The 55507-nt window shown below is 62.8% G+C and carries 58 protein-coding genes (2 of these 58 only partly in view); 29 read left to right on the forward strand and 29 right to left on the reverse strand.

Annotated elements, in window-relative coordinates:
• A protein-coding gene (locus FKV68_RS13310; protein WP_180938288.1) for a sugar ABC transporter substrate-binding protein crosses the window boundary here: on the reverse strand, positions 1-672 show its 5' portion. 312 nt of this gene lie to the left of the window's left edge; 672 of the gene's 984 nt are visible here — the first part of the coding sequence; its start codon is at positions 670-672; its stop codon lies off the left edge, out of view.
• A 77-nt stretch (positions 673-749) separates the two neighbouring features.
• Entirely contained in the window at positions 750-1811 is a 1062-nt protein-coding gene (locus FKV68_RS13315; protein ID WP_180938289.1) for a LacI family DNA-binding transcriptional regulator, read from the reverse strand.
• A gap of 156 nt (positions 1812-1967) precedes the next feature.
• Here FKV68_RS13315 and FKV68_RS13320 point away from each other — a divergent pair, with 156 nt between their 5' ends.
• The 3 genes from FKV68_RS13320 (at position 1968) to FKV68_RS13330 (ending at position 4540) form a co-directional block, all read left to right on the forward strand.
• Positions 1968-2999: a hydroxyacid dehydrogenase gene (locus FKV68_RS13320; RefSeq protein WP_180938290.1), complete on the forward strand. Its 1032-nt coding sequence runs from the start codon at positions 1968-1970 to the stop codon at positions 2997-2999.
• A gap of 131 nt (positions 3000-3130) precedes the next feature.
• Positions 3131-4102, forward strand: a complete 972-nt coding sequence (locus tag FKV68_RS13325) for an aldo/keto reductase (protein WP_180938291.1) — start codon at positions 3131-3133, stop codon at positions 4100-4102.
• A gap of 183 nt (positions 4103-4285) precedes the next feature.
• Complete coding sequence (locus FKV68_RS13330) at positions 4286-4540, forward strand: hypothetical protein (protein WP_180938292.1); 255 nt, start codon at positions 4286-4288, stop codon at positions 4538-4540.
• Between the two features lie 159 nt (positions 4541-4699).
• Here FKV68_RS13330 and FKV68_RS13335 read toward each other — a convergent pair whose 3' ends face one another.
• From FKV68_RS13335 to FKV68_RS13355, 5 genes are all read right to left on the reverse strand, one after another.
• Positions 4700-5476 carry a sulfite exporter TauE/SafE family protein gene (locus tag FKV68_RS13335; RefSeq protein WP_180941502.1) on the reverse strand — a complete coding sequence of 259 codons (777 nt, stop codon included), beginning with the start codon at positions 5474-5476 and terminating at the stop codon, positions 4700-4702.
• A 397-nt stretch (positions 5477-5873) separates the two neighbouring features.
• On the reverse strand, positions 5874-6893 hold the full coding sequence (gene ilvC, locus FKV68_RS13340; RefSeq protein WP_173509929.1) for a ketol-acid reductoisomerase: 1020 nt from the start codon (positions 6891-6893) through the stop codon (positions 5874-5876).
• A 110-nt stretch (positions 6894-7003) separates the two neighbouring features.
• Positions 7004-7651, reverse strand: coding sequence for a TetR/AcrR family transcriptional regulator (locus FKV68_RS13345; protein ID WP_180938293.1), 648 nt, complete (start codon positions 7649-7651; stop codon positions 7004-7006).
• A gap of 145 nt (positions 7652-7796) precedes the next feature.
• A complete protein-coding gene (locus FKV68_RS13350; protein ID WP_245181902.1) occupies positions 7797-9005 on the reverse strand; it encodes a ZIP family metal transporter in 1209 nt (402 codons plus the stop codon).
• The gene (locus FKV68_RS13355; RefSeq protein WP_180938294.1) at positions 9002-10123 is read right to left on the reverse strand and encodes a multicopper oxidase domain-containing protein; all 1122 of its coding nucleotides are present in this window, start codon (positions 10121-10123) and stop codon (positions 9002-9004) included. The genes FKV68_RS13350 and FKV68_RS13355 overlap by 4 nt, the downstream gene beginning before the upstream one ends.
• A 176-nt stretch (positions 10124-10299) precedes the next feature.
• On the opposite strand from FKV68_RS13355, the gene mntR reads away from it, so the two are divergent.
• On the forward strand, positions 10300-10770 hold the full coding sequence (mntR, locus tag FKV68_RS13360; protein WP_180938295.1) for a manganese-binding transcriptional regulator MntR: 471 nt from the start codon (positions 10300-10302) through the stop codon (positions 10768-10770).
• A 66-nt stretch (positions 10771-10836) separates the two neighbouring features.
• Here the strand turns inward: mntR and FKV68_RS13365 are convergent, their stop codons facing one another.
• Positions 10837-11688 carry a LysR family transcriptional regulator gene (locus tag FKV68_RS13365; RefSeq protein WP_180938296.1) on the reverse strand — a complete coding sequence of 284 codons (852 nt, stop codon included), beginning with the start codon at positions 11686-11688 and terminating at the stop codon, positions 10837-10839.
• Positions 11689-11773: 85 nt separating this feature from the next.
• Here FKV68_RS13365 and FKV68_RS13370 point away from each other — a divergent pair, with 85 nt between their 5' ends.
• The 3 genes from FKV68_RS13370 to FKV68_RS13380 all read left to right on the forward strand — a co-directional run bounded on the left by FKV68_RS13370 (position 11774) and on the right by FKV68_RS13380 (position 15745).
• On the forward strand, positions 11774-12385 hold the full coding sequence (locus FKV68_RS13370; protein ID WP_180938297.1) for a cysteine hydrolase family protein: 612 nt from the start codon (positions 11774-11776) through the stop codon (positions 12383-12385).
• Positions 12386-12530: 145 nt separating this feature from the next.
• Complete coding sequence (macA, locus tag FKV68_RS13375) at positions 12531-13793, forward strand: macrolide transporter subunit MacA (protein ID WP_180938298.1); 1263 nt, start codon at positions 12531-12533, stop codon at positions 13791-13793.
• A gap of 8 nt (positions 13794-13801) precedes the next feature.
• A complete protein-coding gene (locus FKV68_RS13380; protein WP_180938299.1) occupies positions 13802-15745 on the forward strand; it encodes a MacB family efflux pump subunit in 1944 nt (647 codons plus the stop codon).
• Between the two features lie 117 nt (positions 15746-15862).
• Here the strand turns inward: FKV68_RS13380 and FKV68_RS13385 are convergent, their stop codons facing one another.
• Positions 15863-16828: a hypothetical protein gene (locus tag FKV68_RS13385; RefSeq protein WP_180938300.1), complete on the reverse strand. Its 966-nt coding sequence runs from the start codon at positions 16826-16828 to the stop codon at positions 15863-15865.
• 513 nt (positions 16829-17341) lie between these two features.
• Here FKV68_RS13385 and FKV68_RS13390 point away from each other — a divergent pair.
• The gene (locus tag FKV68_RS13390; RefSeq protein ID WP_180938301.1) at positions 17342-17785 is read left to right on the forward strand and encodes a TIGR02594 family protein; all 444 of its coding nucleotides are present in this window, start codon (positions 17342-17344) and stop codon (positions 17783-17785) included.
• Positions 17786-17907: 122 nt separating this feature from the next.
• Here FKV68_RS13390 and FKV68_RS13395 read toward each other — a convergent pair whose 3' ends face one another.
• Positions 17908-18474, reverse strand: coding sequence for a transglutaminase-like cysteine peptidase (locus FKV68_RS13395; protein ID WP_180938302.1), 567 nt, complete (start codon positions 18472-18474; stop codon positions 17908-17910).
• Between the two features lie 304 nt (positions 18475-18778).
• Here FKV68_RS13395 and FKV68_RS33640 point away from each other — a divergent pair, with 304 nt between their 5' ends.
• Positions 18779-20509 carry a hypothetical protein gene (locus FKV68_RS33640; protein WP_180938303.1) on the forward strand — a complete coding sequence of 577 codons (1731 nt, stop codon included), beginning with the start codon at positions 18779-18781 and terminating at the stop codon, positions 20507-20509.
• A gap of 468 nt (positions 20510-20977) precedes the next feature.
• On the opposite strand, the gene FKV68_RS13405 is transcribed toward FKV68_RS33640, so the two are convergent.
• Positions 20978-21769, reverse strand: a complete 792-nt coding sequence (locus tag FKV68_RS13405; RefSeq protein WP_180938304.1) for a hypothetical protein — start codon at positions 21767-21769, stop codon at positions 20978-20980.
• 455 nt (positions 21770-22224) lie between these two features.
• Here FKV68_RS13405 and FKV68_RS13410 point away from each other — a divergent pair, with 455 nt between their 5' ends.
• Positions 22225-22953: a thermonuclease family protein gene (locus tag FKV68_RS13410; RefSeq protein WP_180938305.1), complete on the forward strand. Its 729-nt coding sequence runs from the start codon at positions 22225-22227 to the stop codon at positions 22951-22953.
• Positions 22954-22983: 30 nt separating this feature from the next.
• Here FKV68_RS13410 and FKV68_RS13415 read toward each other — a convergent pair whose 3' ends face one another.
• On the reverse strand, positions 22984-23868 hold the full coding sequence (locus tag FKV68_RS13415) for an aminoglycoside phosphotransferase family protein (RefSeq protein WP_180938306.1): 885 nt from the start codon (positions 23866-23868) through the stop codon (positions 22984-22986).
• A 354-nt stretch (positions 23869-24222) separates the two neighbouring features.
• Here FKV68_RS13415 and ccoN point away from each other — a divergent pair, with 354 nt between their 5' ends.
• The 6 genes from ccoN (at position 24223) to FKV68_RS13445 (ending at position 28796) form a co-directional block, all read left to right on the forward strand.
• Positions 24223-25875, forward strand: coding sequence for a cytochrome-c oxidase, cbb3-type subunit I (ccoN, locus tag FKV68_RS13420; protein WP_180941504.1), 1653 nt, complete (start codon positions 24223-24225; stop codon positions 25873-25875).
• A 1-nt stretch (position 25876) separates the two neighbouring features.
• Positions 25877-26611, forward strand: a complete 735-nt coding sequence (ccoO, locus tag FKV68_RS13425; protein ID WP_180938307.1) for a cytochrome-c oxidase, cbb3-type subunit II — start codon at positions 25877-25879, stop codon at positions 26609-26611.
• A gap of 16 nt (positions 26612-26627) precedes the next feature.
• Positions 26628-26804 (forward strand): cbb3-type cytochrome c oxidase subunit 3, encoded by a 177-nt coding sequence (locus tag FKV68_RS13430; RefSeq protein WP_180938308.1) that lies wholly within the window; start codon positions 26628-26630, stop codon positions 26802-26804.
• Entirely contained in the window at positions 26792-27694 is a 903-nt protein-coding gene (gene ccoP, locus FKV68_RS13435) for a cytochrome-c oxidase, cbb3-type subunit III (RefSeq protein WP_180938309.1), read from the forward strand. Before FKV68_RS13430 ends, ccoP begins: the two co-directional genes overlap by 13 nt.
• The gene (locus FKV68_RS13440; protein WP_180941589.1) at positions 27691-27918 is read left to right on the forward strand and encodes a hypothetical protein; all 228 of its coding nucleotides are present in this window, start codon (positions 27691-27693) and stop codon (positions 27916-27918) included. The genes ccoP and FKV68_RS13440 overlap by 4 nt, the downstream gene beginning before the upstream one ends.
• A 104-nt stretch (positions 27919-28022) precedes the next feature.
• A complete protein-coding gene (locus tag FKV68_RS13445; protein WP_180938310.1) occupies positions 28023-28796 on the forward strand; it encodes a DUF2189 domain-containing protein in 774 nt (257 codons plus the stop codon).
• A 25-nt stretch (positions 28797-28821) separates the two neighbouring features.
• Here the strand turns inward: FKV68_RS13445 and FKV68_RS13450 are convergent, their stop codons facing one another.
• Complete coding sequence (locus tag FKV68_RS13450) at positions 28822-30090, reverse strand: NAD(P)/FAD-dependent oxidoreductase (RefSeq protein ID WP_180938311.1); 1269 nt, start codon at positions 30088-30090, stop codon at positions 28822-28824.
• Between the two features lie 97 nt (positions 30091-30187).
• Positions 30188-30652, reverse strand: a complete 465-nt coding sequence (locus FKV68_RS13455) for an Lrp/AsnC family transcriptional regulator (protein ID WP_180938312.1) — start codon at positions 30650-30652, stop codon at positions 30188-30190.
• Between the two features lie 220 nt (positions 30653-30872).
• On the opposite strand from FKV68_RS13455, the gene FKV68_RS13460 reads away from it, so the two are divergent.
• Complete coding sequence (locus FKV68_RS13460; protein ID WP_180938313.1) at positions 30873-31592, forward strand: aspartate/glutamate racemase family protein; 720 nt, start codon at positions 30873-30875, stop codon at positions 31590-31592.
• A 233-nt stretch (positions 31593-31825) separates the two neighbouring features.
• On the opposite strand, the gene FKV68_RS13465 is transcribed toward FKV68_RS13460, so the two are convergent.
• Positions 31826-32170 carry a hypothetical protein gene (locus tag FKV68_RS13465; RefSeq protein ID WP_245181298.1) on the reverse strand — a complete coding sequence of 115 codons (345 nt, stop codon included), beginning with the start codon at positions 32168-32170 and terminating at the stop codon, positions 31826-31828.
• A gap of 95 nt (positions 32171-32265) precedes the next feature.
• Positions 32266-32670: a winged helix-turn-helix transcriptional regulator gene (locus tag FKV68_RS13470; protein ID WP_180938314.1), complete on the reverse strand. Its 405-nt coding sequence runs from the start codon at positions 32668-32670 to the stop codon at positions 32266-32268.
• 168 nt (positions 32671-32838) lie between these two features.
• Here FKV68_RS13470 and FKV68_RS13475 point away from each other — a divergent pair, with 168 nt between their 5' ends.
• Positions 32839-33726, forward strand: coding sequence for an SDR family oxidoreductase (locus tag FKV68_RS13475; RefSeq protein ID WP_180938315.1), 888 nt, complete (start codon positions 32839-32841; stop codon positions 33724-33726).
• Positions 33727-33866: 140 nt separating this feature from the next.
• The gene (locus FKV68_RS13480) at positions 33867-34478 is read left to right on the forward strand and encodes a 2-hydroxychromene-2-carboxylate isomerase (protein WP_180938316.1); all 612 of its coding nucleotides are present in this window, start codon (positions 33867-33869) and stop codon (positions 34476-34478) included.
• Positions 34479-34571: 93 nt separating this feature from the next.
• Here the strand turns inward: FKV68_RS13480 and FKV68_RS13485 are convergent, their stop codons facing one another.
• From FKV68_RS13485 to FKV68_RS13500, 4 genes are all read right to left on the reverse strand, one after another.
• The gene (locus FKV68_RS13485) at positions 34572-35132 is read right to left on the reverse strand and encodes a DoxX family protein (RefSeq protein ID WP_180941506.1); all 561 of its coding nucleotides are present in this window, start codon (positions 35130-35132) and stop codon (positions 34572-34574) included.
• A 72-nt stretch (positions 35133-35204) separates the two neighbouring features.
• Complete coding sequence (locus FKV68_RS13490; protein ID WP_180938317.1) at positions 35205-35996, reverse strand: HvfC/BufC N-terminal domain-containing protein; 792 nt, start codon at positions 35994-35996, stop codon at positions 35205-35207.
• Positions 35983-36912 carry an MNIO family bufferin maturase gene (gene bufB / locus FKV68_RS13495; protein WP_180938318.1) on the reverse strand — a complete coding sequence of 310 codons (930 nt, stop codon included), beginning with the start codon at positions 36910-36912 and terminating at the stop codon, positions 35983-35985. Before bufB ends, FKV68_RS13490 begins: the two co-directional genes overlap by 14 nt.
• Positions 36913-36949: 37 nt before the next feature.
• Positions 36950-37273: a BufA1 family periplasmic bufferin-type metallophore gene (locus FKV68_RS13500; RefSeq protein WP_180938319.1), complete on the reverse strand. Its 324-nt coding sequence runs from the start codon at positions 37271-37273 to the stop codon at positions 36950-36952.
• Positions 37274-37514: 241 nt separating this feature from the next.
• On the opposite strand from FKV68_RS13500, the gene FKV68_RS13505 reads away from it, so the two are divergent.
• On the forward strand, positions 37515-38051 hold the full coding sequence (locus FKV68_RS13505; protein WP_180938320.1) for a sigma-70 family RNA polymerase sigma factor: 537 nt from the start codon (positions 37515-37517) through the stop codon (positions 38049-38051).
• Position 38052: 1 nt separating this feature from the next.
• A complete protein-coding gene (locus tag FKV68_RS13510; RefSeq protein WP_180938321.1) occupies positions 38053-38691 on the forward strand; it encodes an NrsF family protein in 639 nt (212 codons plus the stop codon).
• 55 nt (positions 38692-38746) lie between these two features.
• On the opposite strand, the gene FKV68_RS13515 is transcribed toward FKV68_RS13510, so the two are convergent.
• The 3 genes from FKV68_RS13515 to FKV68_RS13525 form a co-directional block, all read right to left on the reverse strand.
• On the reverse strand, positions 38747-39136 hold the full coding sequence (locus FKV68_RS13515) for a DUF983 domain-containing protein (RefSeq protein WP_180938322.1): 390 nt from the start codon (positions 39134-39136) through the stop codon (positions 38747-38749).
• 201 nt (positions 39137-39337) lie between these two features.
• The gene (locus FKV68_RS13520; protein WP_425347590.1) at positions 39338-40729 is read right to left on the reverse strand and encodes an aminotransferase-like domain-containing protein; all 1392 of its coding nucleotides are present in this window, start codon (positions 40727-40729) and stop codon (positions 39338-39340) included.
• 105 nt (positions 40730-40834) lie between these two features.
• Positions 40835-42841, reverse strand: coding sequence for an acyltransferase family protein (locus FKV68_RS13525; RefSeq protein WP_180938323.1), 2007 nt, complete (start codon positions 42839-42841; stop codon positions 40835-40837).
• 171 nt (positions 42842-43012) lie between these two features.
• On the opposite strand from FKV68_RS13525, the gene FKV68_RS13530 reads away from it, so the two are divergent.
• On the forward strand, positions 43013-43261 hold the full coding sequence (locus FKV68_RS13530; RefSeq protein ID WP_180938324.1) for a hypothetical protein: 249 nt from the start codon (positions 43013-43015) through the stop codon (positions 43259-43261).
• A gap of 1 nt (position 43262) precedes the next feature.
• Here the strand turns inward: FKV68_RS13530 and FKV68_RS13535 are convergent, their stop codons facing one another.
• Complete coding sequence (locus FKV68_RS13535) at positions 43263-44015, reverse strand: pyridoxine 5'-phosphate synthase (protein ID WP_180938325.1); 753 nt, start codon at positions 44013-44015, stop codon at positions 43263-43265.
• 183 nt (positions 44016-44198) lie between these two features.
• Here FKV68_RS13535 and FKV68_RS13540 point away from each other — a divergent pair, with 183 nt between their 5' ends.
• From FKV68_RS13540 to FKV68_RS13570, 7 genes are all read left to right on the forward strand, one after another.
• Complete coding sequence (locus FKV68_RS13540) at positions 44199-44903, forward strand: DUF899 family protein (protein ID WP_180938326.1); 705 nt, start codon at positions 44199-44201, stop codon at positions 44901-44903.
• A gap of 251 nt (positions 44904-45154) precedes the next feature.
• A complete protein-coding gene (locus tag FKV68_RS13545) occupies positions 45155-46258 on the forward strand; it encodes a hypothetical protein (RefSeq protein WP_180938327.1) in 1104 nt (367 codons plus the stop codon).
• A 309-nt stretch (positions 46259-46567) separates the two neighbouring features.
• Positions 46568-47233 carry a MerR family transcriptional regulator gene (locus FKV68_RS13550; RefSeq protein ID WP_180938328.1) on the forward strand — a complete coding sequence of 222 codons (666 nt, stop codon included), beginning with the start codon at positions 46568-46570 and terminating at the stop codon, positions 47231-47233.
• A 289-nt stretch (positions 47234-47522) separates the two neighbouring features.
• Positions 47523-47762 carry a glycine zipper 2TM domain-containing protein gene (locus FKV68_RS13555; RefSeq protein WP_180938329.1) on the forward strand — a complete coding sequence of 80 codons (240 nt, stop codon included), beginning with the start codon at positions 47523-47525 and terminating at the stop codon, positions 47760-47762.
• 17 nt (positions 47763-47779) lie between these two features.
• A complete protein-coding gene (locus tag FKV68_RS13560; RefSeq protein ID WP_180941508.1) occupies positions 47780-48133 on the forward strand; it encodes an EF-hand domain-containing protein in 354 nt (117 codons plus the stop codon).
• Positions 48134-48669: 536 nt separating this feature from the next.
• Positions 48670-49014, forward strand: coding sequence for a hypothetical protein (locus FKV68_RS13565; RefSeq protein WP_180938330.1), 345 nt, complete (start codon positions 48670-48672; stop codon positions 49012-49014).
• Complete coding sequence (locus FKV68_RS13570) at positions 49011-50639, forward strand: methyl-accepting chemotaxis protein (protein ID WP_180938331.1); 1629 nt, start codon at positions 49011-49013, stop codon at positions 50637-50639. The genes FKV68_RS13565 and FKV68_RS13570 overlap by 4 nt, the downstream gene beginning before the upstream one ends.
• A gap of 113 nt (positions 50640-50752) precedes the next feature.
• On the opposite strand, the gene FKV68_RS13575 is transcribed toward FKV68_RS13570, so the two are convergent.
• The 5 genes from FKV68_RS13575 to FKV68_RS13595 form a co-directional block, all read right to left on the reverse strand.
• Positions 50753-51616: an SDR family oxidoreductase gene (locus FKV68_RS13575; protein WP_180938332.1), complete on the reverse strand. Its 864-nt coding sequence runs from the start codon at positions 51614-51616 to the stop codon at positions 50753-50755.
• 155 nt (positions 51617-51771) lie between these two features.
• Complete coding sequence (locus tag FKV68_RS13580; RefSeq protein ID WP_180938333.1) at positions 51772-52485, reverse strand: hypothetical protein; 714 nt, start codon at positions 52483-52485, stop codon at positions 51772-51774.
• 19 nt (positions 52486-52504) lie between these two features.
• Positions 52505-53689, reverse strand: a complete 1185-nt coding sequence (locus FKV68_RS13585; RefSeq protein ID WP_180938334.1) for a gluzincin family metallopeptidase — start codon at positions 53687-53689, stop codon at positions 52505-52507.
• A 35-nt stretch (positions 53690-53724) separates the two neighbouring features.
• Positions 53725-54492 (reverse strand): TfuA-like protein, encoded by a 768-nt coding sequence (locus FKV68_RS13590; RefSeq protein ID WP_180938335.1) that lies wholly within the window; start codon positions 54490-54492, stop codon positions 53725-53727.
• An 8-nt stretch (positions 54493-54500) separates the two neighbouring features.
• Positions 54501-55507, reverse strand: the 3' portion of a protein-coding gene (locus tag FKV68_RS13595; RefSeq protein WP_245181299.1) for a YcaO-like family protein. 232 nt of this gene lie beyond the right edge of the window; the window shows 1007 of its 1239 coding nt (coding positions 233-1239); the start codon falls outside the window, past its right edge; it ends in the stop codon at positions 54501-54503.

Consider the following 55507-nt stretch of genomic DNA (forward strand, 5'->3'; position numbering starts at 1 on the left):
GAGGTCCGGGTTGCGGGTCAGGATATCGTTGGTGATCGAAGCCGCCTTGCCGCGGTCCCAGTCACCGGGAAGCGAGGCCACAACCTCGAGGCCTGGCGCCTGTTCCTTCAGCCGTGCAGCAAAGCCTTGCGCGCGCCTCTGCCCGGTCACGTTGCCCGACAGGCCCTCGATCACCAGCACCGGCCCCTTGGCATCCTTGCCGAGCTTCTCGACGAGATAATCGGCACCCTGCGCGCCTGCCGCGACATTGTCCGAGCCGATGCGGAAGGTGATCTTGATGCCTTCCTTGTCGAGCACCGCCTGATCGAGGTTGCCGTCGAGATCGACGACCTTGATACCGGCGTCCTGCGCCGCCTTGAGGCACGGCAGGAGGTTGGTCGAGTTGATGGCGGCGGTGATCATCGCCACCGGCTTGCGTTCCAGCATCGTGTTGCAGAGATTGAGCTGCGGCTCGGCTGCCTGGTCGCTCTCGGCGGCTTGCAGGAAATATTTCACGCCGGCTTCCTTGGCGCCGTCCTCGACCCCCTGGCTCATGGCGCCCCAGAACGGATTGGCGAGCGTTTTCATCAGGACGCCGTATTCGCCGTCTTCGGCGATAGCAGGCGCGGCGAAGGCCATTGCAACGCCCAACGCCAAAGTAAATCGATTTATCTTTGCGACAAATGGTTGCATCGTTTCCTCCAGTTGATGTCACGCACCGTGAGTTCCAGCCAGATACGGTGCTTGCCTTCCGTCTTCGACAATCGGGGTCATTGCCGTTTTCCTCCCCCGGAATGCGGTCCGCTACCTGGCGACCCAACGGATTCCCGCATCAAGACCTTGCATGGTTCGAGCCGCGCCATCGGCGGCCCCCCTTCCCCTTCGATCCGGCGAAACAGCACGTCCATCGCCTCGATGGCGATCTGCCGGACCGGCTGCACGACCGCCGCGATCGCCGGCCACGTCACCTGCATCCACTCGGCATCGTCGAAGCCGACGAGGGAAATGTCGTTCGGGCAATGCCAGCCGCGCCGGCGGAATTCGCTGAGCGCGACCAGCGTACCCCTCAGGAACAGGGAATAGACGGCGGTCGGCCGCTCGCCCTTGGCGAAATAATCTCGCAGCGAAGACCGCAGCGGCTCGACGTCGCTTTCGGAAAGGATCACGTCGACGCGGGTATCGGCGGCGAGTTGCTGCGCGCGCTCGCGAAAGCTGTCCAGCCGGGCGCGCACCGTTGCCGCCTGCTCGCCAAGCCCCAGCACCAGGATATGGCGGTGGCCTCTCTCGACGAGCTCGCTGGCCACCTCGGCGCTCGCCGAAACACTGTCGGCCGAAACAGTGTCGAACGAGTCGTCCGCAAGCACCCGGTCGATCAGCACCCCGGTCATGCCGTTCTTCTTCATGAACCCTGCCGCCGGTCCGTGCTCGTTGCGCACCGGCGCCAGCACGACGCCGGAGACGCGCCAGTCGTGCATGCGGGCGAGGATTTCCTTTTCGCGCGTTTCCGACTCCCGGCTCGACGCCGCGACGAGCGCATAGCCGCGCTGTTCGGCCAGCCGCTCCAGTTGCGTGATCACGGAGCCGAAGAACTCGCTTTCGAATTCCGGAACGATCGCGCCGATGATGCGGCGCTTGGCGCGCCTCAGGTCCGAGGCGAGCGGATCGACGCGATAGCCGAGCAGTTCCACCGCGTCGAACACGCGCTGAACGTTCTCGGGCTTTACCGTCGAGACACCTTGCAGGACTTTCGACACCGTCGCGGCAGAGACGCCGGCGCTATTCGCCACGTCGTGGATCGACGGCCGCCGCGCATGCGCTTCCCGATGAACCATCCTCTCCTCCCGAGAGCAAGCAGTCTGCCGAGTGTCGCACAACAAGCGATAAATCGATTTTTCCGTATTGTAAATCGTTTCATTCGGCGTACAACCTGTGCGTCAGCGGTACATGTACCGAATGCATCGGAAGGAGCCGACCGGGAGGAAGAAGCCATGTCCGACAATTCGCTGCCGCTGGTGATCAGCGCGCCGGAACCGCGTACGCTCGACCTCATTTTCACCCCGCCTTCGCTTGCCCGGCTTCATGCCGGCTACCGGATCGTCGAGACGACCGACCGGGACATTGCCGCGCTGCCGGCCGACGTTCTCGCCGCGGCCCGCTACATCATCGGCCAACCGCCGATTTCGGGCGAATTGCTTGACCGGATGCAGTCGCTGCGCTGCGTCTTCAACGTCGAGACCAACCTGATCAACAACATGCCCTACGAGACGTTGTTCGAGCGCGGCATCCACGTGGTGACGACCGGCGCGGTCTTTGCCGAGCCCGTGGCCGAGCTTGGCCTTGCCATGGCGATCAATCTCGCGCGCGGGATCGTCGATGCGGATCTCGCGTTTCGCGAAGGCGAGGAATTGTGGGGCGGCGACGGCAACCGCACGGCGCGGCTCATATCCGGCGCAGATGTCGGCATCATCGGCTTCGGCGACCTCGGCAAGGCGCTGAACCGCCTGCTGTCGGGTTTCCGTACCCGCACACGGGTCTTCGATCCGTGGCTGCCGCCATCGATGCTGATAGAACACGGGGTGGAGCCGGCCTCGTTGGACGAGGTACTCTCCGAGAGCGACTACGTCTTCGTCGTCGCTTCGGTCACCAGCGAGAACCAGGGGTTCCTCGGCGCCGACGCCTTCGCGAAGATGCGCGAAGGCGCCGCGTTCATCCTGCTCAGCCGGGCCGGCGTCGTGGATTTCGAGGCATTGATGGATGCTGTAGGCACGAAGCACATCATTGCGGCCAGCGATGTCTTTCCGGAGGAGCCGCTCAGCCTCGATCATCCCGTCCGCACGCTACCGGGCTTCCTGCGCTCGGCCCACCGCGCCGGCGCCCTCGATGTCGCCTTCAAGCGCATGGGGGACATGGTGCTCGAGGACATGGACCTGATGGACCGCGGCCTGCCGCCGCTGCGCTGCAAGCGCGCCGAACGTGAAACCGTCTCGCGCATGCGCTCGAAGCCGGTGGACAGGAACTAGCCCGGCCCCATGAACAGCCCTCGATTGCGAGCCGCTGTCTTGTTTGACTTCGCGTAGCCGAAACCTAGGTAGAAGGCGACCTGCAAAACCGATCGCTCCTGCCCCTTTCAATCCCATCTGAGAGAAAAGCGATGCACTACAGAACACTCGGCCGTACCGGCCTCAGCGTTTCCGAAATCGGTTATGGTGCCTGGGGCATCGGCAACAGCGGCTGGCGGGGCGCCGACGACGAGGAGTCGGGCCGCGCGCTTAACCGGGCGATCGACCTCGGACTCACCTTCATCGACACGGCGCTCGGCTATGGCGAAGGCCACAGCGAAAGGCTGGTCGGCAAACTGCTCAAGGAACGCTCGGAGACGATCCACGTCGCAACCAAGATCCCGCCGAGGAACCGGGTGTGGCCGGCCCGCCCCGGCACGCCGGTCGAGGATGGGTTCCCCGCGGACCACGTCATCGCCTGCACTGAAACGAGCCTCAGGAATCTCGGCGTCGACACCATCGACGTGCAGCAGTTTCACGTCTGGTCGGACGAATGGGTCGGCCGTGGCGACTGGCTCTCGGCGGTCGAGCGCCTGAAGCGGGATGGCAAGATCCGCTTCTTCGGGGTCTCGATCAACGACTACGAGCCGGAAAACGCCCTCGCCCTCATCGAAAGCGGCGTCGTCGACAGCGTGCAGGTGATCTACAACGTCTTCGAACAGACGCCCGAGGAAAAGCTGTTTCCGGCCTGCGAGCGCCACAATGTCGGCGTGATCGTGCGGGTGGCCCTGGACGAGGGCGGCCTCACCGGCCAGATCCGCGCCGACACCTTCTTTCCGGAGGGAGACTTCAGGGCCAATTATTTCCGCGGTGACCGCAAGGCCGAGGTCGAGCGGCGCGCGCGCAAGATCGTCGATGACCTGGCGATCGCCCCCGACGCGCTCGCCGAGATGGCGCTGCGCTTCGTGCTCAGCCACCCGGCCGTTTCCACCGTCATCCCCGGCATGCGCTCGGTGCGCAATGTCGAGCGCAATTGCGCTATCGGCGACGGACGCGGCCTTCCGGCCGAGCAGCAGGAGAGACTGCGCGCGCACAAATGGCCGCGCAATTTCTATCGCGATTGAACCTTCGATCGACGTTTCGCAACGCTCGAACCGCCTTCCCAAGGCCGCCGGCGCCCCACGGACGCTCGCGGCCCGCGCCTACGCTCACGACAAGCCCGTCCCGAGGGAACGGAAGCGGCGCATGATGGTTGGAACTCCACGTATTGCACGCGAAGTGCAGAGAAGAACATTGGAGGTTCCACCATGTTGAACAGAGTGTTGGTTGCGGCTGCGATGCTCACGGTTGTTGCGTCGCCCGTCTTTGCACAGGCCGATATCAAGTGCGATCAGGCGGGGATGACGAAGCTCGAGACCGACGTCAGCCAGATCACCGATGCGATGAAGAAGGACTACGCCAACAAGGAACTCGCCATGGCTAAAAAGGCGATGAACGCCAAGGAGATGGACAAGTGCAAGACGCACATGTCCAACGCGATGAAGGGTAACGAGCCGATGTAGCGGCCGGCAAGCGCAAGGGCGCGCGACCCTCTGCGGAGGCGGCGCTCCCTCGCACATTGAGAGCAGTTCCACGAAAAGTGTGTAACGGTTTTCCGTCCGGAATTGCGTGGTCTCAAAGAGTTAGATCATTTCACTGTTTCAATGAAACAATGAAATGATCTAGAGCCATCCGATTAGCTCGAGCGTCTGGTAGCCGGCCAAAAGCGTGATCAGGGATCCGACGAGCCGCAGGAGCGTCTTCTCTTGCAACGCCTTGACGACCCATCCTGCAAGAGGCGCCGCAAAAACACCCCCGATGATCAGGCCGCCAACAGACGTGAAGTAATGGTGGGATTCACCGGCTTGTTCCCAATGGCCGGTTACAATCGTGGCGAGGAAGCTCAGCGACACTGAAAGTGCGATCAGGAATTCGGTCGCATTGACCGTTCCGATCACGTATCGCGGCTGTCCACCGGCGCCAAGCAGACCGGTGGTGGCGACAGGCCCCCAGCCGCCACCGCCCGCCGCATCCAGAAATCCGGCGATTGCGCCGAGCGGCGCTACAACTCTCAGCTTCACGGGATTGGTGGGAATACGACGAAACGACCGCAACAACAGCCAGCTCCCAACGACAGCGAGATAGGCTGTGACGAATGGCTTGACCTGATCTCCCTCAAACGAGGTAAGGACAAAAGCACCGAGCATACCCCCGCCAACACCAAACGGGATCAGTCGCCGAAACAGCTTCCAGTCGATGTTGCGATGATAAAGATGAGCCGACCCCGAAGCGGCGGTGGTGAACAATTCCGCGGCATGCGCTGAAGCTGACGCTTGCGCCGGCGGCACCCCAAAGGCGAGGAGCACCGTCGAAGAGATCACCCCATAGGCCATCCCAAGAGCACCATCGACCAATTGGGCCAGAAACCCGACTACCGCAAACAGCAGGAAGTCTTCTATCAGAGGCTCCGCCCATAAGTTGCGTCGCAGCAGCCTGGCGTATGCAACGCACACACGGAGGCCCTATGGCTCGACCAAGTTGCAGTCGGAATGCTCTTGGCAAGCAGAAAACGGACCATGCGCCGGGCTTGTTCCCGGGATGTGGCCAATTTCAGCGCTTGGCGCGGAAGGAAGGCGTGAGCGGTTTTCCACTCGTACTCCGCTTAAGCCATTGAAATCGAGTACGAACTGGCCGCCAAAGAAGAAAGCCGGGGCAAAACACCCCGGCTTCCTTTTGCCTCTTGGGAGGTAGGGGCATGCCGCGCCACGCATCCAGGATGCACAAGGGACGCGGCACGCTTGCAAATGGCGCATAACCCCGAAAATCGATGCGATTTTCGGGGTTATGCGCGTCCTCTTAGTTCTTTGCCTTGTCGACCAGCTTGTTCTTGCCGATCCAGGGCATCATGCCGCGCAGCTTCGCGCCGACTTCCTCGATCTGGTGAGCGTCATTGACACGGCGGATGCCCTTGAAGCGGGCGGCACCCGAGCGGTACTCCTGCATCCATTCCGAGGTGAACTTGCCGGTCTGGATGTCCTTGAGAACCCGCTTCATCTCGGCCTTGGTTTCTTCGGTGATGATGCGCGGGCCGGTGACGTATTCGCCCCACTCGGCGGTGTTGGAGATCGAGTAGTTCATGTTGGCGATGCCGCCTTCATAGATCAGGTCGACGATCAGCTTCACTTCGTGCAGGCACTCGAAATAGGCCATTTCCGGAGCATAACCAGCTTCGACCAGCGTTTCGAAACCGGCACGGATGAGTTCGACCAGACCGCCGCAGAGAACCACCTGTTCGCCGAAGAGGTCGGTTTCGCACTCTTCCTTGAAGTTGGTTTCGATGATGCCCGAGCGGCCGCCGCCGACGCCGCAGGCGTAGGAGAGCGCGAGATCAAGCGCGTTGCCGGAAGCGTTCTGGTGAACGGCAACGAGGCAGGGAACGCCGCCGCCCTTCTGATATTCGCCGCGAACCGTGTGGCCCGGGCCTTTCGGCGCGATCATGACGACGTCGACCGAGGCCTTCGGCTCGATCAGGCCGAAATGGACGTTGAGGCCGTGCGCGAAGGCGATCGCCGCACCGTCGCGGATGTTGTCGGCGATCTCGCCCTTGTAGATGTCGGCCTGCAGCTCGTCCGGCGTCGCCATCATGATCAGGTCGGCCCACTTGGCGGCTTCCGCGACCGAGAGAACCGAAAGACCGTCGGCCTCGACCTTGGCAGCGGTTGCCGAGCCCGGCTTCAGCGCGATGCGGATTTCCTTGGCGCCCGAGTCCTTGAGGTTCAGCGCATGGGCGCGACCCTGGCTGCCATAGCCGACGATGGCGACCTTCTTGGACTTGATCAGGTTGAGATCGGCATCACGATCGTAATAGACGCGCATCGAATTTTCCTTCCATTTGCTGGTCTGTTGTTCCACTGGCTGGCCCAAACGCACCCCGGAAGATCCCCTTGATCTTCGCAAAGGCTTATGCGTCCGTTTGAGACCCGCCGCTACCCTTTCTTGCCGTGGAGCGTAAGAAAGGCGTCGACCGCCCGCTCCGCCCTGCGGCTGAAACCCTTCTTCATCTCGCTCGGCTCCTCGCCGAGCAGCATCCGCAAATGCCAGTCGGAAACGACGAGACCGTAGAGCGCACCATAGGTCTCCTCGGCATCGTCGAAGGCGAGAAGCCCCGCCTTCCGGCCGGCTTCGAGCAACGCGGCGGCGCGCCGGCCGATCTGGCGACGACCGCGCTCCTGCAGCATGTGCCCGAGCTTCGACCCCTCGCGGCTCGCCTGGCCGATCGCCAGCCGGTTCAGCGCCAGCGACACATCTCCGGCGAGCACGTCGAGAAGGTCCCTGGCAAAGGCGACGAGATGCCGGCGGAGGCCCTCCGCATCGAGCGCCCCGGCGGAAACGTCGAGTGTCCTGACCTTGCTCGCCTGGTAGCCGATCATCGCCGAAATCAGCCCGTCACGATCGCCGAACCATTTATAGAGGCTTTCCTTGGAGCAATTGGCGGCCCGCGCGATGCCCGCCGTCGTCAGCGCCTTCTCGCCGCCGTCAACGAGCAGTCTCAGCGCCTGTTCGAGCACGGCGCCCTGACGCTCGGTCAGACCGCTTCCGGCACTTGCCCCCCTGCTCTCCAAGACACCCTGCACTTCGCCATCGCTCCGTCAGTACCGTACGGTACGGTTCGCATGTTTTTAGTGCGATGGCGCGGGAGCGTCAAGGCGATTTTGTGAGGAAATGAATGCGGCGGGGAAAGTGCCAGCAACCGGTGGCCGGCCATGCGTCTCGACGAGGTCAGACCTTCACGAGCATCGCCGTCCCGTACATGAAGGCGACGCCCGTCGTCAGCCCTGCGATCGTGGCCGGCGCGAGGAGCGCCGTTGTCCCACGTCCGTCGGACCGCATCAGATAGGCGGCGACCTCGACTATGACCTGCAGTATGGCTCCCGCTCCGACTGCCAGAGCCAGGGCCGACCATTGTGGCGCGTAGGCAAGGCTGCCGATCCAGAGACCGACGACGGCGGGTCCTCCGGCGAGCAAGGCCAGCGCCGCAAAGATCCAGAGCGCCGGCCGCTTCTTCAGCAGCGGCGCCGAAATTCCGATGCCTTCGGTGATGTTGTGCGCCATGAACCCCAGCACCAGGAACGAGCCCAAACCCGCCGCTCCTGCCGCGAAGGCCGCACCGATTGCCAACCCTTCGCCGAGATTATGGAGGCCGATGCCGAGCGCGATGAAGGTTGCAAGCGCCACCCCGCTCGGCGCGCCCTGACGTCTGCCGACTGCCATCAGCAAAAGGAAGCTGGCGGCCGCCGCAAGCCAGACCATCGCCTGCCCCTGGAAGATGGCCGCCGCCTCGCCCGCCAGCTCGAACGCTTCTGCCGTGGCATCGACGAGAAGGAACGCCAGCAGCCCGACGGTCAGTGCGAGCAGGAAATCCATGCCGTCACGGCCGACGCCACGGAGGGCGGGATAGAACATCATTCCGATCGTCACGGGTACGAACCCGACAAAGACGCCGAGCAGCGCTTGCGACAGAAGGCTCGTGGCGTTGTGCGCCGGCGTCGGCACGGCGACTGCGATTTCATGCTCGAACGTCGCCCCAGTGTTGGTGACGATGTTGATCGCGTGCGCCTCCCCCAGCACCCACGGGAACGGCAAATGAATCCAGGCCGTCGACCCACGGCTGATCGGCCCGGGCGGATCCTGCGTGAACTGCCAATAGGCGTCGTCGACCTGGACCTGGGCGATCGTCATCGGCTCCGAACCGCCGGCGCGGACGAGGACGCGGATACCGTCATCCGACAGGATCGTCCGCTCGAAGGTCAGGGTTTCGACAGGTGGGGCGCCATTGCCGAAGCGCTGCAACGGATTGGTAACCACAAGCCAGACGATCGCCAGGCCAAGTGCGGCCATGGGCAAAATGAGCCACAGCAGCGCCGCACGGGATTTGCGCGCCGGGCCGGCGGTCTGGTCGGCTGCCGTTATGCGGGAGACCTCGTTCATGCGATCGCCTCCACGACATCAAACATGCCCGACCAGCCGAGTTCGGTGAACTCCGATTGGTGCGGATGGAACATGTAGAGGCCGGGCTCGTGGTCCTTGAACGAAAATTCGATGATGCCGCGCTGGGCCTGGCACTGGGTGATCAGGTCCACTGTCTTGAGGGTCGGTGCCAGGGTCGTTCCCTGGTCGAAATAATCGAAGAAATTGCCGTGCAGGTGGAACGAGTTGATCGGGTCGAATTCGACGATGTTGGCAAGATAAATGCGAACCGGCCTGTCCCGCACGATCCGGATCGGCCGCTTCATGTAGGCATGCGCGACCGTGTTCACCGCGTAGACTTCGTTCTCGTTGTCGAAATTGGTGTCGAAGCCGTTCATCACCATGGCGAATTCCTGCCACTCGGCGTTTTCCGGCGTGCCGAGAAGGCGGGAACGGGCAATGTCGGTGAGCTCTGGATGCCTGGCGGGATCGGGGTCGATGACGAAAAGGCCGTACATGCCCTTCTGGATGTGCCGCTTCAGCGGAAGCGCATGGCAGTGGTAGAGATGGCAGCCGAACGGCCGCGCGTCGAATTCGTACACGAACTCGTCGCCGGGATCGATCAGGCCCGCGCCGGGAACGCCGTCCATGCGCGCCGCGTGAATGCCATGGAAATGCATTGAATGAGGGTGCGAACCCAGGTTCCTGAAGACGATCCGTAGCCGGTCACCCTCGGTCGCCCGGAGCGAGGGGCCGGGCACGCGCCCGTTATAGGTCCACGCCGGGAACATGATCCCGGGCGCAATTTCGATTTCCCTGTCGATCGCCTCCACTTCGAATGTACGAAGGTTCCGGCCGTCGGGCAGCCGGGAAACGGTACCCGTATCCCACTCCGTCAGCAGCTTCGCGGTCTCGAAACCATTGCGCGCTTCATCGACGTCACCGACGGTGATCATCGCTCCGTGGGCCGAACCATGGCCCAGCAAGGGCGAAGCGGCCGTATGCGCTGAATGGCCGGCCGAATAGTCTGATTGAGCGAGCGACGATCCACTCGCACAGATCACGCTCCCACCGGCAGCCGAAACGCCGCCCCAGAGCAGTCCACGTCTGGTGATTTCAAACGGCCCCCATTTGGTCATGCGGGCACTCCATCGTTAGTACGATCAAATAAAATAAGCACAAGACAGGAAATATAGCAATGGCTAAGTCATGAGACAGGGTCCGGTTCGATGCGCGGGAGTTCACAGGGTGAGACATTTTTAGCCATTGCTATGATTTCGACAGAGGCCTACGATGTCGCGCAAGGAGCCATACGATGTCCGACCAGACAGCCAGATCTGAAGAGATCACGATGCCCCTCATCGACCCGGAAACCCAGGTCGAGAGCTTCCGCCAGACCCGGAGCAACCGGCGGACGGAGCTTGTCGAGGACTATGTCGAGCTGATTGCCGACCTGATCGATGACAACGGTGAGGCAAGGCAGGTCGAGATCGCGCAGCGGCTTGGCGTTGCCCAGCCAACGGTGGCGAAAATGCTGAAGCGGCTGGCCGCCGAAGAATTGATCGTCCAGCGGCCGTACCGTGGCGTTTTCCTGACGGCCGCCGGACGGGAAATCGCCGAAAGGTCAAAGGCGCGCCACGAGATCGTCGTCTCGTTTCTCCTCGCGCTGGGCATCAGCCCAGCCACCGCCCGCATCGATGCCGAGGGCATCGAGCACCACGTCAGCGACGAAACGCTCGAAGCCTTCGGGCGCTACATCCGCCGCGCGGACCGCAAGGCGCAGTAATCCTCAAGTGCTGCTCCTTTGCGCGTATGAGCAGACGCGTGGCGCTGTAGTCACCTCATCGCCGTCTCAAGGTCGCCAGCCATGCACCGCCGCCTCCACGAAGGCGGCGACCGCAGCGACGCTCGGCACGCGCGCCCTTTCGGGATGGATCATCAGATAGGCGGGCCGATCAGCCACGGTGGCCGGCTCGTCGACGATCTCGAAGCGCGGATCGTGCCGGACGGAGAGCTCCGGCAGCATCACCTCGGCGCCGAGCGCAAGCGCGGCTTCGGTCAGGATCTCGAGTTTATCGGCGGTGAGCACGACGCGGGCCTCCGGCCTTGCCCGATCGAGCGCCAGCATTTCCGGTACATGCGCAAGCGTATCGCGGTAGCGCACGACCGGATGCTCGCCCGGCAGAAGGCCGGCGGGGCGGCAGAGCCGGAAGCGGATCGCGCCGATGCGCTTGATCCGCGTCGTGTCCTCGCCGGTGCGGCCGAGGCGCACGGCGATGTCGGCCTCGCGGCGCTCGAAGCTCAGCGCCTGGTCGTCAGCCACGAGGTCGAGGGTGATCCCGGGATGGCTGCGCTCGAGCTCGCCAAGCGCCGGCGCAATGATGTGGGCGAGAACGAAGCTGACGCTCGTCATGCGCACATGGCCGTGAAGCTCGGCCGTCGCCCGCTTCAGCGCTGCCATCGACAGCGACGCCTCCTCCGAAATTGTCTGCAGCCGGTCGAGCACCGTGGCAAGCACCGGTGTCGGCGTAAGCCGTCCACCGATGCGGTCGAAAAGCGCCGCCCCGATCCGCCGCTCGAGCGCCGCGAGCCGGCGTGCAATCGTCGTCTGGTCAACGCCGAGAGTGCGCGCGGCGGCACTCAGTGTCCCGCCCCGAATGATGTGGTCGAGCAATTCGAGGTCAGCCCAGCTCTCTGCATTCATGCAGGTTCATCTCCGAAAACTTCGACTTCATCGGCGTTTTCGCGGAGCATAGGGTGAAGCATCCGAACAGGCAATGGAGCCCGCCATGACGACCTCGCCCTTCACCCTCTTCTCCCTCGCCGGCCGCGAGCCCGTGCCACCGGCGCTTGGCGAAGCCACGCTGATCCTTATCGACTATCAGAACGAGTATCTTTCCGGACCGCTGACGCTCGTCGCCGCGGAAGCCGCCGTCGGGCACGCCGGCGTCCTGCTTGCCGCCGCGCGGCAGGCTGGCGCGAAGATCATCCATGTCGCGCACAAGGGTGCGGCTGGCGGGCCCTTCGATCGTGCCGCCGAACGGGGCGCGTTCATCGACACGCTGAAACCGCTTCCCTCCGAGGCGATCGTCGAAAAGCCGCGTCCGAACGCCTTCTCCGGCACCGGCCTTGCCGATCTCGTCGGCCCCTCCGGCACGAAGGTCGTGATCGCCGGTTTCATGACCCACAACTGCGTGTCCTCGACGGCGCGTGCCGCGCTCGATCTCGGTTACGAGATCACTATCGCGGGCGATGCCTGCGCCACCCGCGACCTCCCTTCGCCGGCGGGCCCCGTCACGGCGCGTGAACTGCATATCGCCGAACTTGCCGCACTCGCCGATCGCCATGCCTGCGTCACCGACGTCGCGACACTCACCCTCCGGAAAGGCGAGGCAGCCTAAGCTGTTGGTGAAGATGACATTTCGGGCGCCGGCCATCCGCCGGCGCATCGGACACATTACAAAAATATAATGATCTCAATGCTTTTCGCTGATCTCGTTCATCTCTATTTTGAGAAGCAATGAACGCAAGCGAAGCGGTGAGGCCATGAGCAAGGCAGCGAAGACGATCAGGGACGAGGCGACGGCGCTCAAGCCCACCCCCGCCAATGTGCGTGTCATCCCGGCAGCCGCGCCGCCGGTTCGCCGGAAGCGCCGCTCGCGCCTCTGGATCGCCGTGCCCGTTATCCTCGCCGTGCTCGGCGCGGGCTATTATGCCTGGAGCCAATACGGGTCAGAGCCGACGACCGCCATGATCACGCAGGTCGTCGCTCGCGGCGACATCGAGGACAACGTCACGGCCGTCGGCACCCTCGACGCCATCAACTCCGTCGATGCCGGCGCACAGGTTTCCGGCCAGTTGAAATCGCTCCATGTCGAGATTGGCGACAAGGTCGAAGCAAACCAGCTTGTCGCCGAAATCGACCCGGCCACGATCGAAAACCGCATCGAAATCGACCAGGCGGAACTCGCTAATCTCGAGGCGCAGCTCGTCTCGAAGAAGGCGCAGCTCGTGCTGAAGCAGGCGAATATCGAGCGCCAGCGCAATCTGGTCGCGACCAACAGCGTTTCGCAATCGACGCTTGACCAGGCGGTCGCCGATCATGCTGCCGCCGGCGCCGATGTGAAAGCCATCGAGGCGCAGATCCGCAAGCAGAAGGCGACGCTCGCCGGCGACAAGGTCGATCTCGGCTACACCAAGATCTATGCGCCGATGGCGGGCACGATCGTCGCCAATCCGGCCAAGGAAGGCCAGACCTTGAACGCCAACCAGACGACGCCGACGATCGTCACCATCGCCGATCTTTCGACGATGACGGTGAAGGCGCAGGTCTCCGAGGCTGATGTCGGCAAGCTCAAGATGGGCATGGACGCCTATTTCACCCTGCTCGGCCAGCCCGGCAAACGCTTCACCGGCAAATTGCGGCAGATCCAGCCGATGCCGGACACGGAAAACAACGTCGTCCTCTATTACGCCCTCTTCGACGTGCCCAACCCGACGGGCGAGCTGATGATGTCGATGAGCGCCCAGGTCTTCTTCGTCGAGGCTGCGGCCAAGGACGTCCTCGTCGTCCCGAGCGCAGCGATCCATGCGAACGGCGAAGGCAGGGCGCAGGTGACCGTCGTCACGCCCTCGGGCGCGACCGAGAACCGCGCAGTCGAGGTCGGCATCCGCAACCGCGTCAGCGCCGAGATCGTCAGCGGTCTTGAGGAAGGCGACCGCGTCGTCGTCGACGCGGCGTCCGCCTCGACCGGCGACAGCGCCCGCGGTAACCGTGCGCGCGGCATCCGCATGCCGCCGATGTTCTGAGCGCGCCCATGACCACGCTTCTCTCGCTCAGGGACGTCAGCAAGACCTATTTCAACGGCGATCTCGCCGTCGAGGTGCTGCACGATATCTCGCTCGACATCGAGGCCGGCGAATTCGTCGCGATCATCGGCCAGTCCGGCTCCGGCAAGTCGACGCTGATGAACATTCTCGGCTGCCTCGACCAGCCGACCTCGGGCGAATACCTGATCGATGGCGAACGGGTCTCCGGCTTCGACGGCGACGAGCTGGCGGCGCTGCGCCGCCGCACCTTCGGCTTCGTCTTCCAGGCCTACAACCTGATCCCGACCGCGAGCGCCAGGGAGAATGTCGAGGTGCCGGCCGTTTATGCCGGCATGCCTGCGCGCGACCGGCACGACCGCGCCGAGGACCTGCTGAAATCGCTGAAACTCGGCGAGCGGCTTGACCATCGCCCGAGCCAGCTTTCCGGCGGCCAGCAGCAGCGCGTCTCGATCGCCCGGGCGCTGATGAACGGCGGCCGCGTGATCCTCGCCGACGAACCCACCGGCGCGCTCGACAGCCAGAGCGGCGACGAGGTGATGGCGCTCCTGCGCGAGATGAACGAGAACGGCCACACCGTGATCGTCATCACCCATTCGCGTGAGGTCGCCGAGCAGGCGGACCGGCTCATCGAAATCCACGACGGCCGCATCATCGCCGACCGGACGAAGAAGGGGCGCAGCAATCCGGAGGCTGCAATCGGCCTCGCCCAGCGCACGCGCGAAGGCTTCGCCGCGATCGCCGATGTCTCCGAGGCGGTGAAGATGGCGATGCGGGCTTTGCGCGCCAACCTCTTCCGCACCATCCTCACCCTGCTCGGCATCGTCATCGGCGTCGGTTCGGTGGTCGCGATGCTGGCGATCGGCACCGGCGCGCAGGACTCCGTCCTGAGCCGCATCTCCTCGATGGGATCCGATCTCCTGCTTGTCCGCCCGAGCATGGCCAATTTCCGCGGCAGCGCCGGCGGCAGCAACGTCACGCTCGTGCCGGCCGATGCCGACGCGATCCAGGAGCTACCGAACGTCGCCTTCGCCGTGCCGGAAATGACAAGCACGGTGACGCTCAGGCGTGGCAATGTCGACTACCAGACGACGGCGAACGGCACGGTGCCGCAGTTCACGGCGGCGAAATCCTGGAACATAGGTCGCGGCGAGTTCATCAACCGCAACGACATGGAAAGCTACGCACCGGTCGCCGTCCTTGGCGAAACCGTGGTGAAGACGCTATTTGCGGACGGGTCCGACCCGATCGGCCAATATGTGCTGGTCAACAAGATCCCCTTCCAGGTGATTGGCGTGATGAGCGAAAAGGGCGCCAGCGCCGGCGGCAACGACCAGGACGACGTGGTCCTCGTACCGCTGACGACCGGCAGCATGCGCATCTTCGGCCAGCGCAACATCCGCACGATCACTGTCGAGGTGAAGGACTCTTCCGCCATCGACCTGACGCAGGATCGCATCCAGGCGCTGCTCAACGAGCGGCACAAGAAGGAAGACACCCAGATCACCAACATGTCGTCCGTACGCGAGGCTTTCACCGAGACGTCGAACACGATGAAGCTCTTCCTGGGGTCGGTCGCGGCGATTTCCCTGCTTGTCGGCGGCATCGGCGTCATGAACATCATGCTTGTCAGCGTCAGTGAGCGGACGCGCGAAATCGGCGTGCGCATGGCGACCGGCGCGCGCGAGCGCGACATCCTCGTGCAGTTCATCGTCGAGGCGCTGGTCGTTTCCGCGATCGGCGGAGCGATCGGAGTCGCTGCCGGACTGGGCACCGGCGCCCTTGCCAAGACCTTCGGCATGCCGGTGAGCTTCACCATCGGCCCCGTGGCGCTCGCCTTCGCCTGCTCCTTCCTCACCGGCCTGCTCTTCGGCTTCCTGCCCGCCCGCAACGCCTCCCGCCTCCAGCCAGCGGTGGCTCTCAGCGCGGATTAATCCGGATGAGGAAAGCTGGCGCTTCCGCCCGCATGGCGCCTTGTATCTGCCTCCCGGCGACGAGAAAGCACGCCACTCACAGCGCAGGACACCGGAGCCGCGAGGACACCTGTCGCCTCACACCGACGGTTCGATCACTGCGACGAATTTTTGCGCCAGATCCTGTGAAGCCGCCTTCCGCGGGTGGAGCTCATCGTTCCACCGCCCCTGCACGACGTTCTTCAGGTTGACGAGGGTGACATTGTCCTGGGCGCGTTCAATCCGCTCGAGCATGTCGTAGAGGCGGTCAACGAGATAGGTGAGAATGCCTTCGATGAGCGCGTCGTCGCCCCCCAGGCTGAAGCCGCGGCGGGTGAAGGGCTGGCCGAGCCACGGTCCGTTCGCCACCGGCTTTGGAACGTCGTAGCCATGGACCAGCATCTGCGTCCGCTTTGGAGTCGACAGGATCGCAACGTCGCGCGCGATCTCGTTATAGCCGTCCTCGAGCGAGCGCACCTTCCGGTCAAGGACATCCAGGCGGAGAAAACTTCTCGGATCGCCGGGCGTGCCGGAGGTCCGCGGCCGCAGCAGTTCCGTCAGGGCGCCGCCGCCGAGGATGTCGTTGCCGCCTCCGGAAAAGATGAAGAAGTCGAAGGAGGCGGATTTCACCAGCTGGCGGTAATCCTTCTTCTGCCGCATCTGCTCGAAAGTATCCCCCGGATAGGCGACGTTCTGGGCGTAGTAGCGCCCCTCGAGGATATCGAAGAATGTCGGCGCGTAGCCAGCCAGAGCCGACAGCGGCCAGAGGATGTTGATCCAGGAATCGCCATCCGCGCAGATGCGGATGCCGCTCGCCTTACGCGCGGCCATCGTGTCTGCGGGCAAGGCCGAAGACTGTAGCGCACGCACGGCCTGTTCGTCCGTCAGGTAGCGGCCTTGCGCATCCTTGACGTGATAGACGAGACAGATTCCGGGGTCTTTCTCGAGGAACACCGACGCGGTGCCGGCAGCCTCCTTGGCCGCCTTCCGGCTGACCTCGCCCACATCTGCCTCGGCGGCCTTGCCGCCCGCCTTCCGCGATTTTTTCCCCTCCGCGCTTTCCATGATCGCGCCCCCGAACAATCGAAAATAAATAACACATATCCGGGTATCGGAACAGATCGGCGCAATCCTGGATAGATTCGCTTCGGCCACCAAGGCGGGCTCTGTGGTGCTCGCGACGCGGAGAAATGGCGCGAATGGCGCCATTGCCACAATTTTGCTTCACGCAGTCGGCAAAGTTCGCTCGCTATCCAGCGGATGGCAGGGGAATACCGAATTTTTGTTTCGTTAGAGTTGGGCCAGAACCCTCGCGGTTCGCCCGCCTGTTGGGGCCGTGTTGCAGCGTTCGACGCAATACGGGAACGTCACCGTTCTGCGCGCTGGATAGAGAAACAGAACAAGAGCGGACTCGGCTCGGCCGAGCCCGACGGTGTCTTATTGCGCGTTCGAGCGAGCGCGTAATGGCGTTCTAGTGCTTTGATTCCAAAGCACTTTACTCGCTTCCAGTGTCTCCGCGTAGAGGCGGACGGATCTAGCAGTGAACGCACACCGAAAGATGGCAAGGAGACTCAAGCCATGAGGGTTATAGCGTTTCTCGCCGCAATGTATGTCGCCTTTACAATGCCGGATACGGCTACCGCCGGCATGTTGGCCCAGGCCCAGCAATTTACCGGACTGCATGAAGTCAAGAACAACAGGCGGCTGCGCGCCGCCCTCGGCATAAACCCCGCCCGCACGCCATGGTGTGGCCATTTTATGGGCATGATTGCCCGGAAGTCCGGCCGACAGCCGCCCAAAGCCTATAGTTTCGCAAGTTCTTGGCTGCACTTCGGCGCACCGGTGCGCCTCGCCTATGCGCGTCCAGGCGACGTCATCGTCGTGCGCACCGGTCGCGGCTACCACGTCGGGATCCTCTCCGCCCTATCCAGGTCGACCGCACAACTGATCGGCGGCAACCAATCGGGGCGTGTTCAGCTGTCGCAGTTCAGCCGAAGACAGGTCGTCGCCGTACGACGATAGCCGAGAGAAGCGGCCACTGCATGTCTCCTGAGATCGGAGCCGATCCAGGGATAAAACATGCAGCAATTCGAAGTGCTACAGCGCCCTTCGCGCGTCTCATGAGACGCGCGCGCTGTAGCGCCTCAGATCCTCTGCGCGCCGGCGATCCGCTCCCAGCGGCGGCCGTTCGATTGAGACTGGCGGGCGAAATAATCATAAGGGGTCCTCGACCAGTCGCGAACCGAGTTGGTCATGTTGTCGAGGACGAGGTCGCCTTCGCTGGTACGCACGGTCAGCACCGTGTGCCCCTCGCCGCGATAGCGGGCGACCGTCAAGAGCAGCGCCGAGGCGGGCCAGCCGCGCTTGAGCAATTCGCGCTTCTTCAGAATGGCGAAATCCTCGCAGTCACCGTAAGCCGTGGGCACGCGCCAATCATCATCCCGGCCGACATTTGCCAGATCGCTTCGCTCCCTGATGCGCGCATTGACCGCGCGGTTGATCTGCTGCAACTCGCTCGCCTTTTCCGGATGCAGGACGACCAGCTTGCTTCCGCCGCCGGTGCTGCACAGGCGCGGCTCGCGCGTGCAGAACGAGGAAAAGGCCGGTGGCGCAAAAGCCTTGCCGCCGGTCCTCATTGTCGTACCGGCATCGGCCACCTGCGGCATCACGAACAGCAACAGAGATGCGGCCTGAGCGATGAACAATTTCATGAATTTTCCCTCCAACGGCGGGCGTAACGCTCCCGAGCCCAACTACACATAATCAATGGGGATTAACTCAAGGTTGATTAACCCGAAATTGGGCGATGTTATGGCCCAACTACTAATAATTCGTAACTTGACCCGTTAGCGCTTTACGCGAATTATTTACTACTTATTTCAAATATTTATTTGTTGGAGTTGTGTAATGTCCAAATTAAACAAGTCCGTATTAAGAATTTTCTTTATCCTCTCAACAGCATCAATAGCATCAGTAGTTCTCACGCCGGACGCGCATGCGGTACAGAGACAGCGTATGACTGCAAAACAATGCGGCGCGCTGACGGAAGATAACTTCGCGGCCTGTTGTGTAGCGCTTAACCGCTCAAAAATCCTCACTCCCGCACAAATCAAGATGTGCCCTCCACTGTCGACAGCAACTATAAAGGGTGCCGCGACGGGCGGAGATGAGCGCAGCGACGCCAGCCCGCCCAAAGGCAGTGGCGGTGGAAAAGGCGGCGGCACTGGTGGCAGCGGCGGCACTGGCGGCAGCGGTGGTAGCGGCGGTGGCGGTGGCGGCGGCAGCAGCCCTCCCCCTCCTGACGACGGTGATGGCGGCGGCAACAATGGCGGCGGCAACAGCGGCGGCGGCGGCAACAGCGGCGGCGGCGGCAACAGCGGCGGCGGCGGCAACAGCGGCGGCGGCGGCAACAGCGGCGGCGGCGGCAATGAAGGCGGCGGCGGCAATGAAGGCGGCGGCGGCAACGAAGGCGGCGGCGGCAATGAAGGCGGCGGCGGCAACGAAGGCGGCGGCGGCAATGAAGGCGGCGGCGGCAACGAAGGCGGCGGCGGCAATGAAGGCGGCGGCGGCAACGAAGGCGGCGGCGGCAACGAAGGCGGCGGCGGCAACGAAGGCGGCGGCGGCAATGAAGGCGGCGGCGGCAACGAAGGCGGCGGCGGCAACGAAGGCGGCGGCGGCAACGAAGGCGGCGGCGGCAACGAAGGCGGCGGCGGCAACGAAGGCGGCGGCGGCAACGAAGGCGGCGGCGGCAACGAAGGCGGCGGCGGCAACGAAGGCGGCGGCGGCAACGAAGGCGGCGGCGGCAACGAAGGCGGCGGCGGCAATGAAGGCGGCGGCGGCAATGAAGGCGGCGGCGGCAACGAAGGCGGCGGCGGCAATGAAGGCGGCGGCGGCAACGAAGGCGGCGGCGGCAACGAAGGCGGCGGCGGCAACGAAGGCGGCGGCGGCAACGAAGGCGGCGGCGGCAACGAAGGCGGCGGCGGCAACGAAGGCGGCGGCGGCAACGAAGGCGGCGGCGGCAACGAAGGCGGCGGCGGCAACGAAGGCGGCGGCGGCAACGAAGGCGGCGGCGGCAACGAGGGCGGCGGCGGCAACGAAGGCGGCGGCGGCAACGAAGGCGGCGGCGGCAACGAGGGCGGCGGCGGCAACGAAGGCGGCGGCGATCAGGGCGGCGACCAGGACGACAACAACCAGGGCGACGACAAAGGCAAGGCCGGCGGCAAGGACAAGGCCGAGGGCAAGAGCAAGCACGAGGCCGGCGACAAGAACAAGGACAAGGCCGGCGGCAAGGGCAAGGACAAGGCCGGCGACAAGAACAAGGACAAGACCGGCGGCAAGAACAAGGACAAGGCCGGCGGCAAGAACAAGGACAAGGCCGGCGGCAAGGGCAAGGACAAGGCAGGCGACAAGAACAAGGACAAGGCCGGCGGCAAGGGCAAGGACAAGGCCGGCGGCAAGGGCAAGGACAAGGCCGGCGGCAAGGGCAAGGACAAGGCCGGCGGCAAGAACAAGGACAAGCCCGGCGGCAAGAACAAGGACAAGGCCGGCGACAAGGCGCCCGGTAAAGGCGATGACAAGGCGCCCAGCAAGGGTGCTGACAAGACACCTGGCAAGGTTGATGACAAGGCACCCGGCAAAGGCGGCGATAACGGCGCAGGTGAAGGCGGGCAAGCCAATAATGGCAAAGGCAACGGCGGCAGTGACGGAATTCCCGGCAATTCCGAGCAAAGCGACGACAACCGTTGATGCACGCACGGCGCGTTCCAATGAACGCGCCGTGCAACCTGCGCACTCTATAACTTTATAAAAGCGCGCGCGGCAGGAAATCCCGCCGCTTTCAGGCCTAACCTGAATGCGGCGTGATCTGCCGAGATTGGCGGGTTCCCGTAGCCTTCATGCGACTGGAAAGACGCACGGCTACAAGGGCCCGCCTCTTTTCGCTCTTATCCATCCGGCGATGGTTTCTTTATACCGGCGGAAACCGCGGAGTGGTCGTCCCCGTAGACCCACGACATTTCTTGCGATGCGCGCAAACGCCCGCAATCAACGATCGTCAGTGGTCATGCGCGGATCGGGAGATCGGTGTGCTACACCAGACCGCCTCTTCGCATTGGGCCACGACCGACAGGTTCTCGGTGGTTCACCGCGCCGTTGACAGTGAGACCAATCCTTTGAAACGACGCGATTTCCAGGAAAATTCGTTACGAACTTCCTTCAGAAACGAATAGCGACCCCGATGATCGGCCCGTGCTCGATCACGTCGTATGTGAAACCGTCATTGCTGTAGTCGACGCCCATGGCGCGATAGCCGGCAAGGGCAGAGATCCGGTCGTTGATGTTGTAGCCGATCGCCCCGACCAAGTCCCAGTCCAGGTCGGCCTCACCGGCGCCAACGAGCCCCCAGCCGGTAACGTACCACTCCGGCGTGAACGAATAGAGGCCGCGCAGGCCGACCAGCCCGTCGACCCAGGTTTCCTTGTCTTCTCTCGAAACACCGTCCAGAATGCCGCCCCTGAACGAAATCTCCGTGTCCGCCGACCAGACCTTGACGCCGCCGATGACATCGAGACGGGCGCTGCTGTCGTCGACGACATTATAGCCGGCGCCGAGAAGACCGGAAAAGGTTGACGTTTTCACATCGACCTTGTCGGCGAAAATTCCACGCGGCGTGGCCGAATCGGTCGATACCTTCGAGTATTGCAGATCCGTGAAGATGCTGAAGCGGCCGTATCTCGCTTCGCCCGCCGCCATGAGGCCGAAATCGAGGTCGGGAATGATGTCGCTGAAGCTCTGGTCGATCTCGACCGTCGGCAGGCCGAACGACGCCGTATCTCCCTCGAGCCCGGCCATCCAGAAATAGGGCGCAAAGGAGAAGGTCCAGCCTTCGGGGCTCTCTTCGGGCTGAGGTTGAGGCGCCAGCGCCGGCAGGATATCCGCCGCGTGAACCGGGCCGCTTGTTGCCAGCGCGAGAAACGGAGCAAGGACGCAGATTGACGCAACTCTCATGACAGTTCCCCCCGCGCCGCTTGGCGCTTTCGCTGCGTGACCGCCCTCCAGGGGGAGCGGCGGCATTCCCTCTACTGCATGTTCCCTTAAATCTGAGCCGACTCAGGGACAAAAACATGCACCAACTCAAAGTACCACAACGTACTTCGCACGTCGGATAAGACGCGCGGCGCTGTAGAGAGCCGTTGCGTGCTCCGACGATTCGCAAGGCCGATGCAACGCATTGAATTGCTGGATGATTTTCTCGGCAGGCCCGCGCTCGATCCAGCAAATCACAGAGCCGGACTATCCCACAGCTACGCAGCCTAGACAAGAATTCGCAGCTGACACACGCACGAGAGGATCTCCGTGTGGCTTTCGCGCACCTGCTCCATCGCCCACTTCGGCGGGCGGGATGGCAACCTTTCAGCAACCCCTAGTGCTGATAATGCCGGCGCAATCGAGGACCGAATCGGATGGCCAAGGCGAGTTCAAAAAGGCGGAAGCGCGGCACGAGCCGGAAGGGCAATGGCGGCGGCATGGTGCCGTGGTATGTCGCGGCGGTCCTTATGATCGGCGGGATCGCGGCCTATGACCATCGGGCGAAACTGCCGGATCTGCCCGGCGCCTCCGAGGTGGTCGCCATGCTTTCACCGAGCGAGACGAAGACAAGACCGGTGGCCGCGCGGGCCACACCGAAGCCGAAAGAGCATACCGGCTCGATCGCCAGGAAGCCGGAGCTCGCCTCCCCTTCCCCGATCGTCGGAAAGCCAGCGCTCGTTCCTCCCGCTCCGGTCGGGCGACCGATGGAGCAGCCGACGCCCCGGTTTGCCGACGCCGACACCTTTTATTTTTGCGGCATTCGCAACGATAACTGCGTTGTCGACGGTGATACCTTCCTTTTCAAGGGCGAAACGATCCTGATCGCCGACATCGACGCGCCCGAGACGAAGGAGGCGAAATGCGAGGCGGAACGCGCGCGCGGCTTCTACGCCAAGCAACGGCTGCGCGAGTTGCTGAACGCTGGTCAATTCACGCTCGTCGCGTCCAGGGGCAGCGGCGGCAAGGAAGGCGGAACCCCGCATCTGGTGATGCGCAACGGAAGATCGTTGGGCGACGTTCTCGTCTCCGAAGGGCTTGTGCGCAAACGAGCCGGAGAGCCATCCTCCTGGTGCGGCCGCTCCGTCGCTCGCGTCTCCGGCTGATCCATATCACCCCTTCATTTGGGCGCCCACTCAGCCGAAGCGTTCGTGATCGGCGAGCACCGCCTCGATCACGCGGCGCGATTTCTCCACTTCGAGGCGATCGGTGCCTGGAACCTCGGCATAGACGATGAGCGCCTTCCAGAGCGTCCAGCCCCGCCCGCGCGCCCAAGTCGCTTTGTCGAGCGGCAGCGCGGCGCGGAACACCTCGCGACTCTCCCCGTGAAAAAAGGTCCAGGCGACCGAGAGGTCGCACGAGGGATCGCCGACGCCCGAGGTGCCGAAATCGATGACGGCGCTCAACCGGCCGTCCTCGACCAGAAGATTGCCGGAACTTACGTCGCCGTGGAACCAGACCGGCGCGCCGTACCAGGTCGCTGCGAGCGCCGCTTCCCAGACGGCGCGTGCCGCATCCGTATCGATCCTGCCCTCAAGGGCTTCAAGCGCGAGGCGCGTTTCCCCGTCATAGACGGTGAGCGGTCCGCCCCGGAAAAAATTGTGCTGCCCTGGCGGCGGCCCGTCGGTGGCGTCGACCTCCCGCAGAGCGACAAGGAACCTGGCCAAGGTCGTCGCGAAGGCACTGAGATCGGCGACAGGCGCATGGGTCGCGATCTCGCCCTCGCGCCACTTGTAGACCGACCACGGCCAGGGATAGCCTTCACCGGGCCGGCCTTGAGCCAAGGGCACGGGAATGGGAAGCGGCAGGCGCGGGGCAAGGACCGGCAGCCATCGCTGTTCCTTCTCGACCTGAAGCGCATAGGGCGCGGCGCTCGGCAGCCGCACGGTCATGTGGCTGCCCAGATGGAAGGTCCGGTTGTCCCACCCGCCGAACCGGACAGGGCTGATCGGAAGATGCGCCCACTCTGAAAATTGCGCGGCGATCAACCGGCTGACGAGAGATGCGTCGATGTTCATCATATCCACAGTTGCATTTGACAGCGAAAGACATCAACCTTCTAGGGTATAACGCAGCAAAGCACAAAACCGCTTTCCGCGCTCGCGCCGCCTCTAAACTACGAGAATCCATCACATTTAGGCTTTCAAATCGCCTTCAGGTGCTTCTTGTCATCGGCTGATGCCGCGCTAAGATGCGGAGGTTCTTTGACACGACCGGCCGCCGTGGGCCCAGCGTCCGTGACGGTTGCGCCTGCCGAACAGACAAAAGACATACCGCACGTCCGGCGCGCGACGAGGTCCGACCGGGGTTGCGACGAGCAAAGCCGGCGAAAGAACGAGAGGTCACATGGGAAGCGGATGGGGGCTGAAAGCATGATCAGACAGCTAACCTCGGGCGAGCGGCGATCCGCAGCAAGCATTCTTGTCGCGCTGGCGATCATCGGCCTGGCAATGGCGGCAGCTGGACGGGCCGACACGCTTGGCGTTCACGGTGCCATCGTTTTCCTCTACAGCCTCGTCCTGCTCTTTTTCATCCTCTCCGTCATCTTCGAGCCGGAACCGGAGCCATCGCGTCTGTCGCAATATTACGACGATCCGAGCAAGGTCGGCATCGTGCTGACGATGATTTGGGCGATCTTCGGCATGGGGGTCGGCGTCTGGGTCGCGGCGCAACTCGCCTGGCCGGAGCTCGCCTTCGACGCGGCCTGGTCCAGTTTCGGCAGGCTGCGGCCGGCGCACACGACCGGCGTGATTTTCGGTTTCGGCGGCAATGCATTGATCGCCACCTCGTTCCATGTCCTGCAGCGCACCTCGCGGGCCCGCCTCGCCGACCAGCTCAGCCCCTGGTTCGTCGTGTTCGGCTACAACCTCTTCTGCATCCTCGCCGTCAGCGGCTATTTCATGGGTATCACGCAGTCCAAGGAATATGCCGAAGCCGAATGGTACGCGGATATCTGGCTGGTCGTCGTCTGGGTGACCTATTTCGTGCTCTTCATTCGCACGCTGGCGCGCCGGAAGGAGCCGCATATCTATGTCGCCAACTGGTACTACATGGCCTTCATCCTGGTCGTCGCCGTCCTGCATATCGTCAACAACATCGCCGTTCCCGTATCGCTGACGGGTGCCAAATCCTATTCGATCTATTCCGGCGTTCAGGATGCGATGGTGCAGTGGTGGTACGGCCACAATGCCGTGGCGTTCTTCCTAACCGCCGGCTTCCTTGGCATGCTCTACTATTATCTGCCCAAGCGGGCCGAGCGGCCGATCTTCTCCTACCGACTGTCGATCATCAGCTTCTGGGGCATCACCTTCTTCTACATGTGGGCGGGATCGCATCACCTGCACTACACCGCCCTGCCCCATTGGGTGCAGACGCTCGGAATGACCTTTTCCGTCATGCTGCTCGTGCCGTCATGGGCCTCGGCCGGCAATGCGCTCGCGACCCTCAACGGCGCGTGGCACAAGGTCAGGGACGACGCGACGCTCCGCTTCATCATGGTGGCCTCCGTCTTCTATGGCCTCACCACTTTCGAGGGCTCGTTCCTGGCGATCCGGCCGGTCAACGGCCTCTCCCACTACACCGACTGGACGGTCGGCCATGTGCATGCCGGCGCGCTCGGCTGGGTCGCCTTCATCACCTTCGGCTCGCTCTATAGCGTCATTCCCTGGCTATGGAAGAAGAAGTCGATGTATTCGGCGCGGCTGGTGGAGGTGCATTTCTGGCTCGCACTCATGGGCACCATCATCTACGTCTTCGCGATGTGGAACTCGGGCATCCTGCAGGGCCTGATGTGGCGCACCTACAATGACAGCGGCACGCTGGCCTTTACCTTCCTCGAAACCGTGATCGCGATGCATCCCTACTACATCGCCCGCGCCTTCGGCGGTCTCCTGTTTCTCGCCGGCGCCATCGTCGGCACCTACAATCTGTACATGACCATACGCTACACGCCCGAGGACCTGACCGAGAATGCGGCCGGCGATCTTCCCGTTCCCGGCCGTGGCGAAGCCGTTGTGGCGGGAGAGTGACATGCCCGAGGCCCACAGAAAGCTCGAGCGAAACGCCATCGGCTTCGTACTCGCCATCATCGTGGTGTCGAGCATCGGCGGCCTTGTCGAGATCGCCCCACTCTACACGATCGACGAAACGGTCGAGAGTGACCCCAACATGCGGGTCTATACCCCGCTCGAACTCGCCGGACGCAACATCTACATTCGTGAAGGATGTTATGCCTGCCATTCGCAGATGATCCGTACATTGCGCGACGAGGTGGAGCGTTGGGGTCCTTATTCGCTCGCGGTCGAGTCGAAATACGATCACCCGATGCTCTGGGGCTCGAAGCGAACAGGTCCGGATCTCGCGCGCGTCGGCGGCAAATATTCCGATTTCTGGCATGTCGCCCACCTGATCAATCCGCGCGACGTGGTCGCGGGCTCCGTCATGCCCGCCTACGCATGGCTCGCGCGCAACCCGCTCAAGATATCCGATCTCGGCGACCACCTTGCGGCACTCCGCAAGGTTGGCGTTCCCTATACCGACGACATGATTGCCAACGCCCCTGCCGATGCGTTCGGCCAGGCATCGCCGGATGCCTCGCAAGCGTCGGGCGTCACCGAACGCTATGGCAATGACACGACGGTTTCTGCGTTTGACGGTGTTCCGAATCGGGTCACCGAAATGGATGCGGTCGTCGCTTATCTGCAGGTTCTCGGCAAATTGACCAAGGCAGCCGAAACCGAAGGCGCCGCCGGGCAAGGTGGCTAGAGATGGGAGGCTAGCGATGGACGTCGACCACAATACATTGGTGGCATTCGCCAAGAGCTGGGGGCTTTTCTATCTGATTGCCTTTGCCATCGTCGTGCTCGTCTACGTGTTTTGGCCGAAGAACCGGAAGAAATTCGACGACGCCAAGAAGAGCATCCTGGACGACAAGGACGACAAGCCATGGCAGCAGTAGAACGGGATCCGGTGACCGGCCGGCAGACCACGGGCCATGACTGGAACGGCATTGCGGAACTCGACACGCCGATTCCCAAGGTGGTGATCTTCTTTCTCGTTGTGACGTTCCTGTTCTCGCTGGTCTGGTGGATCCTGATGCCGGCCTGGCCGCTCATCACGACCTATACCAGGGGTGCTCTCGGGATCGACCAGAGGACCGAGGTGGAGGAAAGCATCGAGGCCGCGAACGCGGCACGGTCGATCTGGCTCAGCGATCTCGCGGCCAAGGACTGGAGCCAGATCCAGGCGGACGGAACCCTGATGGCGAAGGTCAAGGAGACCGGCCATCGCCTGTTCGGCGACAATTGCGCGGTCTGCCACGGCGCAAGCGGAACAGGCGGACCCGGCTTTCCGGATCTGACGGACGGCGACTGGATCTGGGGCGGCGACCCGGATGCGATCGCGCAGACGCTTCGCGTCGGGGTCAATTCGGCGGCCGAGGACACCCGCACTTCACAAATGCCCGCCTTCGGCCGCGACGGCGTTCTCGACAGGGCGCAAATCTCGGACGTGGCATATTATGTTCGCTCGCTCAGCGACCCGTCTCTCGCGACGCCCGAGACCGCCGACCGGATCGCAAAGGGCAAGGAGGTGTTCGCTGCCAATTGCGTTAGCTGTCACGGCGAGGATGCAAGAGGCAATGTGGACCTCGGAGCCCCGAACCTGACAGACAGCCACTGGCTTTATGGCCGCAGCGCAAACCAGATCGTCACCACCATATATGGCGGACGGATGGGGCACATGCCGAACTGGGGGGCACGGCTTGCGCCGGAAGAGATCAAGATCCTCGCTCTCTACGTCGCGACTATGGGAGGTGAGAACCAGTTCACGGGAGAGCAGAGCCAGTGAGTGACGCGGCGCTCGATCGACAGTCCAGGCAAGCGGGCGAAGGCAGGAAGCTACGCCGCCCCTGGTGGGTGCTGCCGCTGCTCTTCACGGTGCTGGCGATCTTCGCCGGTGCAAACCTCCATCTCATCTATGTCGCGGTCCGTTCCGACCCGGGCTGCGCGGCGCATCTTAAGGAACGCTCAGGCGTTGAAGGCGTGTACCGGGCGGCAGGGTCCGCCTGCTGAACTCCTTGGATCGGCAACGATTCGAGGGAGGAAATTGTGCAGTAATTCAAGAGGTTGCGGCGATCCTTGCGCAAACGACGCGCGGCGCCGCAGGAGGAAGCGGGATGGGACCGAACGAAATTGTCGAACCCTATGAGTCGCCGAGGGCACGCCATCTGCCTCCCGCCACCGTGTTTCAGTGGTTGCGCAAGGGATGGGAGACGCTGACCGTCGACCCGGTGCCGAGCCTGATTTACGGCGTCGGTGTCTTTCTCGTCTCGGTCGTGGTCGTCTGGACGCTGTTCACCTTCGGCTACGACTACATCCTGTTTCCGGCGCTTGCCGGCTTCATGGTGGTCGCCCCGTTTCTCGCGATTGGTCTTTATGAGAAAGCGCGCCTCACCGATGCCGGCGAAAAGGCGACGCTCGCAAAAATGCTCTTCGTGCGCCCCGCCTCCGGGGCCCAGGTACTTTTCGTCGGCGTGCTGTTGATGCTGTTGATGGCGACCTGGATGCGCGCCGCGGTCATCGTCTATGCGCTGTTCTTCGGCGTACGGCCGTTTCCGGGCCTTGACCATATCGCGCCGGTGCTCTTCGGGACGCCGACCGGATGGGCCATGCTCGTCACGGGCTGTGTAATCGGCGGTCTCTTCGCCGCCTTTTCCTTCGCGATCGCCGTCGTCTCGTTTCCGATGCTGCTCGACCAACGGCTCGACGCCTTCACGGCGATGGGAACCAGCATTTCGACCGCCTGGAACAACATGCCCGTGATGATCGCCTGGGGCTTCATCGTGCTCTGCGCCTTCCTCATATCGATCCTGACGGTAGGCGCAGCGATGATCGTGCTCTTTCCCGTCATCGGGCATGCGACCTGGTACGTTTATCAGGACATGAAATAAGCGCGGATCTTGCCTTGTAACGCCGCTATCCTTCCTGCCGCAGCGTCTCTTTCTGGGTGATCAGCCGGGCACTGTGCTGGCCGCTCAGGTAGATCCACAGCCAGCTCCAGGCGACGGCGAAACGGCTGCGCGTGCCGATCAGGAAGTAGATATGGGCAATGCCCCAGATCCACCAGGCGAGCGCGCCCTTGAGCTTGATCCTGCCGAAATCGATGATCGCGGCACGCTTGCCGATCGTGGCGAGGCTCCCCTGATGGCGATAGCGGAACGGTCCGGGCGCCGGCTTGCCCTCGAGCCTGGCGCGGATCACCCGGGCAACATAGGCGCCTTGCTGCTTGGCGGCGGGCGCGATGCCCGGCACAGGCTTGCCCCCCTCCTGGATGACCGAAGCCGTGTCGCCGATGACGAAAACATCGGGCAGCCCGGGAGCGCTCAGATCCTTTTCAACGATGGCGCGACCGGCGCGATCGGCCTCGATGCCGAGCCAATGGGCGGCCGGCGAGGCCTGCACGCCTGCGGCCCAGACCAGCGTGCGGCTCGGCACGAAGGCGTCGCCGATCATCACGCCGGCATCGGTGCAGTCGGTGACGGCAGCCCCCGTGCGCACCTCGACGCCGAGTTTTGCGAGTTCCCGGGCCGCATAGGCGGACAGTTGCTCGGTGAAGGCGGGAAGGATGCGCGGGCCTGCCTCGACGAGCACCACCCGTGCCTGCCGCGTATCGATGCGGCGGAACTCGCCCGGCAGCGTCCGATGGGCCATTTCGGCAATGATGCCGGCAAGCTCCACCCCAGTCGGCCCTGCACCGATGACCGTGAAGGTCAGCAGCGCATCGCGTTCTGCCGGGTCGTCCTCGAGCTCTGCCCGCTCGAAAGCGAGAAGCACGCGCCGGCGAATGGTCGTCGCGTCCTCCAGCGTTTTCAAGCCGGGCGCTACCGGTGCCCATTCGTCGTGGCCGAAATAGGCATGTGTCGCGCCGGTCGCGAGCACCAGCGTGTCGTAGGGGACGGGCTTGCCGCTGGTCAGGATCACGCTCTTGTTAGCCGGATCGACACCCACAACCTCTCCCAGCAGCGTGGTCACCTCCGGCCGGTCGCGATAAAGATTGCGGATCGGCCACGCGATCTCCGAGGTCGCCAGCAGCGTCGTTGCCACCTGGTAGAGCAGCGGCTGGAAAAGATGGTGGTTGCGCCTGTCGATCACTGTTATCTGGACCGGCGCGCCGCGAAGATCGTTGACGAGTTGCAGCCCGCCAAAGCCTCCGCCGACGACAACGACATGATGTTTTTCCTGCATCGCATTCCGCCTTGTTTCTCGGCAGAGTGTCTATCTTCGCGCATCGGCGCACAAATGCCTGTTCGGCATGGCTCCCCTGCAATAGATCGGCGCCGAGCTATTCCGCATAACCGACCGGCACGGCCGTGCCGCTTTTCAATACTTCCATGGAAATGGAGGCGGAAACGTCGAACAGCTCGACCTTTCGGACGATCTGCTTATAGACGACGTCGTAATGCTCCACGCGCGGCAGCACCACCTTGACGATATAGTCGTAGTTGCCGGTCAGCCGGTGCGCCTCGACGATCTCGGGGATATCGCTGATCGCGCGCCGGAACTTTTCGATCCATTCGTCGGAATGATGCGCGGTCTTGATCAGCGCGAATACCGTGGTCGGCACACCCATCTTTTCCCGATCGAGCACGGCGATGCGCCGCGCGATGTAGCCTGCCTCCTCCAGTCGCTGGATGCGCCGCGAACAGGCGGAAAGCGACAGGTTGACGCGCTCCGCCAGGTCGCTCATGGCCACACTGCCATCCTCCTGCAGGAGCGCCAGGAGCTTCCGGTCTCTCTCATCCAACACGCCAGTGACTCCTCGCTGCCGACCAAATTGACGCCAATAATTTGCGGAAAATGCGACCGTGACACAAATATTGCGCGCAGATTTCCCTAGATCTCTTCATCAAAGCAAACACATCCGGTCAAAGCCGCGCCATACTTTTAACAATGGAACGGGATCAGAAGGTGGCAAGACAGCATCTTCTTCGTCCCGATGTCGATGCCTGTTCAAGAACGAGGGAACCATGGAAATGCGCAAGATCGGCCTTATCGGCGGCATGAGCTTCGAGAGTTCGGCGGTTTACTACCGCATGGTCAACGAGGCCGTGCGCGAGCGCCTGGGAGCGCTGCATTCGGCCGAAGTGTTGCTTCATTCGGTGGACTTCCAGAAGATCGTCGACCTGCAGAAGGCCGGCCGTTGGGACGACGCCGCTCAGCGCCTCTCCGACGTTGCGCGCGGGCTGAAGGCCGCCGGCGCGCAATGCGTGCTGATCTGCACCAACACCATGCACCTGATTGCCGATGAGGTGCAGGCATCGGTCGACGTGCCGCTAATCAATATCATCGACGAGACCGCTGCGCGATTGAAGGCGGCTGGCAGCCGCAAGCCGCTACTGCTCGCCACGCGCTACACGATGGAGCACGGCTTCTATGCCGAGCGCATGAAAGGGCACGGGATCGAGTTGATGGTCCCGGATGCCGATGGTCGCACGCTGACCCACAACGTCATCTTCGACGAGCTTTGCGCCGGCAAGGTGCAGGAGCCGTCGCGCAAGGCGCTGGTCGCCCTCATCGAGACGGCCAAGGCCGAAGGCGCCGACGCGGTCATTCTCGGCTGCACCGAGATCTGCCTCATCCTCGATCCCGCAAACCTGCCGCTGCCGGGCTTCGATTCCACTGCCATCCATGCCGAGGCCGCTGTCGAATTCGCGCTTGGTCGTGAGAAGGCAAGCCGGGCCGCTTGAAAACGGCTCACCGGCGGCGCAATCGATCGCGTGGAGTCGCTCCGCCCTCAATGCGTGTCGCCCAAAGGCACGCTGTGGTTTCAGACATCAATGAAGACAAGGCGCGTTGCCTGCATACGCTTGACGCGACGCGCTCTTTTTAGGTCTGCGACCTAAGATCATAAACGTGAACGATTCTAATAAGTTACCCGGGATGCGGGCGGAAAACCGCACACATTTTTCCTTATCCCGCGCTAAACACCGTCCGGGGGCGCGAAGAAGCAATTCATGTGATCCTCGGTCGGGTGAAGACAGATGTGAAAATCGCTGTCGCCCGAGGGGATCTCGTCGCCATAGGGAACCTTGAACATGTGGTCCTTCGTCACGAGATGGTGATCCCCGGGGTGAAGAATGATCGAAAACCCGTGCGGCCCTTTTTTGACGCTGACGCCAGGAATGCGTTCGCAATCGCCGCCTACTTCACTGCCTCGACAGCAGGCAGGCGGATACGTCCAGCCACTGTGCGCGGGATGGGCATCACTATAGGGAGGAAAACCGACAATCGCTGCAGCGACAAATGAGGTAACCTTGCAGGCCATCAGACGACTCCGATCACATGGATAGCAGTCATCAACAGGCAGATTTTATGCCAGCTGGCCCACAAGCCTAGTAATCAATTCGGGAGTAGCACCGCTCACGCTATCTGGTCATACTCCGCCCGCGCCTTGCGGATCGTGTCGTGGTTTTGGAGCGACCAGTCGACGAACAGTTTGAGCGGCACGAGAAACGACCGGCCGAGATCGGTGAGGCTGTATTCCACACTCGGCGGCTGCGTCGGGTAGACCGTGCGGCTCAGATAGCCGTCGCGCTGCAGGTCGCGCAGCGTCTGCGTCAGCATGCGCTGCGAAATGTCCGGGATCAACCGCCGTAGTTGCGAGAACCGCAAGGGGCCATCGGCGAGCGACAGGATCATCAGCGAATTCCATTTGCCGCCGATATTGTCCATCACGTCACGAACCGGACAATTGGCCATATCCATCGGTACACCGCACACCATCACCACCCGCTTGCCCTTCACTGCGCCAGTCGTCTTGTTCATGGCGGTACCCCTTCCGTAACCACCGCAGAAAAAACTGCCTCCTTTACAGCTCTTAGCAGATTACGGGATAAGAGCAAATCTCAAAAAGAGACCAGCACTCGAAACCATGCCAACACTCTATGGAAGACGGCAAACAGGAGGCTGGAAGGCGAAACGAAAGGAAAGTCCATGTCCGAAACATTGCTCGTGACCGGCGCCGCAGGCCAACTCGGCAAGCTCGTGCTCGATACGCTGCTTGCTTCCGCCAAGGTGAAGCCGGCCGATATCATCGCCGCCAGCCGCGACACCACCAAGCTCGCCGCCTACGCCGCCAAAGGCGTGCAGACGCGCGCGGCGGACTTCGACGACGCAGCCTTGCTTGAAAAAGCATTCGCCGGCGCCGACCGCATCCTCATCATCTCGACCGACGTGCTGGGTCAGCCCGGGAAGCGGCTACAACAGCACCTGAATGCCGTGGCCGCAGCCAAGAAAGCCGGCGCCAGACACATCCTCTACACTTCGATGCCGAACCCGGAGACGTCGGTCATTCCGTTCGCGCCCGATCATCTCGGCACTGAAAACGCCATCAAGGCGACCGGCATTCCCTACACGATTCTCAGGAACGGCTGGTACATGGAAAACCTCTTCATGGCCCTGCCGCACGCGCTTGAAACCGGGCAGTGGTTCTCCTCCGCCGGTGCCGGCCGTCTCGCCCATATCGCCCGCAGCGACGCGGCCGAAGCGGCGGCAGCAGCACTCCTTTCCGGCTCCACGGAGAGCCGGACCTATACGCTGACTGGCGCCGAGCTGCGCTCGACCGACGAGGTCGCGGCCCTCGTCGCCAGCACCACGGGCAAGAAGCTCGAAGTCGTCCACATTTCCGACGAGGCGCTCGCCGGCGGCCTCAAGGGCGCGGGCCTGCCCGACTTCCTGGTCCCTATCGTCGTCTCCTTCGACAGCAACACCCGCGAAGGCCACATCGGCATGGTGACCGGCGATTTCGCCGCGCTGACCGGCAAGACGCCCATCAGCCTTCCCGCATTCCTCGAAGCGAGCAAGGCAGCGCTCGTCCAATAGTTCGCCGGACACAAAGCCCCGGTCACAACCGTCCGGGGCTTTTTGTCGAAGGTCGCATTGGCGTGCAGTGTCCGGGCTCTATCTACCTCCCCTGCGTCCTATGCCGACGTAGGCAATCGTGTAGCAGGGGAGGAAGAGCAATGACGGCGCCGATCGACTTCTGGTTCTCGATAGGAAGCCCTTATACCTTTCTGGCCGTCATGCGGCTGGCAGAAGTCGCCGAGAGGGCGGGCGTCGAGGTTCGTTGGAGGCCCTTCGACGCCCACGCAATCCAGCTTGACGCACACGACGCTCCATTCGCCGACAAACCGCTCAAGGCCGCCTATATGTGGCGCGATATCGAGCGGCGCGCCGCGAGATTCGGCCTGCCGCTGAGGCTGCCTATCCCCTATCCATTGCCCGAGTTGGAACAGGCCAACCGCGTTGCGATGCTCGCCGCCGAAGAAGGCTGGTGCCCGGCCTATGCGATCGCCACCTATCGCCGCTGGTTCGTCGAACGCGACCCGGCCGGCAGCGAGCCGAACCTGTCGGCGAGCATCAGGGAAGCCGGACAGGACCCCGCCCGCGTGCTGAAGCAGGCAGGCTCCGCCGCCATGGCCGATGCGCTTGGCGCCGCCACCAGGGAGGCGAAAGAGATCGGCATCTTCGGTTCGCCTTCCTTCGTCTCGGACGGCGAGCTGTTCTGGGGCCACGACCGCCTGGAGGACGCGGTTGAATGGCAGCACAATCTGGATCTGGGAAACCCGGGGTGAAGACTGGTAGCAACCCGTGACGACGCCGAGGAATGCCCTTGTCCCTCTCCTGGCTGATGGAATGAACGTGGCGGCGGGAATGATGGCGTAAAATCACGTCCTTCCCGATCCAGTGGCCAGCCAGCCATCGACAGAGAGCTTGCCCGCGCCCCAGGTGACGATGCCGAGCGCCATCGCCGCCCATGTCAAATGGATCGGCCATCCATCCGGAACGGTGAGCTGGATAACAATCGTCATGGCAAGCAGTCCGAGTGCGACGAGCCTTGTCGCCAACCCCAAGACAAGGAACGTCGGCAACAGCACTTCCGCGCAAGCGACGGCAAATGCCGTCGCGGCCGGAGCCGGAAAGGCATAGGGGCCACCCGGCAGATGCAGTTGGAATTCCGAGGTAAAGAGCAAGACGGCGACATCGTTCAGTTGCAGGAAGCCGTCCCATTTGCTCATGCCCGAGCGCCAGAAGGGCACGGCCAGCCCCAGGCGCAAGACAAGCTGGGCGAGAGACGTCGGCGCGATGGCTGCAATCAGGCCGTCGATCCGGCCGAGCCAGCCTGCGCCGCCCCAATTATCATGTCTTTCGAAGAACTTCGGTACGAGAGTCACCTTCTCATCCTCCCTAGATCTCGATGATTTGAGGTCGAATCGACCCAAAATCATAAACGTGATCGATTCTAATGAGTTAGAGCGGGACGCGGGCGGAAAACCGCCCACACTTTTCCTCATCCCGCTCTAGCGAACCGCGGCAAAAGCACCGGCCTCAAGCATCACGGCAATGGCAGTCGCGAGATCGAATTGCGGACAGTGCGCGCTTGCCGCCGCGGCAGCGCTTCCAAGCGGTTCGGCTGCCAGGAGGCTGCCGAGGAAGACATCGGCGCCCGGTGAAAGACGGCGAACCTCCACGTCGAGCGCCGGTCTCGTTATCAGCGCGTTCTCCGGCTCCCGGGCCTCGATGCGGCCGACCGGGCCGCTGTCGCGGTTCACGGAAAAGATCGTCACCGCCGGATAGACCGAGCGGACCAAGCGTGTTGACGGATGCGCCTTGAGGGCCGTGTCGGCGAGCGCGTCGGCCGGAAACGACGTCAGGGCCTGCGGCGACAGGACGGGCGCATCCGCCGCGTGATAGGCATCGAGCCAGGCCCGTTCGATGCGGGCGACATCGGCAAGCCACGGCATCGATTGCGCATATTCGTAACGCTCTATGAAGGCGGGAAAGTCCCGGCCGTACTCGAAGAGGAGCGGCGACGTCGGCAGCGTCTCCCGCACGTGAAACCGGGCCATCGCGCGAAAGAAGGTCTCGCCGGTGATGTGCATCGTCGCGGGAAACGCCGCGGCGAGCGCGTCGATCAGGCTGACAGTGACGTTGTTACGATAGACGCTGAATCGCTTGTCGGCGGTCTTGCCCACCGGCCCCCCAACGAGGGTAGGCGTGGCGCGACCGGGATCGAGCAGCGCCGGCGCGAAACGCCCCGGATAACCGAGATCATCAGCGCTCGCGGCAAGAGCTTCCCTAGCCGCACGCATGGCTCTTCCCCCGCAGGAATACGCTCGCGTGCCGGTCCAGAATCGCTTGTGCCGCTATCGCTTCGGCCTTCAGCACCGGCCAGTCGGGAATTGCGCTGTCCCATTCAATGAGCGTCGGAAGCGGACCGCACCGGCCGATGACGATGTCGAAGAGCGTCCAGACCGCGTCGGCGACCGGGCCGTCGTGGCTGTCGATCAGAAGGAGATCGCCCTCGTCGTCCTCTTGCTCGGCGTGGCCGGCCAGATGGATCTCGCGGACATGTTCGAGCGGATAATCCGCGAGATAGTCGAGCGCGGAAAAGCCATGATTGGTCGCGGAGACGAAGACATTGTTGACGTCGAGCAGCAGGCCGCAGCCTGTACGCCCGACCAACTCGCGGATGAACGCGGTCTCGCTCATCGTCGATTCCCTGAAGAGCAGGTAGGTCGACGGGTTCTCGATGAGTATCGGCCGCTGGATCGTCTCCTGAACCTCGTCAACATGGTCGGCGACGCGCTGCAGGGTGGCTCCGGTGTAGGGCAGCGGCAGCAGGTCATTGTAATAGGTCGTCTCATGCGTCGACCAGGCCAGATGCTCCGAGACAAGCGCCGGCTCGTATCGCTCGATCAGCCGCGCGAAACGGCCGAGATGGGCCTTATCCAGCGGCTGCGGCCCGCCGATCGACATGCAGACGCCGTGAAGCGAAACCGGATAATCCGCTCGTATTCGCGCGAGCGCCGCGTGCCGCGGCCCGCCCGCGCCCATGTAGTTTTCCGCGTGAACCTCAAAGAAGCCGCGGTCGGCCGCCTGATCTTCCAGAATGGATGTGATGTGCTGATGTTTGAAGCTGGTGCCTGCCAGTCCGTCGATCGCATGCGCCGGAAAACGGGAGTTTTCCGACGCGCCACGATCCGCGTGTATTGCCAATTTGGCCATCGTCGCCTCCGCTTTCCGGCGCTTGTCTGAAGGTCGTTTAGGAGGGAAGATCGCGCGACAGCGGCTCCGGCGAACCCTTGCGACCGGCCGGCAGGTCCATTGTCGTGCAGGTGCCGCCATCGACGAATTTCCAGGCATTGCCCTGATAGTCGACCGTCGACGTTGCCTGGCAGGTCGTACCCGGTCCGGCCTTGCAATCGTTCTGGCCCTTGAGCGCGACGCCGAAGCACTTCTCCTTGCCGGCTTCCGTTGCGGCCTTGACCTGGGCCTCCGTGAGCGGTGCGGCGATCGCCAGCGACGACACCGCTGCGGCAACGGCACTCGCCAGCATGGCCGCGCTTATCGAGGTTCTGGTGGACATCGTTTCCATCTCCCTTGTTGGTGCGTGCGCCTTTGCGTCGGCACACAGACCTTCCTTCGTCGCCGGCGGGAGAGATGTTACACTTTGCGGCTACACGCTTTCGTGAGCGCATTCCGTTCCGAATTCACGGTGTTTTTGGGTTGACTCGGGTCGAACAAGAGCCACCGTTTTCGAAGGCGCGAAGCATTTGTTGCGGGCATGTAACAAGCGGCGCCAATTGGCGAATTGGGAGGAAGCGCAATTGAACGGCGCGGACGACGGCGATCTCGCCCGGCTCTTTCGCACCGCACTTGGCGGCGACGAGAAGGCTTACGGCGATTTTCTGCACGAAGCCGCAGCGCTCGTCCGCGTCTGGGCGCGGCGCAGGATCGCATTTGCCGGCCTCGACCCGGAGGATATCGTGCAGGAAACGCTAATGGCCGTCCACGTGAAGCGTCACACGTGGCGCAGCGACTGCCCGGTCAAGCCATGGCTCTACGCGATCGCGCGCCACAAGCTTGTCGATGCCTTGCGGCGACATGGACGCCATGCCCTGATCGAACTCAGCGAGGTGGAGAATGAGATTGCGACCGAGGAAACAGAAACGGCTCGGGATTGGGAGATCGGCCGCGCCCTCGAAACGCTGACGCCGGGTCAGCGTTCGGTGGTGACGGCGATATCGGTCGAAGGGCGCACGATCGCGGAGGCTGCCAGAAGCCTTCGCATGAACGAAGCTGCAGTTCGGGTCGCGCTTCATCGCGGCCTTGCCGCCATCGCCCGGCGATTTGGACGAGGCTGACATGGAAACGCACGAACTCATTAAGGCCCTGGCGGCGGACACGAGACGAAGCGGCATGCCGATGGCCATCGCCTGGTCGGGCGCCGCCGTCGCCTCCCTCGCCGTCGCCGCAATCGTCTTCCTCGCCCTGCTCGGCCCGAGGCCGGACATCGCAAACGCACTGGAGACGTTGCGTTTCCCGTTCAAGTTCGTGGTGACGATCGCCCTTGCCGCAAGCGCCTTCGGCCTCCTGCGCATGTTGTCGCGACCCGAAACCGAGCCGCGCCCGCTGCTGCCCTATCTCGCGATCGCACCGGCTCTGCTTGCAGCAGGTGTTCTCGCTGAGCTCGTCGTTTCGCCCGCGAATGCGTGGTCGGCCAAGCTCGTCGGAACGAACAGTCTCGTATGCCTGACCTACATTCCACTGATCGGCACCGGCCCGCTCGCCCTGCTGCTGCTTGCGCTGCGCCATGGGGCGCCCTCGCGGCCCGCGATTGCGGGCGCGCTTGCCGGGCTCACCGCCGGCGGCGTCGCCGCGGCCTTCTATGCAACTCACTGCCCGGACGACTCGCCCCTGTTCGTCGCAACGTGGTACACGATCGCAATCGCGTTCCTGGCGCTTCTCGGGGCCTTCGGCGGCCGCTGCGTCGCCCGATGGTGACGCGTCGGCCGCATCGCAATCAGGAGGCCGCGCTCGCCTTTGGCCCTTCCGGCGCCTACGGCAGGGCCTTGCGCACGACCTTGCCCTCTTCCGCCTTGTAGAAGAACTGGCTTGCGACCAGCCAGCCCTTCAGCGGCCTGAGCGGCGGGATGCAGGTGAGAAGCATGAAGGGGCCGGTCGTCAGCAGATGCACCCAAAGCGGCGCGGCATACTGCACTTCGAGCCAGACACCGAGGAAAACGCTCGGCACACAGGCGAAGCAGATGACGAAAAAGGCCGGGCCGTCGGCCGGATCGGCGAAGGAATAATCGAGGCCGCAGACCTCGCATTCCCGGCGGAGCTTCAGGAAGCCTTCGAACAGATGCCCTTGGCCGCACCGCGGGCAGTGGCCGCGCAGGCCCGTCTGCAGCGGCGGAAGAGCCGGCCAATCTTCGTGTGAAGACATTGTCTTTCCTTTCCAGGGTTTCGTCGGCGGCAAGTGCAGGTGCGCAATCGCGGTAGCGCTCGTCGGCGCCGACATGCCGGATGGCAGCGGACAATCCGCCCCCGCCGGCTTCCGGAATAGTGAGCCATACAAAACATACATTGTCAAATAATTGTATGCATTCGACCCTGCGACAATTGCGCCGGACGTCGGCGCTGCCGTTCAGACGACGAAGTTTACCGCAGCCGGCGATTGCACGAGAAGATCGGCGATGACGGCGAGGCTGCGCTCAAGCTCATGGCGCGTTTCTGCGGCGCCCAGTCCGAGCCGCACCGCCTCCGGCGGGTTGGCAAGCGCGAATGCATCGCTTGTGACGATGCTGATCCCGGCCGTCCGCAGGCGGGCAGTGAACTCACCGCGTGTCCAGCCGGCAGGCAGGGTAAGCCAAAGGTGAAAAGCCTCGGGATTGGTCAGGACGCGATCGGCCGGCAGGATCTCCGCCGCGATCCGCTGGCGCCGCCCGGCCTCGGCGCGAATGGCAGCAAGCACGGCATCCGCCGTTCCATCCTCGACCCAGCGCGTGGCGACCGCCGCCGAAAGCGGCGAGGCCATGCCGGCGGTCGCGCGGATCGCGCCCTCGAGACGAACGGAACTCACCGCATCCGGGACGACGAGATAGGCGATGCGCAGCGCCGGTGAAAGGCACTTGGCAAGCCCGGCCACGTAATAGACAAGGTCGGGAGCGAGCGCAGCAAGCGGCGGTGCCGGATTTGTCGGCAGCGCGCCGTAGGCGTCGTCCTCGATGATCGCGACGCCGTGCCTGCGGGCGATTGCGACAACCGCCTCCCTGCGCTTGAGCGACAGAGTCGCCGTCGTCGGATTATGAAGCGTCGGATTGCAGTAAAGCGCCTTCGGTCGGTGCTTGACGCAGGCGGCCTCGAACGCCTCGGGCAACAGCCCCTGTTCGTCCACCGCAACGGCAGCAAAGCCTATGCCGAGATGAGCCGCGAGCGACCGCAGTCCCGGATAGGTCAGTGCCTCGGCGCAGATCACGTCGCCGCGCGCTGCAAGCATGCTGACCGTGGCAAGCAGCGCCCCTTGCGCGCCGGGGCAGACGAGCACCCGCTCCGCCGCCACCTCGCCGAGCCTCGGCCTCAGCCAGGCCGCCCCCGCCGTTTTATCCGGCAGCGAGCCACCGACCGCCTGGTAGCGCATCAGGAGGTCCAGGCCCCGCTCGTCCTCTAGGGCATCAATGCCGCCCCACATCCGGGCGATAAGCTTAGGGTCATCGAAGAGCGGCGGCAGGTTCATGCTCATGTCGACGAGTCCGCCGCCGGACGATCGGCCGCCATTCTTCCGCCGCGCCTTGACATAGGTGCCCTGCCCTACGCGGCCCTCGATCAAACCCCGCGTCCGCGCCTCGTTGTAGGCACGGCTGACGGTGGTGAAGTCGATGCCGAGAACGCCCGCGAGCGCCCGCTGCGGCGGCAGGCGCGTTCCCTCCTTCAGCCCGCCGGCCGCGATATCCGCCGCCAGCGCATCCGCGATCGCCAGATAAAGCGGTCCGGCCTCTCTGCTCAGCGCCGGCACCCAGGAAAGACCCGCCTTGTCCATCAACAACATCCCATTTTCCACAATGTATGGATATTGCATGGATGCGGCGCTCAGCGCAAGCGCTGCGGGCGAAGGCCGACCGCAGGCGGACTGCGGCGCAGTCGATCATCTCACTGATCTGATGGGGTCTTGAACGGTGGCTATGGCATCCTTCATCATCATCGGCACCACGGTTGTGGCACCGAAAACACTAAGGTGGTGCTCGTCTGAATAGAGCGGGATGCCGTCCTTTGCGACCATGCAAACAGGCCTGCACAGCAGCGGGACGGCACTGACGCGCTGCACGCCTGCATCCTTGTCCGCGATCTCGAGCACCCGGTTGACGCGCGCGTTACGCGCCTCGACTACCGCCCGCGTCGGGACAGGCGGCAAGGCGGCATCGATAAAGTGGTTGAGACCGAGAACGCGAGGGACGGACCAGCCGATATCCGGAATATCATCGACAATGATGACCTTTCGGCCGGTGCTGCGGATCGCTCTCACCGTCTTCAGCAATGCAGTCGCGAAGAGGGCATACTCCTCCTCGGGGCCGCTTTCGCCGCCACCCTTGCGGACGAGTTGCGCCTGCGGGCCGCTTCTTTCACTGTCGGGATCGCTATTGACGATATGCGACCAGCGGGCACTGAGGACGACCACGGGCGAGTCGCGGCCCTTTCGCAGCATCGACATGACCGCCGCGTTGAAGTCGGAGCAATCATGGTCCGGCCCTTTGTCCAGCCGTTCCACGCCAAGAAGGGGCGGGCACCCGCCCTTGAATGCAACCGCGCCTTGTTTGTGGCTTCTCTCGAGCAGCACATCGAGGCCGGACATGATTGCTCCCGCATGGGAATCCCCCCAGAGCAGGATGCTGTCCTTGCCTCTTGCTGCGCCGGTGTCCGCCCCGATGCGGCAAAGGCCTTCCGGCGGCGTCTTGCCGCCACAGCGATCGCGTTGCCCGTCAATGTCGAAGGTGCCGGAATAGGCCAGTTGCGCATCGCGCGAGAGGCGCCCCGGAAAGCCGTCCCACACATTCACTGTGGCCGCCACGACCGCGACGGCCAAAACGGCGGCCGACGAAGAGGCCAGAATGAAGTGGGGCGTAAATCCATTCGGCGCCCGGCGGCGGAACGGCGTTTCGATGAACCGCCAACTCGCATAGGCGCCGGCAAGTGATAGGGCGATGGCGATCAGCATCTGCTGCGGCGTAATTTCCATCGTGCCGCCCACCAGCTTGAAATAGACGATGATCGGCCAGTGCCAGAGATAGAGCGAGTAGGAGATCAGCCCGATCGCCACCGGGATGGACGCGGACAGCATCCGGCCGACGACTGTTACCCTCTGCTCGCCCGCCCATAATAGCGCCAAGGCGCCGAAAGCGGGCAGCATCGCGCTGAACCCGGGCAACAGCGTTGTATTATCAAAGGATGCGACCGCCGCCAGTATTGCGCCCAGCCCGAGCAGCGACGCCGCGTGACCAAGCCTTGCACTGCGACAGGCCGGAAAGGCGCCGACGGCAAGGAGCACGCCGAGCCCAAGCTCCCAGGCCCGCGTCGGCGCAAGGTAGAAGTTGGCCCGCGGGTAAGCGCCGCTTGCCCAGACGGAAAGCAAGAACGACGCGACACACAAGCCGGCGAATGCCAGAATCATGGACCGTCGCGGCAACCGGAAGAGCCACCATAACACCAAGGGAAAGACGATGTAGAACTGCTCCTCGACGCCCAGGGACCAGGTATGAAGCAGCGGTTCCAGATCCGCATCCGGGGCGTAGTAGTCCGCATTGGCATACCAGAACCAGATATTGGACGAGAAGAACATCGCGGCCAGCGCGGACCGTGCCAACCCGACGAACATGTCCGGCAGCAGCAGCAGTGCCGCCGCCACCAGGCAGGCAGCAATCGCGAAGAAAAGCGCCGGCAATATTCGTCGCGCTCGCCGCTCATAGAATGAGATCAGCGAGAAGCGCCCTGCTGCAAGCTCACGGTGGAGAATTCCGGCAATAAGGAAACCCGAAACGACAAAGAAAACGTCGACGCCAACCAACCCACCGGAAAAACCAGGAACTCCAGCATGGCAGAATACAACCGACATCACGGCGATGGCTCGCACGCCGTCAATATCCCTGCGGTATTTCACGACAACGCCCCCCAACAAGAGCGTGTTCTTAAATGTATTGAGTACGCATGATTTGAGTGTTCAAAATCGGCGCTGCTTATACGGCGGCTTTTGGACACATTTGTGGAACCGGCACCGCTTTACACGGGGCGGCCGTTTTTCGACCGACGCTCCCTGCGCCCCGGATCGCCGTTGGTCGCGACGGCTCAGACGCACAAGGAGCGCTGGAACAACTTGAATTTCTACGGGATTCTTCCCTTGAGCGACTCCGGTTCGGAGACCATGCAGCCGCTCGGCGCGCTCCAAAGAACGCGCAGCAGCGGCTCTTCAAAATCCCGTTACCGCTTGGCCATGCATGTCACCGAAAGTGTGCAGCGGTTTTGGGAAAGCGCCATGCACAAGGCCAAGGATGTAAAAGGCGTCGAATACGACGCCCTTTGACCTAGATCGCTTCACCGCAGGCGCGGCGGAAGCGGCGCACTGTCTCGGCCATGCCGTATTCCAGCGCGTCCGCCGTCAGGCCATGGCCGATCGAAACCTCGGCAAGCGCCGGGATGTGTCTTGCCAGCAACGGCAGATTGGCGACGGTGAGGTCGTGGCCGGCATTGACGGCGAGGCCGAGGCCAAGCGCGATCTCCGCGGTGCGGCCGAGTTCTGCGGCGATCCGCTCGGCCTTCTCGGGGTCATCGTAGCAGCCGCCATAGGGGCCTGTATAAAGCTCGATCCGGTCCGCTCCGGTTTCCTTGGCGATCTTCAACGCCTCCGGATCGGGATCGCCATCGGCGAAGAGCGAAACGCGGAAGCCCTTTTTCTTCAGCCGCCCGACCACATTCCCAAGCAGGTTGTGGCTCTTGCGAAAATCCCAGCCGTGATCCGAGGTCGCCTGCGCCGGATCGTCCGGCACCAGCGTCACCTGCTCCGGCTCGTGTCGTTCGACCAGTTGGAGAAAATCCTCGTTCGGAAAGCCTTCCATGTTGAATTCCGCCTGCGGAAACTCGTCGTCGATCAGGTCGCGGATAGGCTGGAGGTCGGAGAAGCGGATATGGCGCTGATCCGGGCGCGGGTGAACGGTCAGCCCGCACGCCCCCGCCTGAAGTGCGATGCGGCCGAGTCCGGTAACGGACGGCCAGGGAAGATCGCGCCGGTTGCGCAGCATCGCGACGGCATTCAGATTCACGGACAGTTTTGCGGGCATGTCGACACTTTCAAAGAGGCGGGCAACATCATCGATGCCGCTGTTCTACCGCAGATTTTATAAAACCGGAATCGTCCTTTTGCACGGTTTCGTCCCATGTTTTTGACATGGTGAAACTATGTTGATATCAACGTTAATCAGGTAGGATGAAGGTAAATCGCAGAGAGCGAGAGGAGAGCGATCATGACGACCACACTCATCCCGGCAAAGGAAGTGGCGGCAAGGAACCACGCCAGCTTTCCGAACGAAAGCGCCGACTACCGACGGGCGCGCAACGCGCTTCTCGCGGAGGAAATCGAGCTCAGGCGCCATATCGAGCACGTGGCAGAGTTGCGCCGGCAGTTGCCGCCGGGCGGTGAAGTGACCAAGGACTATCGTTTCGAGGGCGAAAACGGGGCTGTCACGCTTGCCGATCTTTTCGGCGGCAAGGACACGCTCGTCATCTACAGCTACATGTTTGGCCCGCAGCGCGAAAGACCCTGCCCCATGTGCACCTCTCTGATGGGAGCATGGGAACGCAAGGTACCGGATATAGAGCAGCGCGTGGCCCTCGCACTGGTTGCCCGCTCGCCGATCGAACGGCTGGTGGCCGCGAAGAAGGAACGCGGCTGGACGCAACTGAGGGTCTATTCCGACGGAGACGGCGCCTTCACCCGCGACTATGTCAGCGCCGAGGATGCCGACGTCCCCGGCTACACCGTCTTCACCCGCCGCGATGGCACCATCCGGCACTTCTGGAGCAGCGAAATGAACGGCAAGATGGCCGACCCCGGCCAGGACCCGCGCGGCGCACCGGACCTCGACCCGCTGTGGACCCTGCTCGACACCACGCCGGAAGGTCGCGGCAAGGACTGGTATCCGAAGCTCGAATACCGGAACGGTGGGTGAGAAGCCCGGCGGACCGTGCCCAATCTCGCCTTCGCGACCGACAGGACCGCGCTTCCCTGAAAAGCGACGGGGAGCGCGGCCCGGGACCCAACCGACCGCCGTGAGTCGCGTATTTCAGAAAAAATGCGATTAGTCGCCATCTAACCTGACAACCGCCATTTTTGGGCTTAAGCTCCGAATCAGTTTTAGGTTGTTTTCTTCCCGGCAATCTCCGTTCCGGCATTCCGTCTTTATCTTTTGGAGCTACATCGATGACGCCAGCCGAAAGGCCCTGCGACGAGACGATCCGGCTGGCGCTCCGCCGGATTCTCGACAGTCGCGGCTTTCGGCGATCCGAAAGGTTGCGCGCTTTCCTCGCCTATGTCGTCGAAAAGGAGATGATCGGCGAAGGCGCCCAGCTCAAGGGATATTCGATCGGCGTCGACGTCTTCGGCCGCGACCAGAGCTTCAATGCCGACGGGGACCCCCTCGTCCGGGTCCACGCCGGCAAATTGCGCAAGCTGCTCAAGACCTTCTACGACACCGAAGGCGCCAGCGAGACGTGGCAGATCGTCATTCCGAAAGGAACCTACGTGCCGGAGTACCGTCGCGCGCATGTCGCCGACGCCGGCGCGGTTTCGGTCCAGCAGGAAAAGGGCGCTGGCCGGTCCCGGCGCCGCGCCCCCTGGCAGCCGGCTCCCTTTTCTTCTCCATGGGCCGTACTCAGTGTGTTGCCGCTGCTCCTCTTCGCCCCCCTGCCCTCGCCCGAAATGACGCTGGATATCGACGCGGAGGCAAAGCTCGTCCAGGGTCCTATGGCGGCCATCCGCGGCCTGCCGTCCGTCAGCGTCGGCGTGTCCGGGCCCGAGCATAAGGGCACCAGGCAATTCGCAAAGGCGCTGCACGAGGCGGCGCTTCGCCACAAGACGCTCGCCAAGGCGAGCGCGGTCGAGGACGAAGGCACAGCCGCCGCAAGCAATCAGGCTCTGGCTTTCTCGATCGATCTCGCCTGGTATGATGCGCCCGCGGCTGGCATCCGCGTCACGCTCTCGCATGACGGTGTAGGCATACCGCTGCGGCGCGACTTCATCACCGCGGAACGGCTAATGAGCGAGCCGGACATTCTCTTTGAAAGTACCTCGCTTGCCGCAGAGCTTTTTGCGCTCGACGGCGAGATCTACACCCATGCCGCCGCGGAGAGGATCCAGAGCACGCTTATGGAATGTATGACGGCGACGGCGCGCTACCGCCGGCTGCTGACACGCGACAGCTTCCAGAAGGCTTGGGACTGTCAGCAGAAGCTCGGTCCGCTGAGGGGCGACGAGCCGCTCTTCATCATTTCCGCCAACAGCCCGCTCAAGGTCATCGGCCATTGATGCACGCCGCGCTGTCGGGCACTGCGTCCGAAGCCGCTTTTTCCCGGCAATATTAAGGACTGTTCATTTGCGTGATTCGCACTTACCGTGAGTGCGTGCGTTGGATTTCATGCCGGGTTGCTCACTGGAGCACCGCGCGTTCGGGCGAATGCGTGACGGGGCTCCAGCTAACGGACCTGCGGCGTCAGTTTTTCGTCGCAGTCATGCACATTGGTCAGCAGTAACCGTGCTTGCGCACGGATGTGTCCCGCGAGCAACAGGTGTCGAGGTCGGCGACTGGCCGGACGCTTAAACGGGGGACATTTGAAAATGTCGCAGGATTCCAGGAAACAAGCCGACGACGCTTTCGGCTTTCTGCCGCAACTGCCCGCACCCTACCATGGTCCCGACGACCGGCTCGCTATCGCCGAGATGGCGGAGGTTTTCGGCGTGACGCACCGGACGCTGCATTTCTACGAAGAGAAAGGCTTGCTCACCGCCGCCCGCATGGGGCCGATGCGCGTTTATGGCGAGGACCATATCCGCCGCATGGCGGTAATCAATGCCTGCCGTGAGATCGACATGCCGATCGCCGCGATCCAGGAACTGATGGAAACACTCGATCGGGCCGAAAGCCAGACGCGGGCAGACGAATTGTTCGATGCAGCCTTGCAGGCGCGTCGCCGCGAGCTTGCTGCCCAGCAGTCGATCCTGCGTCGCCAGATGCAGAAGATCGCGGAACTGCTCGAAACCAGATCGGTGGACGGCGAAGATAGTCCGACGGCAGCGGAGCGTGTCCACCTGTCGCCGATCGAGTCCGATTGCCTCGGCTTCATGGCCGAAGGTTATCCCGCCTCCCGCATCGCCGGGCTGATGGACATGGATCTGACCGCGGCACTCATGCTGGAATCCGGGATCATCCGCAAGTTCGGTGCCCACAATCGCTTTCAGGCCGTCGCCAAGGCCGTTCTCGCCGGCCTGATCACATCGGAATAGAGAACAAAACGTTCGGTTGACCACAAACCGATACAACTTGTCGTAATATTTGACGGGCAGAATAGGCCCCGGCAATTGTCACCGCCTTGGCGCGGCAGTAATATTTGGATGCGACCGGGGACGTCTTTAGCGACGATTTGTATGTCTGGTCAGCGATATGCTTCTGACCGAGCAGAAGAGCTTCTCGTTATTCGAGACGCATATTCAGAAGCTTATTTCCATCCGGCGCCAGAAAATGGCGCGTCCGTCGATCTTTATTGCACTCGCGCGGATATACTTGGAGGAAAATATGAACAAGCTCACGGTAATTTTCATTCTCGCAGGCGGCCTCGCCTTGTCCAGCTGTCAGTCCGCGACGACCTCCAGCACACGCGCCGGCGAGTTCGGCTGCATCGCCGGTACCGTCGGCGGAGCGGTCGTCGGCGGCTTTGCCGGTGCGGCGATCGGCTCGGGCACCGGTCAGCTCTGGGCTGTTGGCAGCGGCGCCACGCTGGGCGCAGCGGGCGGCAACGCCTTGACCTGCTATTGATGCGAAGGGCCGGGATGATGAAAGGAATCGTGCTACTGACCGCATTCGCACTTTCACAGGCCGTTGTGGCCACGGCGCAGGATCGGCCGGCGGCCATGAACCAAGGCCAAATGGATCGGCTCGACCGTAACCGGAACGGCGCGGTCGACCAGTCCGAGTACGAGTCCTTCATGACCTCGGCCTTCGCCAGCCTGGACAAGAACAAGGACGGCAGCCTGCGCCCTGAAGAAGTGGGCCCAATTCTGAACGCGCAACAATTTGCCGCCACTGACGCCAACCGCGACGGCAGGCTCACTCAAAGTGAGTTCCTGAACAGGGTCATGGCCGACTTCAAGGCCGCCGACCGCAGCAGCGACGGCAAACTTCAGTAGCCCCGCCGGCGGGCCGCCGGCGGCGTTGTGCGCCTCTTGTGCGTTCAAGAAAGCGCGAGAGATTGCTGCATTCGGACGTTAAGCCGCCGTGCGTTACTGTTCCCTTTGAACGCGGCACCCCTTCCCGCCATCGACTCGCGCGATCGCCACAGCTTTCTCCATGTAGAGCGAACCTCGGAAGAATCGTTCGCGAGCATGACTGGCGCAACGCGAGAAACACCTTGCACTCGCCTTTACAGCGCCGTGCGTCCATCAGGACGCACAGAGGACGCTGTAAGTCTTTGAATCTACGCACCGTGCTTTCCGAAAATCGATTCCGATTTTCGGGCCGATGCGCTAGCCGCCGCTTAACGCTAAATCAATGATTTTGGCAAATTCTGGCCGCGTAAGTTGCGGGCCGGGAAACGCTTCATTGCACAACCTCTACAGCGCACGCGTTTTGTCAGACGCGCAAAAGTCGCTGTAGCACTTTGATTTTGCGGCATGTTCTTGTCCTTTGGGCAACTTGTAATAGAGGAAAACGGGAAATACCGGTCATGGCGATCCGCCAGGATGATCACGGACGGCGCGGGGAGCGTCCGGTCAGCAAAGCAGCGCTTTGCATCCATTTTCTGCTCTTCATTCTTCTTGTTGTTTTCGTTTGGGCAATACCCCGCGGCCCCTTCGTGCTTGTCGTCACGCATCCGAACGACCCGCCGCAAAAGGCCATATCGCTGATTGCCGCCGCCGGCGGTTCCTTCGTCGGCAGCCGGGGGCTGCCGTGGATTTCGCTGGCGCATGCCGATTCGGAAGATTTCCCGGCGAGGTTGCTTCGCGCCGGCGCACTGCTCGTTCTCAACGCAGGCCTTTCCATGACCTGCTCGCAGGAAGGTTCAAAATGAGCGCTCTCGAAAAAATTCGCCAAAAGGTCTCGCCGGGAATCGTTGCGCTCCTTTGGATCAATGTCGCACTGATCATTCTGACGACTGCCATGCGCGCGGACGGGTTCGACCGCTTCGCCGCCGGCGCCGCGCTCGTCATCGTGGCATCAGCAACCGTCGGCTGGATCCGCGACAGAACGGGGCCGACCACCCGGATCGTGACCGCAATGGCCCACGCCGCCACGGTTGCCCTGCTTGTCTTTGCCTTCTCCGGTTCGCCGCTGCAGATCGACATGCACATGTATTTCTTCGCCAGCCTCGCGATCTGCGCCGCTTGGATCGATTGGCGCGCGATTGTCGGCTATGCCGCGCTGGTCAGCGTTCATCATCTGCTTCTCTATTTTGTCTCGCCTTTCGCGGTTTTCCCGCAAAGTTCTGATTTTTCGCGCGTGCTGCTCCACGCAGTCATCCTGACGCTGGAAAGTGCAGTCCTCATCGCGATGGTCTTTTCGCTGGTTTCCGCATTGGTGTCGGCGGAAAAGGCGACGCAAGAGGCGGAGGAAGCCCATCGCCAGAACGCCGAGATGGCCGAGCAAGCAAGGGCTGCCGACCTCGCGGCCGAAGCCGAGCGCGTGCGTTTGACGGCGGAAGCGGACGATGCCGCTCGGATGCGCCTGCAAGAGGCGACCGCAGGGCTTGCTATCGGCCTGCGCCGGCTGGCAGCGGGTGATCTCGCCTTTCAGCTCACCGAGCCTTTCGCACGGGATTTCGAAGCGCTGCGCCACGATCTCAACGGAGCGGTCTCGCAACTCAGCGAAACCTTGAAAGGCGTGGCAAACGCCGCAAGCGCGATCGACGGCAACTCGCGCGATATCAGCCGGAGCTCAAGCGAGCTTTCGACGCGCACCGAACGACAGGCGGCATCTCTGGAGGAGACGGCAGCCGCCCTTGATCAGATCACCGCCAATGTCACCCACGCGTCCAAACGGGCGGAGGAAGCCCGCCTTGTCGTGGCGCAGGCCAATAGCAGCGCCATGCAGTCGGGCAGGATCGTCGCGGAAGCCGTCAACGCCATGGGCCGGATCGAACAATCGTCGACGCAAATCTCCAGCATCATTGGCGTCATTGACGACATCGCCTTCCAGACCAACCTGCTCGCATTGAACGCCGGTGTGGAGGCCGCAAGGGCGGGCGAAGCGGGCAAGGGATTTGCCGTCGTTGCGCAGGAAGTGCGCGAACTCGCACAACGTTCGGCGCAGGCGGCCAGGGAGATCAAGGAACTCATCCGCAATTCAAGCACCGAGGTCCAGAACGGGGTAAAGCTTGTCAGCGAGACCGGTGCGACACTGCGCGCGATCGAAACCTATATCGTGACCGTCAACGAACACATGGACGCAATCGCGCTCTCCGCGCGCGAACAGTCATCGGACCTCGCCGGAGTCAACGCCGCCGTCACGCAGATGGATCAGGTTACCCAAAGGAACGCAACAATGGTCGAGGAAGCGACCGCGGCAGGCGTAGCGCTTGCCGACGCGGCGGCTCGGCTTCGCGAGTTGATCGCCCACTTCCAACTGGGAGACACGTCGCTCGCACGGGTCACCGTCGGGACACCTCGCGCCTTCTCCAACACGCAGAAGGTCGCGTAAGACTCTGAACAACAACATAATATCCCCCACGCCGTGGCGATCGCAATGATCCGGATTGAAGGTTCGCTGCCCTTGCCCTCGTTGGAGAAACAACGCCGTATCTGCACCAAGCACTAACGCGGGCGTCCCGTAACTGCCCTGCGCAGAAAGCTTTCGAAGTCCTCTGCGGGTCTGCCGACCAGACGCTCGAAATCCGGAGAAACGGTTCCGTAGCGTCCTTCTGAAATCGATCGGCACAGTGACGAAAAGGCGTGCGGCCAAGGGTCGGACGCCTCGGCCCAGAGGCGCGCCAGATAGTCGGCCGGCGCGCAAGGGACGTAGCGCACGGTCACACGGAAAACGGTGCTCGCGGCCACCGCGATCTCGTCGAAGGAACAGGCCGTAGGTCCGGTCAGGTGATAGAGGCCGCCGCCGGGTGTTTCCGACGCGGCGACGTTCGCCAGCGCCTCGGCCACATCATCGCGCGAGATCGGCGCAACGCGGGCTTCGGCGAGCGGCAGGGCGATCTCCCCCGTTTCGCGGGCAGGACGCAGCCAGTTGGAGAGGATGAGATCCGCGTAGAGGCCGCAGCGCAGGATCGTCGCCCCTGCCCCACGCTCGGCGAGCCGACCCTCGGCATCCCGGTAAACCGGCGTGAAATAAAACGTAGATGCCGCATCCATGTCGACGATACTCGTAAAGACGATGTGGCCGATCCCGGCATCGGCGGCCGCGTCGATGACGTTCGCGTGCTGACGCATCACGGCGCGGGCGTCGCCATCGCTGGCGACGAAGACGAGGCGGTCGACACCCTCGAAGGCCCGCTCGAGGCTCGACCGGTCGTCATAGTTGGCGATCCGTATCGGCACGCCGGCGGCGCGAACCTCGGCCGCCCCGCCGAGATTGCGCACCATCGCGGAAACGGAATGCCCCCTTTCGGAAAGCCGCTTCAAAACGGCCCCGCCGACATATCCCGAGGCTCCCGTGACAAGGATCATGATCGCTCTTTGGGCAATTCCGGGAAAATGCGTAACGCCTGTCCGTCCGGAATTGCCTGGTTGCCAGGACACTACAATCTTCCCGCCGACAGCAACGCCGCGCGGCAAAACGCCGACGATTATCGCCGCATCAAGCGACTTGCCAAGACATCACGTCAGTCGCGGTTACGCTGCGGCGCGAGCGACAGCGCCTGGGCATAGGCCAACGGCGAACGGTTGCCGGGCATGTTTTCGTCCAGGATCAACGTCTTCAGATTATCGGAGCGAACGTCAAGAGCCACCGCCCGTTCAAGTTTGTCGACCGACCAAACGACGTAGCCGAGTTTCGCGCTATATCCACACTCGCATCCGCAGTTGCAGTCACGTTCGCGCTCATGCTCGTGTTCTCCTTCGCATGTACATCTTGCTGCGATGATTTTGTGCGGGGAGACAGGCAGAATCATGATTTGCGGCTTCGGGAGTTTGTAGCAATGCCCTTCATAGGCATAGCCGTAAATTACCCCAACACTTTCAAAGCCACCACACACCCCGGTATCAACGGATATATAATGGAAATATTCGGATGACTTCACCGCAATTATAACATTATCTGTACCAATACTTGTTTTTTTAATCATATCATCGATAACTACTCCCATTACATCAATAACATCTCCATAATTTTCGGGTGAAATTTTTGAATTGCTTCTCAACAGTTCTTCTATTTTTTCCTTGTAATAACCATGCGTCTCCGTTGAATCTTTCTGTTTCTTAAAGATATTACCAGGCCTTCCGTAGAGCCTTATTTCTCCGGGATTGTAGGGCCCCCTACGTCCCGTTATCTCACCCGGGTCAGTGAACAAGCTTGGATTTCCACAACAATCACTCATGTCCCTCTCCTTCCCAGCTCTATCTTCGAGTCATAATCTCACGCCATGCGAAATTGGCTTCCAGCACGTCGGCGGTCGCCCCGCCTGCAGCGGAAATGATGGCGTTTGCCGCCTGATCAAGCCGTAACGTGTTCGGATCGAGCACCTGCAGCGCGCCCGCCAGCGCTTGCCCAACTGCATCGCGGGCGGCGGTCAGCGCCAATCTGAAGATCATCGGCTTGACCTGGAAGGCCCCTGCTGTCATCTGCCGGAAACGGTCGAAATCATCCAGTTCCAGATCCCGAATGTCGAAATCCAGTAGACGCGTGTCCGCGCAATCGCGCGCGACGAGTTCGCGATGATAAAGCTCGACGATCGTGTCAAAGATGGCGCCGATGAAGGGAAGCGCGCGGTCATGCACCTCGCGCGATGTCTCCGACATGCGACGAAAATTGGTGGCGAGGCGGATCTGGGTCTCCGGGCTCGTCTCCGCAAAGCGGTTGAGCTCGTTGTAGAGCAGCAGATTGCCTCTCGTTCGGCGCAGCAGCCGGTCGATGGCGGAGTCGAAATGCAGGAACGAGATCAACGAAACCACGTCCGAAAAGGCTTCGGAGAACGGGAAGAAGTCGCTGTCGCGCGACGGAGCCGTCGGGATCCCTGCTTCGGATAGCAAGATCGTGTGACCGATCTCGTGGGCGATCGTGTCGAAATTCAACGCATAGGGCCGCCTTACGCCTTCGATGTCGGAGCAACCCAATTCCAGGAAGCCATAGCCCGCGTGTGCGTTGTCCCAGTTAACGAAGGCGACGATCTCAAGCCGCGGAAAGGTCTGGCGAAAGAACCAGCGGATCGGGTGGCCCAGATAGCTCTGCCAGATGTCGAGAACGAAACGGACGCAGGCATAGGCATGCACGTCAAGAAATGCCCTCGAGTCAGGCCGTAGATTATCGAAGTGACGGTCCGGACCGGGCCTTGGTGGAGCACGCTTGGCTCCGCCAAACGGCGGGAGTTGATTGAAGCCGTATGGCTCCTTGTCGGCGAGCGGATCGACCACATACATGGTGGGGTCGCTCGGCCCCTCGCCGATTTCGTCGCGCGGTATCGAAAGCCACACGCGATCCGGTTCTTCATATCCGGGAATGAACGGCGGTTGGGGGAATATCCAGAAACGCGTACCAAGACGCGCGTTTGCCGAGTCGAGGGCATCGTCTCGAAGCAGACGCATAGCACAATTGCCCCCCTCGATAGAAAATCCGGCAATCAGGGATTCAATTTATAAGTGTTTACTAAATTTGAGTCAATGCCGCCGGCTTCCAGATCGCGGATGAAGGTGTTCGTCGCAACCCAGTCAACGGGGCCGCGCGCCTTTGGGCGCTGCCGTGCAAGGGCCGGTGCGCGTTCCAGAGCAAGGAGCGCGTCGCGCTTCTTCTGCCTTTCGATTTCATTTCTCAACCTCCTTGCGTCATCGTCGCTCCATCCGCCGGCCCGCAGGACCGCGTTGAACGAGCGCTCCCGAAAGTTCATCTCTAGCGCGATCGTTGTGAGCAGGCGACGCTCTTCGGCTTCGATAAAACCGCGGCGCATCAGGCTCGATAACGTCCGCTGAATATCGACCAGCGAGTCCGTCAGCGGCGGGAAGCCCAGTTCGGCGGGCCCCGAGTGGACGGCGACCGCATCGTCGGGCGCCAGCCGCCAGCGCCGATACCATCGATAGATCAGGCCGACGCCGACCATGCCGAACGCGTCGAGTTCCGCCGCCCGGAGCGCCCCCATGCTGGCGGCCCCGATCATCACGATCCCCTGCCCCATCGCCCACAGGATTTCCTTATGCCTAACGGATGGCCTATCCTCGAATTGTCCGTCGATCAGGACCATCGCGCGCGGGTGAAATGCATGGGCGGCAAGCAGAATGTCGCCTTGCGCAGCCGGCTGCAGATAGATGGCGTCGAGCACGGCCTCCGCTTCCGCGAGCCTGAGGGTTGGACCAAGAAACACCAGGATCGGACCTTGATTGCTCGAATCGGCCATTGCCGCGCTCATCGCAGGATGGAAAAGGGCGTGGCTCCCGGGAGGATAACCCTCACGCAGTGCACGCCTGTCTCGTCGTCGGCGCCCACCGGAACCGCCAGGATTGGTCCCAGTCCGGCCTCCAGCGTCCTTTCCATGAGTGAGGCAAGATCGGCCACCACGGGTGCCTCCGCCGAAGCAATCGGCATCGCGGGTGCTCCCTCGAGAATGAGCTGGCGCGCCATCGAGACGAGGGTGTCGGTGCTTCTTCGATAATGTCCTCGGCTCTGGTCGTCGCGCGCGCCCGATATCGCACCTGCACGCGCCGAGAGCGCCTCGAGCATTGCGCTCGCCGCGGCTGCGGCGATGCTTGGACCGGCCGCATAGCCCTCGGTCGGGAGCGCCAGGATCGGTTCGCCGGGCCCCGTTTCGATCGACTGGCACCAGACGACCGGAACACCGGTTGGCGAGGGCGCCAACCACAGGCCGAAAGACACCCCACACACGCCGGCAACGGATCGGATGTAGTCGACCCGGTCCCCCAGCCCCGAGGGCGCGATCCGCATCCGGTCGAAGAAGCCATGCGTGACGAAGGCCCGCGCGATGGCGTCACGCTCGATGCATTCGAACAACCCGTGCAGGAACGCACCGTGGGCCGACGTATGACAGGCAAGACCGGTGGTCGTGCGCGTGAAGAGGCCGTCGCGGGCGGGCGGCGGCTCGGTATAGCAGGTATGGACAAGTTCAAAAGGAACCGGCTGCGCGGCCCCGGAGGAGACGTCCGCTCCAGCGACCCAAGGGATTTCCTTCTTCCGCCAGTTCGCCCCGCCCGCGGGTACCAGAAGATTATCAAACAGGCCTTCCGTCAGTCCGAGTTCGTCGGCAGTCGCAAGGAAGACGCGCGTCCCTGGAATGGACTCGGCGAAGAACCGCTCAAGCGATTCCATGATCGCGCCCACTGCCGCCTCCACCATGACGAGTCCGCGCCCGAGAGACGTCACTTCCGAGAGCGCTGCCGGACGAACCGCCTGGACGA

The sequence above is a fragment of the Sinorhizobium mexicanum genome, from assembly GCF_013488225.1.
GTDB lineage: Bacteria > Pseudomonadota > Alphaproteobacteria > Rhizobiales > Rhizobiaceae > Sinorhizobium > Sinorhizobium mexicanum.

What these genes read in the sequence shown, in the direction of transcription:
- FKV68_RS13315 (WP_180938289.1), bottom strand. Translation starts at nt 1,811, where the DNA reads ATGGTTCATCGGGAAGCGCATGCGCGGCGGCCGTCGATCCACGACGTG.
- FKV68_RS13320 (WP_180938290.1), top strand. Translation starts at nt 1,968, where the DNA reads ATGTCCGACAATTCGCTGCCGCTGGTGATCAGCGCGCCGGAACCGCGT.
- FKV68_RS13325 (WP_180938291.1), top strand. Translation starts at nt 3,131, where the DNA reads ATGCACTACAGAACACTCGGCCGTACCGGCCTCAGCGTTTCCGAAATC.
- FKV68_RS13330 (WP_180938292.1), top strand. Translation starts at nt 4,286, where the DNA reads ATGTTGAACAGAGTGTTGGTTGCGGCTGCGATGCTCACGGTTGTTGCG.
- ilvC (WP_173509929.1), bottom strand. Translation starts at nt 6,893, where the DNA reads ATGCGCGTCTATTACGATCGTGATGCCGATCTCAACCTGATCAAGTCC.
- FKV68_RS13350 (WP_245181902.1), bottom strand. Translation starts at nt 9,005, where the DNA reads ATGAACGAGGTCTCCCGCATAACGGCAGCCGACCAGACCGCCGGCCCG.
- FKV68_RS13355 (WP_180938294.1), bottom strand. Translation starts at nt 10,123, where the DNA reads ATGACCAAATGGGGGCCGTTTGAAATCACCAGACGTGGACTGCTCTGG.
- mntR (WP_180938295.1), top strand. Translation starts at nt 10,300, where the DNA reads ATGTCCGACCAGACAGCCAGATCTGAAGAGATCACGATGCCCCTCATC.
- FKV68_RS13365 (WP_180938296.1), bottom strand. Translation starts at nt 11,688, where the DNA reads ATGAATGCAGAGAGCTGGGCTGACCTCGAATTGCTCGACCACATCATT.
- FKV68_RS13370 (WP_180938297.1), top strand. Translation starts at nt 11,774, where the DNA reads ATGACGACCTCGCCCTTCACCCTCTTCTCCCTCGCCGGCCGCGAGCCC.
- macA (WP_180938298.1), top strand. Translation starts at nt 12,531, where the DNA reads ATGAGCAAGGCAGCGAAGACGATCAGGGACGAGGCGACGGCGCTCAAG.
- FKV68_RS13380 (WP_180938299.1), top strand. Translation starts at nt 13,802, where the DNA reads ATGACCACGCTTCTCTCGCTCAGGGACGTCAGCAAGACCTATTTCAAC.
- FKV68_RS13385 (WP_180938300.1), bottom strand. Translation starts at nt 16,828, where the DNA reads ATGGAAAGCGCGGAGGGGAAAAAATCGCGGAAGGCGGGCGGCAAGGCC.
- FKV68_RS13390 (WP_180938301.1), top strand. Translation starts at nt 17,342, where the DNA reads ATGAGGGTTATAGCGTTTCTCGCCGCAATGTATGTCGCCTTTACAATG.
- FKV68_RS13395 (WP_180938302.1), bottom strand. Translation starts at nt 18,474, where the DNA reads ATGAAATTGTTCATCGCTCAGGCCGCATCTCTGTTGCTGTTCGTGATG.
- FKV68_RS33640 (WP_180938303.1), top strand. Translation starts at nt 18,779, where the DNA reads ATGACTGCAAAACAATGCGGCGCGCTGACGGAAGATAACTTCGCGGCC.
- FKV68_RS13405 (WP_180938304.1), bottom strand. Translation starts at nt 21,769, where the DNA reads ATGAGAGTTGCGTCAATCTGCGTCCTTGCTCCGTTTCTCGCGCTGGCA.
- FKV68_RS13410 (WP_180938305.1), top strand. Translation starts at nt 22,225, where the DNA reads ATGGCCAAGGCGAGTTCAAAAAGGCGGAAGCGCGGCACGAGCCGGAAG.
- FKV68_RS13415 (WP_180938306.1), bottom strand. Translation starts at nt 23,868, where the DNA reads ATGATGAACATCGACGCATCTCTCGTCAGCCGGTTGATCGCCGCGCAA.
- ccoO (WP_180938307.1), top strand. Translation starts at nt 25,877, where the DNA reads ATGCCCGAGGCCCACAGAAAGCTCGAGCGAAACGCCATCGGCTTCGTA.
- FKV68_RS13430 (WP_180938308.1), top strand. Translation starts at nt 26,628, where the DNA reads ATGGACGTCGACCACAATACATTGGTGGCATTCGCCAAGAGCTGGGGG.
- ccoP (WP_180938309.1), top strand. Translation starts at nt 26,792, where the DNA reads ATGGCAGCAGTAGAACGGGATCCGGTGACCGGCCGGCAGACCACGGGC.
- FKV68_RS13445 (WP_180938310.1), top strand. Translation starts at nt 28,023, where the DNA reads ATGGGACCGAACGAAATTGTCGAACCCTATGAGTCGCCGAGGGCACGC.
- FKV68_RS13450 (WP_180938311.1), bottom strand. Translation starts at nt 30,090, where the DNA reads ATGCAGGAAAAACATCATGTCGTTGTCGTCGGCGGAGGCTTTGGCGGG.
- FKV68_RS13460 (WP_180938313.1), top strand. Translation starts at nt 30,873, where the DNA reads ATGGAAATGCGCAAGATCGGCCTTATCGGCGGCATGAGCTTCGAGAGT.
- FKV68_RS13465 (WP_245181298.1), bottom strand. Translation starts at nt 32,170, where the DNA reads ATGGCCTGCAAGGTTACCTCATTTGTCGCTGCAGCGATTGTCGGTTTT.
- FKV68_RS13470 (WP_180938314.1), bottom strand. Translation starts at nt 32,670, where the DNA reads ATGAACAAGACGACTGGCGCAGTGAAGGGCAAGCGGGTGGTGATGGTG.
- FKV68_RS13475 (WP_180938315.1), top strand. Translation starts at nt 32,839, where the DNA reads ATGTCCGAAACATTGCTCGTGACCGGCGCCGCAGGCCAACTCGGCAAG.
- FKV68_RS13480 (WP_180938316.1), top strand. Translation starts at nt 33,867, where the DNA reads ATGACGGCGCCGATCGACTTCTGGTTCTCGATAGGAAGCCCTTATACC.
- FKV68_RS13485 (WP_180941506.1), bottom strand. Translation starts at nt 35,132, where the DNA reads ATGATTTTGGGTCGATTCGACCTCAAATCATCGAGATCTAGGGAGGAT.
- FKV68_RS13490 (WP_180938317.1), bottom strand. Translation starts at nt 35,996, where the DNA reads ATGCGTGCGGCTAGGGAAGCTCTTGCCGCGAGCGCTGATGATCTCGGT.
- bufB (WP_180938318.1), bottom strand. Translation starts at nt 36,912, where the DNA reads ATGGCCAAATTGGCAATACACGCGGATCGTGGCGCGTCGGAAAACTCC.
- FKV68_RS13500 (WP_180938319.1), bottom strand. Translation starts at nt 37,273, where the DNA reads ATGTCCACCAGAACCTCGATAAGCGCGGCCATGCTGGCGAGTGCCGTT.
- FKV68_RS13510 (WP_180938321.1), top strand. Translation starts at nt 38,053, where the DNA reads ATGGAAACGCACGAACTCATTAAGGCCCTGGCGGCGGACACGAGACGA.
- FKV68_RS13515 (WP_180938322.1), bottom strand. Translation starts at nt 39,136, where the DNA reads ATGTCTTCACACGAAGATTGGCCGGCTCTTCCGCCGCTGCAGACGGGC.
- FKV68_RS13520 (WP_425347590.1), bottom strand. Translation starts at nt 40,729, where the DNA reads ATGGACAAGGCGGGTCTTTCCTGGGTGCCGGCGCTGAGCAGAGAGGCC.
- FKV68_RS13535 (WP_180938325.1), bottom strand. Translation starts at nt 44,015, where the DNA reads ATGCCCGCAAAACTGTCCGTGAATCTGAATGCCGTCGCGATGCTGCGC.
- FKV68_RS13540 (WP_180938326.1), top strand. Translation starts at nt 44,199, where the DNA reads ATGACGACCACACTCATCCCGGCAAAGGAAGTGGCGGCAAGGAACCAC.
- FKV68_RS13545 (WP_180938327.1), top strand. Translation starts at nt 45,155, where the DNA reads ATGACGCCAGCCGAAAGGCCCTGCGACGAGACGATCCGGCTGGCGCTC.
- FKV68_RS13550 (WP_180938328.1), top strand. Translation starts at nt 46,568, where the DNA reads ATGTCGCAGGATTCCAGGAAACAAGCCGACGACGCTTTCGGCTTTCTG.
- FKV68_RS13555 (WP_180938329.1), top strand. Translation starts at nt 47,523, where the DNA reads ATGAACAAGCTCACGGTAATTTTCATTCTCGCAGGCGGCCTCGCCTTG.
- FKV68_RS13560 (WP_180941508.1), top strand. Translation starts at nt 47,780, where the DNA reads ATGAAAGGAATCGTGCTACTGACCGCATTCGCACTTTCACAGGCCGTT.
- FKV68_RS13565 (WP_180938330.1), top strand. Translation starts at nt 48,670, where the DNA reads ATGGCGATCCGCCAGGATGATCACGGACGGCGCGGGGAGCGTCCGGTC.
- FKV68_RS13570 (WP_180938331.1), top strand. Translation starts at nt 49,011, where the DNA reads ATGAGCGCTCTCGAAAAAATTCGCCAAAAGGTCTCGCCGGGAATCGTT.
- FKV68_RS13575 (WP_180938332.1), bottom strand. Translation starts at nt 51,616, where the DNA reads ATGATCCTTGTCACGGGAGCCTCGGGATATGTCGGCGGGGCCGTTTTG.
- FKV68_RS13580 (WP_180938333.1), bottom strand. Translation starts at nt 52,485, where the DNA reads ATGAGTGATTGTTGTGGAAATCCAAGCTTGTTCACTGACCCGGGTGAG.
- FKV68_RS13585 (WP_180938334.1), bottom strand. Translation starts at nt 53,689, where the DNA reads ATGCGTCTGCTTCGAGACGATGCCCTCGACTCGGCAAACGCGCGTCTT.
- FKV68_RS13590 (WP_180938335.1), bottom strand. Translation starts at nt 54,492, where the DNA reads ATGGCCGATTCGAGCAATCAAGGTCCGATCCTGGTGTTTCTTGGTCCA.